This window comes from Mycobacterium sp. NGS40 (assembly GCF_059812735.1).
The window spans coordinates 1-57671 of sequence record NZ_JCALDG010000002.1 but is presented as its reverse complement, the minus strand read 5'-3'; the positions used below and the strand labels follow the sequence as shown (position 1 = coordinate 57671).

Below are 57671 nucleotides of genomic sequence, written 5' to 3'. Positions count from 1 at the left end.
CGATCAGGCTCGGCCCGTGGTCCGGCACGCCCTGCAGGTTGGCGCCGTGGCAGGACACACAGGAGGTGTCGAACAGCTGCTTGCCGTTGCGCAGCAGCGCCGAATTCGACTCGTCGGCGACCGCGACCTGTGGGGTGGGGGTCAGGACGGCGGCCAGCCCGCCGGAGATGGTCAGCGCGATCATCAGCAGCACCCCACCGGACAGCCGACGGCGAAGGCGCCGCCTGCTCTGCTCCCGCAGGGCTTTTTTGCGAGGCTGACTCTGCGGCTTACGGCCGCGGGATCGGATGAACCCCAGGTTCTTCAACCGAGCACTCCTGTCTATTTCCCTGTATTCGGAGCCGCCGGCTCATCGGATGAAATAGATCACGGTGAACAGCGCGATCCACACGATGTCGACGAAATGCCAGTAGTAGGAGACGACGATGCTGGCCGTCGCCTGCGCCGGGGTGAACTTACTCATCCCGGTGCGGGCCAGCAGGAATATGAAGGCGATGAGCCCGCCGGTCACGTGCAGGCCGTGAAAGCCGGTGGCCAGATAGAAGACGCTGCCGTAGGCGCTGCCGTGGATGGTCGTCCCGTGGGTGGCCAGGTGGTAGTACTCGTAGGCCTGCCCGAGGACGAAGAACAGTCCCATCAGGAAGGTGATCACGTACCACCGGCGCAGCCCGAACACGTCGCCGCGCTCGGCGGCGAACACGCCCATCTGGCAGGTGAACGATGACGCGATCAACACCAAAGTCACCGGCACGGCCTGGTACAGATTCAGCTCGGTGGGCGGCGGCGGCCAGTTCCCGCCCGCCTGCGCCCGCGCCGTGAAATAGAACGCGAACAGGCCAGCAAAGAACATGAGCTCGCTGGACAGCCACACTATGGTGCCGACACTGACCATGTTGGGCCGATTCAGCGAATGAACTCGCGACGTGATCGCGGTCCCCGAGGTCCCTACAGCACTCGTCACATCCGCAAGTATGACGCTTTGTAGTTGTTGAACTCTACCCGGGGCGGAAATTCGCCTCCGCGCGTCGCTTTTGTGGAACTTTTCCGGGCCGGGAAACGACGGTTGGGTGTCGGTTGGTCCACGTGGGACCATCGGCGCGTGGCTCTCTCATCTGAGGCTGGATCGCCCCGGGCGTTTTCCGCGACGGCTTCCGGGGTTACCCCGACCTGGCCGCAGCTGCTGGGCCGGTTGACCGACGGGCAGCAGCTGGCCCGCGGTCAGGCCGCGTGGGCGATGGACCAGATCATGACCGGCAATGCGCGCCCGGCCCAGATCGCCGCCTTCGCGGTCGCGATGAAGATGAAGGTGCCCACCGCCGCCGAGGTCAGCGAGCTGGCCGACGTGATGCTCAGTCACGCGCTGCGCATCCCGGCCGAAGCGATCCGCGATGACGCCGTCGACATCGTCGGTACCGGCGGTGACGGCGTCAACACCGTCAACCTGTCCACGATGGCCGCGATCGTGGTCGCCGCCGCCGGGGTGCCGGTGGTCAAACACGGCAACCGTGCGGCGTCGTCGCTGTCTGGTGGCGCCGACACGCTCGAGGCGCTCGGCGTGCGCATCGACCTGGGGCCCGATCAGGTTGCGCGCAGTCTCGCCGAGGTCGGGATCGGGTTCTGCTTCGCGCCCACGTTCCATCCGTCCTACCGGCACGCGTCCGCGGTGCGCCGTGAGATCGGGATACCGACGGTCTTCAATCTCCTTGGGCCGCTTACCAACCCGGCGTTGCCGCGGGCCGGTCTGATCGGCTGCGCGTTCGCCAACCTCGCCGAGGTGATGGCCGGGGTGTTTGCCGCTCGCCGCGCCAGCGTGCTGGTCGTGCACGGCGACGACGGCCTGGACGAACTGACCACTACCACCACCAGCACGATCTGGCGGGTGCAGGCCGGCACGGTGGACAAGCTGACGTTCGATCCGGCGGGATTCGGGTTCGCCCGTGCCGATCTCGACCAGCTGCTGGGCGGCGACGCGGACGCCAACGCCGCGGAGGTGCGCGCCGTGCTGGGCGGTGCCAAGGGCGCGGTCCGCGACGCCGTCGTGCTCAACGCCGCCGGCGCGATCGTCGCGCACGCGGGCCTATCCAGCCGCGCTGAATGGTTGCCGGCGTGGGAGGACGGGCTGGCGCGTGCCGGCGCGGCCATCGACTCCGGGGCCGCCGAAGAGTTGCTCGCGCGTTGGGTGCGGTTCAGCCAGCAGGCCTGAGTCCAGCTCTCGCGCGGCCTGTTGGGAGGCCAGCCGCGCTGAGCGCGCCGTCGCCGCCCACCCCGCCCAGGGGCCGGCCGATCGCAGCGGCGAGGCCCAGCCGATGTCGTCGGCGACCCGCACGATGCGCACTCCCGGGGCGATGAGCCAGCGCGCGATCAGCGCGGTCTCTTCCACCAGCGCACCGCCCAGCGGGGCGGCGACCGGCAAAATCGTTTGTGCCCCAGCCACAATGGCGTCGACTACCGGCATCGGCGGTACCCCACGCCGGGCGGTGCCCGCCGAGGCGAGCTGACCGTGGCGGATCACGGCGAGGTGATAGCCCCCGCTGCCGTCCGGGGCCGCGGCGATCAGCTCGGGCAGCGCGGCCAGCGCCCGCAGCCGCTGACCCCGCCACAGCACCTCGACGGTCGTGGCGGTGCGGTCGCGCAGCCGCGCCGCGCTCTCGAAGTGGCGATGGCCGGCCAGCACGCCGACCTGATCGACGGCGGCCCCCAACGCGCAGTTGTCCCTGCCGTCGATCAGGGCCGCGGCGCGCTGCGTGGCCGCGGCGTACTGCATCGCGCTCAGGTCGCGCGCGGCCGGACAGGGCGACACCTCGACCTGGGGGCAGGCCGGACCGTGGCGGGCTGAACGGCCGAGTCGCGTTGTGCAGGTCCGGATCCCGGTGAACCGCGCCAGCAGCCGCGCGGTGTCGGCGGCGTCGGTGCGGGACCGAAACGGCCCGATGGCGCGATCATGTCGCGGGGCCCGTACCACCGACAGCCGGGGGAACGCCTCGTCGCTCAGCGTCACCCACCACCACCGCTGCGGGAACCTCGAGCGGCGGTTGTACGGCGGCGCGTGCGCGGCCAGCATCCGCAGCTCCCGGACTCCGGCCTCCAGGGCATGGGCACACTCGACATAGTCGACGGCGCCGGCCAGCGTCACCATCTCCTTCATCCGGCCGCGGGGGTCGCCACCGGTGAAGTATTGGCTGACCCGGCGCCGCAGGTCGACAGCGGTGCCCACGTAGAGCACCTCGCCCGACGGGCCGCGGAACAGGTACACGCCGGGCTGGTGCGGCAGGTGGTCGGCGAGCACGCGCTTGCGGCGCTGGGTCGGTGTCACGTTCGGCAGATACGCGCGCAGATCGGCGTAGGTGTGCACACCCTGGTTGCCCACCCGCTCGATCAGCGCGTGCAGCACGTCGACGGTGGCGCGGGCGTCGTCCAGCGCGCGGTGGGTGGGTTGGGTGGCGACGGCGAAGAGCCGCGCCAGGGCGGCCAGTCGCACGCTGGGCGCTTCCTCGCGGCTCAGCACCCGGCGCGCCAGCCGCACCGTGCACAGCACTTGCGGTCGGGGCCAACGGATTTCGCAGTGTTCGGCGGCGGCCCGCAGAAAGCCGATGTCGAACCCCGCGTTGTGGGCGACCAGCACCGCGTCCCCGGCGAACTCCAAGAACATCGGCAGCACGGCGTCGATCGTCGGGGCGTCACACACCATCGTCGTCGTGATGCCGGTGAGCGCGACGATCTGCGGCGGGATGCTGCGCTGTGGATCCACCAGGGTGCCGAGCTCGCCGAGCACGACGCCGCCGCGGACTTTGACCGCCCCGATCTCGGTGATGGCGTCGGCAGCCGCCCCGTCTTTCGCGCGGCTGCGCCCGCCGGTCGTCTCCAGGTCGACGACGACGAAGGTGGTCTCGCGCAGCGGGGTTTCGTCGGTGGCCGTCCAGCTCGGGTCGCCGCCGGATTCCCGGTTCGCTCCCAAGTCGGCAAAACTCAGTTGAGTCCCACCAGTCACACCCATGCGCGTGACGTTAGGCATCGGGGCCGACACTCGCGGTGTTTCGGGCGCGGGGTGTCGCGCGCACCAAAAGATGTCGGTGCCCGCAGTTAGCGTTCGGGCCGAGCACGACAAGCCGGATGAGAGGACCGATTCCGATGGCCCACAGCAGACGAACCGAGAGCAAAGGTGTCGCCGCGTCAGGACCGGGTGCCCCGGTGGTGATCGACTGCGACGACTGCGCGGCGCGCGGCCCGGGATGCCGGGATTGTGTGGTCAGCGTGCTACTCGGGGTACCGGAAACTTTGTTGGAAGACGAACGGGCCGCACTCGAGGTGCTCGCGGACGTGGGGATGGCGCCGCGGTTGCGGTTGGTGCCGATTCATCGAAATCGCGGGTCCGGTGTCGCCTAATGCCCTTGAGTGCCAAAACCCCAGGACCGCTCCGCGTACCCCGTCTCGTTCACATACTTATGTCATAAATCTTTCCATTTTCTTAACGATCTGGTTTGGACAAACGCCGATATCGTTTCGTAACCTGTTTGAGACCTAAACCCAGCTCGACCTCTAACGTCGATGGCAGTTTAAGGAAGCAATACTTTGAGTTTCGGCTCCGCGCATTCGATCTCGCGTGTCATCACGCGGTCAGTCATCGGGACGCTGGCAGGCCTCACGGTCTTATCGGGTGTCTGTGCCGCCAATGTGGCGGCCGATCCGGCCGACGACGCCCTGGCAAAGCTCACCGAGCTCTCCCGGCAGGCGGAGCAGACCACCGAGGCCATGCACAGCGCGCAGCTCGACCTCAACGAGAAGCTCGCCGCCCAGCAGGCCGCCGACAAGAAGCACTTGGACGACCAGGCCGCCGTCGATGGGGCGCGGGCTCGACTGGCCACCTTCCAGAGCGCCGTGAACAAGCTGGCCGCAGCGACCTACATGGGTGGCCGCGTCGACGGCATGGAGGCGATGCTGACCGCGCAATCCCCGCAGGGATTGATCGACAAGCTGGCCGTACAGCGCGTGATGGCGACTCAAATGTCCACGCAGATGGCAAGTTTCCGGGTGGCCAGTGAGCAAGCCGCCAAGGCGGAGCAGGCATCGGCCAAGTCCGCCGCGGAGGCCAAGAGTGCGGCCGAGCAGGCTGCCGCGGTGCGGGCCAGTCTGCAGTCCAAGCAGAGCCAGCTGCAGGTTCAGATCGCGGTCGTCAAATCGCAGTACGTGTCCCTGTCGCCGGAGCAGCGCACCGCGCTGGCCGATCCCGGACCGATGCCGGCCGCCGCGCCGCTTCCCGGTGCGCCCGCCCCGGAGGCGTTGCCGCCCGGTGCGCCGCCGGCACCCGGCGCGCTGCCGCCCGGCGAGGTTCCGCAGCCGGCGGGGATGATGCCCGGCCTTCCCGGAATGGCTCCCGGTGGTCCGGGTGGCCCTGGGGGTGACCGCGCCAACGTCGTTCAGGCGGCGCTGACCCAGGTGGGAACGCCGTACTCGTGGGGTGGTGCCGCACCTGGCGGGTTCGACTGCTCCGGACTGGTCATGTGGGCCTTCCAGCAGGCCGGTGTCTCGTTGCCGCACTCGAGCCAGGCGCAGGCCAACGGCGGTCAGCCGGTGGCGCTGTCGGACCTGCAGCCCGGGGACGTGGTGACCTTCTATTCCGACGCGTCGCACAGCGGCATCTACGTCGGCGACGGCATGGTGATTCACTCGTCCACCTACGGCGTGCCGGTACGGGTGGTGCCGATGAATGCCGCGGGCCCGATTCACGACGCCCGCCGTTACTGACCGTTTTCCGTCCAGGCAATACCGTCGGCGTCGCCGGTGGCTATCGATCCTGCTGGCCTGGGTCTTCGTCGTTGAGATCGTGGTCGCGGCCGCCGTCCCGCTGAATGCCCGCGACGGCCGGATAAGACCCGCACAGCTGGTCGTGCCCGCGCGCACCCAACCGATCGCCGGGCGGGCGCCGCTGATCGTCGGTGACCGCCAGGTCCGGCTGATCGGCCTGGGCGGTGCGGCCGCGGACCGCCTGCTGGCCCGTATCGCAGCCGAGATACCCACCGCGATCGACAAGGTCGAGGCATTCTGGGGAGCCGACTGGTCGCCCGACATCTCGGTAGTGGTCGCCGGCTCCGACGACCAGTTCCGCGCCGCCGCCGGTGGCGGATCGCCGGAGCAGTGGGCGGACATCGCCGCGATCACCGTCGCGGATCGCATCGATCCCGCGCATCGGGTGGTGGTCGGCCAGCGGATCGTGTTCGCCCCCGGTGCTACCGGCATGAGCGACTCGGCGTTGCGAATTGTGTTGACACACGAGCTTTTTCATTACGCGGCACGCGCCGGCACCGCGCTCGACGCGCCGCGATGGCTGGCTGAAGGCGTCGCCGATTTCATTGCCCGGCCCAGTGGCCCGGTCCCCGCCGGACAGCGCTCGCGGCCCGTGTCGCTGCCGTCGGACTTCGACCTGGACACCCCGGGGCCGCAGCGCTCGCTGGCCTACGACCGTGCCTGGTGGTTCGCCCGCTTCGTCGCCGATACCTTCGGGACGCCGAAGCTGCGTGCCTACTATCTCGCCGTCTGCGGCGTCACCCATGCCGACCCGTACACCGCCGGCCGCGACGTGCTGGACATCGACCCGGCAGGCCTGCTCGCGCGCTGGCAGCAATGGATGGTCGGCGGGGCCTAATTGCCCGACTCGCCCCCTCGCGGCTGGGGGTACCCCCACCTCAGACCGCTGCGCGCTCTGCATCGTCGCCAGGCTAGCCTAAGGCAAGTGAGCCGGGTTCTGCTGGTAACCAACGACTTTCCGCCGCGGCGTGGCGGCATCCAGTCCTACCTGCGCGAATTCGTCGGCCGGCTGGTGAGCACCGGGTCGCATGCGGTGCTGGTGTACGCGCCGCAATGGAAGGGCGCGGACGCCTTCGACGCCGAAGCGGCCGGCTATCGGGTGGTGCGACATCCGGGGACGCTGATGCTGCCGGGGCCGGCCGTCGATGCCCGGATGCGACGGTTGATCGGCGACCACGGCATCGACACCGTGTGGTTCGGCGCGGCCGCACCGCTGGCGCTGCTGGCGGCGCGGGCCCGGCAGGCCGGTGCCACCCGGGTGCTGGCCAGCACGCACGGTCATGAGGTGGGCTGGTCGATGCTTCCGGTGGCGCGGTCGGTGCTGCGTCGCATCGGCAACGACACCGACGTGGTGACGTTCGTCAGCCGCTATACCCGGTCCCGGTTCGCGACGGCGTTCGGGCCCGCGGCGTCGCTGGAATACCTGCCGTCGGGAGTCGACACCGACCGGTTCCGCCCGGACCCCGCCGGGCGCACCGAGCTGCGCAACCGCTACGGACTGGGCGAGCGGCCCACCGTCGTGTGCTTGTCCCGCCTGGTCCCGCGCAAGGGCCAGGACATGCTGATCAAGGCGCTGCCCTCGATCCGGGAACGCGTCGATGGCGCCGCCCTGGTGATCGTCGGCAGCGGCCCGTACCTGGACGCCCTGCGCAAGCTGGCCCAGAGTTGCGGCGTGGCCGACCACGTGACCTTCACCGGCGCGGTGCCCTCGGCCGAACTGCCCGCCCACTACGCACTGGCCGACGTCTTCGCGATGCCGTGCCGCACCCGCGGCGCGGGCATGGACGTCGAGGGCCTCGGCATCGTTTTCCTGGAGGCCTCGGCGACCGGCGTCCCGGTGATCGCCGGCGATTCGGGCGGAGCTCCAGAAGCCGTGCAGCACAACAAGACTGGACTCGTCGTCGACGGGAACTCGGTGCGCATGATCGGCGACGCCGTCACCGAACTGCTGGCCGATCCGGACCGGGCCGCGCTGATGGGCGCGGCCGGACGCGATTGGGTGACCACGAACTGGCGCTGGGACACGCTGGCGGCGCGGCTGGCCGATCTTCTCCGAGCCGACGATGTGGGCCGCGCGGCGGCCCGCTGAGGAGGCGAGAAATCCGGTCTGGCGAGCCGACGATGTGGGCCGCGCGGCGGCCCGCTGAGGAGGCGAGAAATCCGGTCTGGCGAGCCGACGATGTGGGCCACGCGGCGGCCCGCTGAGGAGGCGAGAAATCCGGTCTGGCGAGCCGACGATGTGGGCCGCGCAGCGGCCCGCTAGTCCTTCTCGTAGAGCGCCTCGATGTCGGAGGCGAACTTCTCGGCCACCACGTTGCGTTTGAGCTTCATCGTCGGGGTCAGCTCGCCGGTGTCCTCGGTGAAGTCGACCGGCAGGATGCGGAACTTGCGGATCGATTCGGCATGCGACACCGACAGGTTGGCCTGCTTGACCGCGGCGTCGATCTCGGCGACCAGATCCGGATCCGTGGCCAGATCGCCGACGGACGAGCCCTCGCCCTTGCTGTTGCGCTGCTTCCAGCTGTCGAATGCCTCCGGATCGATCGTGATCAGTGCTCCGACAAAGGGTTTGGCGTCCCCGACCACCATCGCCTGGCTGATCAACGGGTGCGCCCGCAGTTGGTCTTCCAGCACGGCGGGCGCGACGTTCTTGCCGCCGGCGGTAACGATGATCTCCTTCTTACGGCCGGTGATCTTCAGGAAGCCGTCCTCGTCGAGCGCGCCGAGGTCGCCGGTTTTGAACCAGCCGTCTGCGAACGCCTCGGCGGTGGCCTGCTCGTTGCGCCAGTAGCCGCTGAACACCACGCCGCCGCGCACCAACAGTTCACCGTCGTCGGCGATGCGCATGCTGTTGCCCGGCAACAGCGTTCCGACGGTCCCGATCTTGACCCTGCCGACCTGGTTGACCGTGATCGCCGAGCTGGTCTCGGTCAGGCCGTACCCCTCGTGGATGGTCAGGCCCACACCCCGGTAGAAGTGCCCCAGCCGGGCGCCCAGCGGCGCGCCGCCGGACACCGACGCGTGGCAGTCGCCGCCCAGCGCGGCGCGCAGCTTGTGGTAGACCAACCGGTCGAACAGCGCGTGCTTGGCGCGCAGCAGCAGCCCGGGCCCGCCGTTTTCCTGCGCCTCGCTCCAGTCGACCGCGGTTTGCACGGCGCGCGCGAAGATCGGCCCCTTGCCGTCGTTGGCGGCGTTCTGCTCGGCGGTGTTGTAGACCTTCTCGAACACCCGCGGCACCGAGACCACGACCGTCGGCTTGAACACCGCGAACATCGGCAGCAGGTTCTTGATGTCGCTGGTGAACCCACATGTCACCTTGTTGGCGAACGCGGACAGGGTCAGCGAGCGGGCCAGCACATGGGCCAGGGGCAGGAAGATCAACAGCCGTTGCCCCTCGTCCAGCAGGGTTGGCAGACACTCCTTGGCACCCCGTGTCTCGTAGAGCAGGTTGGAATGGGTGAGCTGGCACCCTTTGGGACGTCCGGTGGTCCCGGACGTGTAGATCAGCGTCGCGGGATGCTCCGAGCGCAGCGCCGCTTGGCGAGCGGTCAGCTGCTCGGGGTCGACCGACGCGCCGGCCTCGACGAGCTGGTCGAGCGCCTTGGGGCCCGACCCGTCGATGTGCAGCACCCGGCGCAGGGCGGGAAGTTCGCCGGTGAGCTCGGTGACCGTCGCGGCGTGCGCGTCGGTTTCGGCGAACGCCACCACGGCTTCGGAGTCCTTCAGCACCCAGCGCACCTGCTCGGCCGACGAAGTCTCGTAGATCGGCACGGTGACGGCGCCGATCGACAGGATGGCCAGGTCGAGGATCGCCCACTCGTAGCGGGTGGCCGAGAAGATCGACACCCGGTCGCCGGGTTCCACGCCCAGCGAGATCAGGCCCAATGCAGCGGAGCGGATCTGCTGGGCGGCCTCGGCGCAGGTGACGTCGGTCCACACCCCGTCGATCTGACGTTGATAGATGACCAAGCTGGGGTCGTCGCGCTCGTGCTCGAAGACCATGGCCGCGATGTTGTCGTGCTCGCCGACGGAGAAGCGGGCAGGAACGCTGTACTCACGCACTCTTTTGACTCCGATTGATCTGGTGACTGGTGGCCGGCTTGCTGTAACTCAGACTAATCGCGGTATTCGCGCAGCAACCAAGCAGTCGGTTGGGCGGCCGCTTTGTTGCGGTGCGCCCTCGGCGACGTGCCTCGGATATTGATATGTGAAGCTGACACGATGCACAGCATCCAGATCGCGGACCAGACCTACGTGGCCGCCGACGGTGCACTGGTCGGCGCCGCGATCGGCGACCGGGCGTGCTGGAGACGGTGGTGGCCGGATCTGCGGCTACAGGTCGTCGAGGACCGGGCCGAAAAGGGAATTCGCTGGACGGTCACCGGGGCGCTGACCGGCACGATGGAGGTGTGGCTGGAGCCCTCGCTGGACGGGGTTGTGCTGCACTACTTTGTGCACGCCGAACCCACTGGCGTGGCGGCCTACCAGCTGGCCAAACTGAACTTGGCGAAAATGACGCACCGCCGTCGGGTGGCGGGTAAGAAGATGGCTTTCGAGGTCAAGGCGACAGTGGAACGGTCACGACCGGTCGGCGTTTCTCCGGTAGCTTAACTCCGGTCAAGGTTCGCCCGGAGAGTAGCGTTTCGGTCCAAAGGCGGGGTACTACCGGAGAGGACCGGCGTGTGCCCCCTTGCGGAGAGAAGGTAGCGGCCAGGTGGCGGAAAAGACGACCCAGACGATTCACATCGAGGCAGACCCCGGCACGGTGTTGCAGGTGATCGCCGACATCGATTCGTACCCGGACTGGATCTCGGAGTATAAGGAAGCCGAGGTTCAGGAGCGCGGGGCCGACGGCTACCCGAAGACCGTGCGCTTCGTGATGGACGCCGGTGTCATCAAGGACACCATGGTGATGTCCTACCAGTGGCCGGCCGATCACAAGTCGCTGAGCTGGACCCTGGTCTCCAGCTCGCTGCTGCGCTCGCTCGAAGGGTCATATCGGTTGGCGGCCAAGGATTCTGGGACAGATGTCACCTACGAACTCTCGGTCGATCTGGCCATCCCGATGATCGGGTTGCTCAAGCGCAAGGCCGAGCGCCGGCTGACCGACACCGCATTGAAGGATCTGAAGAAACGAGTCGAGGCTGAGTGAGTCCGTTTCACCCACCCCGCCCGTTACCGGCGCCCGGATCAGCCTCTTCGTGGGGAAGGGTGGGGTAGGAAAATCCACCCTCGCTGCTGCCACCGCGGTCTGTGACGCGATCGAAGGGCAGCGCGTGCTGGTGGTCTCAACCGACCAGGCGCACTCGCTGGGCGACGTGCTCGGCATCCCGGTCCCGCCGAACGGACGCGGCGAACCGGTTCGGGTGCTTGCCGGCCTGGAAACTGGGGGAGCCGCCGAGACGGGATTGCTCGACGCGCTGGCGCTGGACACGTTAGCCCTGCTCGAGGCCCGCTGGCATGAGGTGGTCACCGCGCTGGATCGCCGGTTCCCCGACTCCGAGCTGAGTAGTATTGCCCCCGAAGAACTTTCGGCGTTGCCGGGCATCCAGGAGGTGCTCGGCCTGCACGCGGTCGGCGAACTCGCGGCGTCGGGACGATGGGATCGCGTCGTCGTCGACTGCGCCTCGACCGCGGACGCGCTGCGCATGCTGACGCTGCCGGCCACGTTCGGGCTCTACGTCGAGCGCGCCTGGCCGCGCCATCGCCGGCTGTCCATCACCGCCGACGACGCCCGCTCGGCCGCGGTGGTGGAGCTGATGGAACGCATCAGCTCCAGCGTCGAGCGGCTCAGCGCACTGCTCACCGACGGGGATCTGGTCAGCGCGCACCTGGTGCTGACGCCCGAGCGCGTGGTGGCCGCCGAAGCGGTCCGGACGCTGGGCTCGTTGTCGCTGATGGGGGTGCGGGTCGAGGAGCTGATCATCAACCAGGTTCTGGTCGAGGACGAGTCCTACGAGTACCGCAACCTGCCCGAGCACCCGGCGTTCTACTGGTACGGCGAGCGGATCTCCGAGCAGCGCGCGGTGCTCGAGGAGCTCGATGCCACGATCGGTGACGTGGCGCTCGTGATGACCCCGCACTTGGCGGGTGAGCCGATCGGACCCAAGGCGCTGGGCGGGTTGCTCGACAGCGCGCGTCTTCGGCGTGGAGCCGCCCCACCAGGACCGTTGCGTCCTATTGTGGATCTCGAGTCGGGGTCGGGACTTGGGTCGATCTACCGGATGCGGCTAACGTTGCCCCAGCTCGACCCCGGATCGCTGTCCCTGGGCCGGGTGGACGACGACCTGATCATCAGCGCCGGCGGGTTGCGGCGCCGGGTTCGGTTGGCGTCGGTACTACGGCGGTGCACGGTGCTCGACGCGCATCTGCGGGGCGGTGAGCTGACAGTTCGTTTTCGACCAGATCCGGAGGTGTGGCCCAAGTGAACAAGCCGCACCCCGATATCGCACCCGAACTACGCAAACTGGCCGAGGCGATTCTGAACGGAATCGATCCCGCCGTGCGCATGGCCGCGGCGATGACCGCGGGCAACGGCGTCGGCACCGGCAAGTGTCAGCAGATCTGGTGTCCGGTGTGCGCGCTGGCCGCGCTGGCGACCGGCGATCAGCACCCGCTGCTGACCGTGATCGCCGATCACAGCATCGCGCTGCTCGAGGTGATCCGCGCGATCGTTGACGACCTCGACCGGTCGTCCGGGCCAACACCGCCACCGCCTCCGGACGGTCCGCCCGGCGGCGCGGCGGCGGCCGAGGGCGCCCCCGCGGGCGAGGCGCAGGTGCGGACTCGCTACCAGCCCATCGCGGTCACAATCGAAGATTGATCCTCAGGGTTTGAATGTGGTCCCCTCCGTCGCGGATGGGTACAGTTGGCGCAGAACACCGGCGGGTTTCGGGCGAGAGGGAGGGCCATGGCGTACTGGCTATTCAAGTACATCCTCCTGGGTCCGCTGCTGCAATTGCTTGGCCGGCCGAAAGTCGAAGGCCTGCAATATGTTCCGAGCACGGGCCCGGCGATCTTGGCCAGTAACCACCTCGCGGTGATGGACAGCTTCTTCTTGCCGTTGGTGGTGCGGCGGCGCATCACCTTCCTGGCGAAGTCCGAATATTTCACCGGCACCGGAATCAAGGGCTGGTTGAGCCGCTGGTTTTTCACCGCCGTGGGCCAGGTGCCGATCGACCGCACCAACGCCGACGCCGCACAGGCCGCACTGCAAACCGCCCAGCGGCTGCTGGGCGAGGGCAAGTTGATGGGCATGTACCCCGAGGGCACCCGGTCGCCCGACGGCAGGCTGTACAAGGGCAAGACCGGACTGGCCCGGCTGGCGCTGGAGACCGGGGTGCCGGTGATCCCGGTCGCGATGATCGGCACCGACGTCGTCAACCCGCCGGGCACCACGATGCTGCGCTTCGGCAAGGTGACGGTCCGGTTCGGCAAGCCGATGGACTTCTCCCGATTCGAGGGCCTGGCCGGTAACCGGTTCATCGAGCGGGCCGTCGCCGACGAGGTCATCTACGAGCTGATGGGTCTGTCCGGTCAGGAGTACGTCGACGTCTACGCCGCGACGGTCAAGAACCGCAGCAACGGCTCCAACGGTCAGGGGCCGGACGACGAGGCCGCGCGGATCCCCGAGACCGCTGCCGGCTAGGTCGCGACGTTCACGTCGCGCAATAGCTCGTGGCCGGTGCCGGAATCACTGCGCCCCTGCGAATCCCGACCCGCGACCCGGGCGGTGACCGTGAGTCCGACCGTGACGAGCACGGCCAGCGCCCACCACACGTAGCCCATCCCGAGCAGCTGACGCCACCAGTTGGCGGTCTCCTCATGGTGCTTGGGCATCAGCTCGATCGGTGTCCAGTCGATGTACGTCAGCGCCACTCCGGCCAGCGTCACGACGGCCAGCGCGATGTTGCGCCGCCGCCAGCCCAGGATCGCGGTCACCAGCAGCGTCGGCAGCACCCAGACCCAGTGGTGTGACCACGACACCGGCGACACCATCAGCCCGAACAGGGCCACGCAGATGACCGCGAGCGTCGTCTCGCCGGCCTGCAACACCCGCCGCATCGCCCAGATGGTCAAGGCCAGCACGGCCAGGCACAGGCCCACCCAGAGCAGGAAACGCAGGTGCTCGGAAAGCCCGATGCGGGCCAGCGCACCCGCGATGTTCTGGTCGGTGTTCAGCGCCGCGGAGCCGATCCGGTCGGTGTGGTGCACCGTGTGCGTCCAGTACTCCCAGGAGTCGTCCCAGGCCAGGATGAACCCGACGAGCGTCCAGATCGCGAACGACGTCATGGCCGTCAGTGCGGCGCGGAAGTCGCGGCGCACCAGGAAATACAGCAGGAACACCGCGGGGGTGAGTTTGAGCGCCATGCCCAGCCCCAGCAGCAGCCCGCGCGGCCAGGGCGTGCGGCGCGGCACGCAGTCGGCGATCACCAGCGTCATCAGCACGACGTTGATCTGGCCGAACGCGAAGTTCGAGGCGATGGGCTCCAGCCAGATCGAGGCCGGCGCCACCACCACGACGGCCAGCCACCAGCGGCGCAGCCAGGCCGGCCCGGGCACCACCGTCGAGGTGTTCCACACGTCGAGGCGGGTCAGCACGATGACGGTCGACACGATCAGCAGCACCAGGGTCAGCACCGTGATCGCGACGCTGGCCGCCGGCATGTGCAGCCAGGCGAACGGGCAGAACACGATCGCGGCCAGCGGCGGGTAGGTGAACGGCAGATTCAGCCCGATCGGTGTGTGGAACAACACGTCGCCGCGGTACAGCGGACGTCCGTCCAGCCAGGTCTGGCCGCCCATTTGATAGATGTCGATGTCGATGCGGTACGGCGTGTGCGCGAACAAGCCCCAGGCCGCGTAGCCCAGTGCCGCCGCGGCCAGCAGCCACAACACGCCCCACAACAACGCCCGCCCCGGTCGGCTGCCCACAACGGGCGCCTGCGAATTACTCATGTTGTACATCAGCGTAATCGGTGTCGATGGCCGCGATGTCGCGCAGCGCGGCTCCCGCGTCGCGCACAGGTGCGGGCGTAGGTTGCAAGCGTGTTGGGATGGTTCGCGCCCAGGGTGGCCCACTGGTTCTCGCACGACATCGTCCACGGCGGCCGGCTCCCCCTGCTCTGCTGCCTGGTCGCCTTCATCCTGACCTTCTTCGTCACCCGGACTTTCGTGCGCTTCATCCGGCACCGGGTCGCGTCCGGGCGCCCGGCCCGATGGTGGCAACCGCGCAACGTCCACGTCGGGGGAGTGCATATCCACCACGTGACGTTCGGGGTGGTGCTGGTGATGATTTCCGGAGTGTCGCTGGTGACGTTGTCGGTCAACGGGCAGGAGCCCGAAAACACGCTGTCCGCAATATTTTTCGGTATCGGCGCGGCGTTGGTGCTCGACGAGTACGCGCTGATCCTGCACCTATCCGACGTCTACTGGGAAGAGGACGGCCGCAGCTCGGTGGACGCGGTGTTCGCCGCCGTGGCGGTAGCCGGGTTGCTGATCATGGGGCTGCACCCGTTGACGTTCTTCTTTCCGTTCTGGCACGGCACCGACTCGTTCGTCTGGCATGCCGCGGTGGTCGCCACGATGGTGATGACGCTGCCGCTGGCGGTGGTGGTGGTGCTCAAGGGCAAGGTGTGGACCGGTCTGCTCGGCATGTTCATCGTGGTCTTGCTGGTCATCGGGGCGATCCGGCTGTCGCGTCCGCATGCGCCGTGGGCGCGCTGGCGATACACCGCGGCGCCGGACAAGATGCGGCGCGCGTTGCAGCGGGAACGTAAATGGCGCCGGCCCGTCGTGCAGGCCAAGCTGTGGCTGCAGTGCGCGATCGCCGGCACGCCGCGGCTGCCCGACGAACGCCTGGTCGACGCCCAGCTCGACCACGACGTTCACGCCGCACCGCCGCCCGAGGGAACCGAACCCATCCTGATCGGCAGCTAGCCTTTCGGAGTGCGGTACTTCTACGACACCGAATTCATCGAGGACGGCCGCACCATCGAGCTGGTCTCGATCGGGGTGGTCGCCGAAGACGGCCGCGAGTACTACGCCGTGTCCACCGAATTCGATCCCGAACGCGCCGGGGTCTGGGTGCGCGCCAACGTGCTGCCCAAGCTGCCGCCGCCCGCTTCGCAGCTGTGGCGCTCGCGCAAGCAGATTCGCCACGACCTGGAAGCTTTCTTCGGCATTTCCGGCGGCCAGGCCGCCGAACCGATCGAGCTGTGGGCCTGGGTGGCGGCCTACGACCATGTCGCGCTGTGCCAGCTGTGGGGGCCGATGCCGGGACTGCCCAAAGCAATTCCGCGCTTCACCCGGGAGCTGCGCCAGCTCTGGGAGGACCGGGGATCGCCGCGGCTGCCCCCGCGACACCGCGACGTGCACGATGCGCTGGTGGATGCCCGCGATCAGATGCGCCGGTTCCGGCTGATAGTGTCCGGCGACGATGCGGGCGCGTGAGCGTCCTGCCAAGCAGCCCCAGCCCGACTGACGAATGGCCTTGGCCCTGGCTGGCCACAGATATCATGGACCGATGAACTGGACCGTCGACGTACCGATCGACCAGCTGCCGGCGCTGCCGCCGCTGCCCGCTGACCTGCGGACGCGGCTGGACGCTGCATTGGCTAAGCCTGCCGCGCAGCAACCGTCGTGGCCCGACGAGCAGGCCGCCGCGATGCGCACGGTTCTGGAAAGCGTTCCGCCGGTGACGGTGCCGTCCGAAGTCGTGCGGCTGCAAGACCAACTCGCCCAGGTCGCCAAGGGTGAAGCCTTCCTGCTGCAGGGCGGCGACTGCGCGGAGACGTTCGTCGACAACACCGAGCCACACATCCGGGGCAACGTGCGCACCCTGCTGCAGATGGCGGTGGTGCTGACCTACGGCGCCAGCCTGCCGGTGGTCAAGGTGGCCCGCATCGCGGGTCAGTACGCCAAGCCCCGGTCGGCCGATATCGACGCGCTGGGCCTGAAGTCCTACCGCGGCGACATGATTAACGGCTTCGCCCCGGATGGCGCTGCGCGCGTGCACGACCCGTCTCGGCTGATCCGTGCCTACGCCAACGCCAGCGCCGCGATGAACCTGATGCGGGCGCTGACGTCGTCGGGGCTGGCTTCGCTGCACGGGGTGCACGACTGGAACCGGGAGTTCGTCCGCACCTCGCCGGCGGGTGCCCGGTACGAGGCGTTGGCGGCCGAAATCGACCGCGCGCTGAGCTTCATGAGCGCGTGCGGCGTGGCCGACCGCAATCTGCAGACCGCCGAGATCTACGCCAGCCACGAGGCTCTGGTGCTCGACTACGAGCGCGCGATGCTGCGGCTGTCGGAAAGTGAAGACGGCGACCCGCAGCTCTACGACTTGTCGGCGCACACGGTGTGGATCGGGGAGCGGACCCGCCAGCTCGACGGCGCGCACGTCGCGTTCGCGGAGGTGATCGCGAACCCGATCGGCGTCAAGCTCGGCCCGACGATGACGCCCGAGCTGGCGATGGAGTACGTCGAGCGTCTCGACCCGCACAACAAGCCGGGCCGGCTCACGCTGGTCAGCCGGATGGGCAACAACAAGGTCCGCGACCTGCTGCCGCCGATCATCGAGAAGGTGCAGGCAACCGGTCACCAGGTGATCTGGCAGTGCGACCCGATGCACGGCAACACCCATGAGTCGTCGACCGGGTACAAGACCCGGCACTTCGACCGCATCGTCGACGAGGTGCAGGGCTTCTTCGAGGTGCACCGCGCGCTGGGCACCCATCCCGGCGGCATCCACGTCGAGATCACCGGCGAGGACGTCACCGAGTGTCTGGGTGGGGCACAAGACATTTCGGATCACGATCTGGGCGGCCGTTACGAAACGGCGTGCGACCCGCGGCTGAACACCCAGCAGTCGCTGGAGCTGGCGTTCCTGGTCGCCGAGATGCTGCGCGACTAGCTTCGCGCAGCAAGCCGCTCCCGTTGCGGCACAACCGAAGCCGCGGCCGCACGATTTCTGCTCCGGGAAAATCGCGCCCGCAGGTTTCCCCACAGGATGCGGGGCAGCAGGGCGGGATCGCGCAGCCGCGACGGCGGGTCGACGAAGTTCGAAACGCGAAAGAAGCGTTCGGTCAGCACGACGTCATGGGCGGCGGCGTTCAGGGCCGCGTTGGAGAGCCGGCCCTGCAGCCGTGCTCTGACGGATTTTCGGTCGCGAGTCGGGGAAGGGACTCGCGACCGGGCCTGATTGGCGACCCAGGTCGCCCCGATGTAGCGCGCGGTGGCGCGAAAATAGCGTGGCGCAAGGGCCGTATTGCCACCGGAGCTCAGGCACTCGCGCAGGGTCAGCGCTTCCAGCGCGGCAATCGTCATGCCCTGACCGTGGGTCGGGTCGAAGCTGCAGAGCGCGTCGCCGATCACCAGCAGACCCGAAGGGAAGCCGGGCATCTGGTCGTAGCGCCGCCAGACCGCGGCGGCGTGGCGATAGGTGACGGCTTCCCCGATGGGGTGCGCCTGGCGCAGACCCTCGACGATGGCCGGGGGGAGGGACGGCGCGGCCAACTCGAGCATCTCTGCGAAATCGGTTGGCAGCTCTGCGGATTCGGTGTGCTGGCCGATCGCCAGCATCCAGGTGTCGTGCTCGCAGGCCAGCAACAGGCCGCCGGGCTTGCCGTCACCCGGATTGAACAGCACCAGCCGCTGGGCGATGGATCCCTCGGGGGCACTTATGTGTTGGCTCGAGTAGCCAAGCCTGGACACTTGCCGGTCCTCGGTGGGCCGTGGGAAACCCAGCCGTTCTAAAAACGCCGGGGTGCGCGCGGCCCGGCCCATCGCGTCCACCACCAGATCGGCGTCCAGTGTCGTGACAAAACCGTTGTAGCGCCTGATGATTCGCACCCCATTGACGATGTCTGAGGTGTTGACCAGTTCGGCGACGTCGTGTCCGTCGAGGAACGTGACGTTGGCCAACGCCTTGACGCGTCGGCGCAGATGAAATTCCACGAACGGCCGGCTTGCCAGGCAGAGCGCCAGTGCGTCCGGATCGGCGAATCTGCCGGACCGCTTGAACTCATAACGCCCGACGCGCACATAGAAATTCGACAGCTCGCCGTCGTCGACGACGACCGCCCCGGCTCGGGCGAGGTCCGCTAACAGCCCGGGAAACAATTCCTCCAGCACCTGCAGGCCGCGGCTGTGGAAGTTATGCACATGGCGGCCCTGGGGGATACCCCTGCGATGGCACGGGTAGTCGGGCAACCTGTCCCTCTCGACCACGCTGACCGAGTTGTAGAACTCCGAAAGTACGCGCGCCGCAAGTAAACCCGCCATTCCGGCGCCCAGTACGACCGCGTGTTCGCCGAGCCGGTGCGGCGAGTCGATGCCGAGCATTGTCGAACCCATGCAGCGATACGCTACACGAAAATTAAGAAAAATAAGAGATTTATGAGACAACTTTAAGATTCGTGTCGCGACCGTGACTTCGGGTTGGCCGCACTTGCTGTCACCCGACGTTTACGTCGTTTTGCTGGCGTCCGGACGGGGTCGCGGTTATTCTATGGCCGTTGAAAAAATATTCAATGATCATTGAAATAATCCCTTCGCGCCCGGGAGGACTGACGACATGGATTTTGCGTTGCTGCCTCCGGAGGTGAACTCCGGGCTCATGTATGCCGGTGCCGGGTCGGGGCCGTTGTTGGAGGCCGCGGCGGGGTGGGACGCACTGGCCGCCCAGCTCGAGTCGGCCGCCAGCGGTTATGCGGCGCAGCTGGCTGGGTTGACCGGTCAGGCGTGGTCGGGCCCGTCGTCGGTGTTGATGAGCGCCGCGGCCACACCGTATGTGCAGTGGCTGTCTACCGCCGCTGCTCAGGCCGCGCAGACCGGCGTTCAGGCCTATGCGGCGGCCGCGTCCTATGAGGCGGCGTTCGCGATGACGGTGCCCCCGCCGGAGATCGCGGCCAACCGGGCACAGCTGATAGCCCTGGTCGCCACCAACTTCTTCGGGCAGAACACCGCGGCGATCGCGGCGACCGAGGCGCAGTACGGGGAGATGTGGGTTCAGGACGCCACCGCCATGTACGGCTACGCGGCCGACTCCGAAATCGCCAGCACCCTGACCACCTTTGACGATCCGCCCCAGACCACCAACCCGGCGGGGCAGGATGCCCAGGCCCAGACGATGGCGCAGACAACGGCGCAGACGACCGGCGACGCGACACGGCAGGTGGCCACCAGCAATGCCACGATGCACTCGCTGAGCTCCGCCACCACCGACTTCACCGGGCCTGTTGCTCCGGACCAGACCGTGACCGTGTCGCCGGGCAACACCATCACCCTCGGTACCGACACGGGCATGTTGATCAATAGCGGCGAGATCACAGTCACCGGCCCTGGCACTAACCTCATCACCTACGGCTCGGTAATTATGAACCCCGGCAGCACAATTCACACGATCATCGACTGCTCCGCGGACGGTGTTCTGATTCCGGAAGGCGTTGACTTCACTGCCGGAGCCAACCCCGTCGTGCTGACTCCCGCGTCGTTCCAGGAGGTCCTGGTCACCCTCGTCAACGGCTCCGCCACACTCCCCGGTGCCGGTGTGGGGCAGACCGCCGTCCAGACCTTCGCAAACACCGCCACCGCCATCGCCGGCCCCGCGGGCGCGTCCATCACCAACGCGTTCGGCTCGGTCACCGTCGCCTCCGCCACTCCCATCGTCCCGAGCTCGTCGAGCGCAGTGTGGGCCGCCCCGTTGGGCGGGCTGGCCGCGCCGGGCCTGGCGGGCACCGCGGCCATTCAGCCTCAGCTCAATGTGGATGGGCTGCTGGAGTGGGCTGAAACGATTGCCGGCTGAAGGTAGACAAATCGTGGTGCACGCGAAAGGTCGGGACTGATGGATTTTGCGTTGCTGCCTCCGGAGGTCAATTCCGGGCTCATGTATGCCGGTGCCGGGTCGGGGCCGTTGTTGGCGGCCGCGGCGGGGTGGGACGCATTGGCCGCCCAGCTCGAGTCGGCCGCCAGCGGTTATGCGGCGCAGCTGGCCGGGTTGACCGGTCAGGCCTGGTCGGGTCCGTCGTCGGTGCTGATGAGCGCCGCGGCCACACCGTATGTGCAGTGGCTGTCTACCGCCGCGGCGCAGGCCGCGCAGACCGGGGTTCAGGCCTCCGCGGCGGCGGCGGCGGCTTATGAGGCGGCGTTCGCGATGACGGTGCCGCCGCCGGTGATCGCGGTCAACCGGGCGCAGTTGATCGCGCTGGTCGCTACCAATTTCTTCGGGCAGAACACCGCGGCGATCGCGGCGACCGGGCGTGTCAAGATAACTGTGTAAGTTGTTGTAGCCGTTTATCTTTGGGGTCATAGGGGGAGTCGGTCGGGGAATTGGATGGCGAAGGTGTTCAGGGCTTCGGTCCAGCGGTAGGTTCCTGGTCCGTGGGATCCTCGTTTCTGGTTGATGTTGCGGATGGCCAGGTAGAGCAGTTTAGGGCGGCGGCGTCCGAGGGGAACGAGCCGCGGGCCTTGGTGACCTTGCGGAGTTGATAGTTGAGCGACTCGACGGCGTTGGTGGTGTAGATAATCTTGCGGATCTCGACGGGGAACGCTAGAAACGGCACGAATTCGGCCCAGGCGCGATCCCATACGGCTACCGCACCGGGCGATTTGGTTTTCCATTGGGCGCGAAAGTCCTCGAGGGCGAGTTTGGCGGCCTCTTCGGTGGGCGCGGTGTAGATCGGACGCATCGCGGCGGCCATCTTGCGGCGCTCGGTGTAGGAGGCATAGCGCATCGAGGAGCGCAGCAGGTGCACCACGCAGGTCTGGATCACCGCGGCTGGCCACACCGCCGCGATCGATTCGGGTAGCCCGCTCAACCCGTCGCAGCACACGAACAGCGCGTCGCGACACCCGCGGTTGCGCAGCTCGGTGAGCACCCCGTGCCAGAACTTCGCGCCTTCGCTCTGCTGGATCCAGATCCCCAGGACCTGCTTGATGCCGTCGATATCGACGCCGATGACCACGTGGGCGGCCTTGTTGGCCACCACCCCGGAGTCGCGGATTTTGAGGCGGATGGCGTCGATATACAGGATCGGATAGACCGGATCGACCGGTCGGGACTGCCAGGCGGCGATCTCCTCGGTCACGACGTCGGTGACTCGCGAGATGGTGGCTGCTGACACGGTGGCGCCGTAGACCTCGGCCAGATGCTCGGTGATATCGCGCGTGGACATTCCCCGCGCGTACAGCGACAAGATCATGTCCTCGACCTGGCCCAAGCGGCGTTTACGCTTGGGCACGATCACCGGGCTAAAGGTGCCGTTGCGGTCCCGGGGCACTTCGAGCTCGACCGGCCCGGCCGTGGTCAACACGGTCTTGCGGCCACGCCCGTTGCGGGAGTTACCCGAGCCATAACCGGCCGGATCGCCGTGCTCATAGCCCAGGTGATCGGCGATCTCGACATCCAAAGCGCGTTCGAGCACCGCCTTGGTCATCTGCGCCAACAGTCCGTCAGGACCATCGATCGGCGTGCCCGAGGCCTCGGCATCGGCCAACAAAGCATCCACCGCCGCCGCCGGCAACAGCTCGGCCAGCTTGGCAGCCGCATCGTCCCTGGGCGAGTCAGATTGAGACAACTGAGAACTCCTGTCTGGTGGTCACCCACCATTCAGGCCCAACCACTTACACAGTCAATGAGACACGCCCCGGCGACCGAGGCGCAGTACATGCAGATGTGGGTTCAGGACGCCACCGCCATGTACGGCTATGCGGCCGACTCCGAAATCGCCAGCACCCTGACCACCTTTGACGACCCGCCCCAGACCACCAACCCGGCGGGGCCGGGTGACCAATCCAGCGCGGTGGCGCAGGCCGCCGCCAACACCACCGGCGCCCGCACCCAATCACTGGCGCAACTCAGCGCACAAACCAGCTCCCAGCAACTCGCCACGACCGCCAGCACCGGCGACCCCGTCCTCCCTGCTGGTAGCGCCGCCAACGTCGCGCCCGGCGGAGCCGTCCTCGACATCGGCGTCACCGCCACCGCCGGCAACGGCTACCCGGTCACATTCGCGGCACATTCCGAGTTCTTGGCCGTCACCCAGGTGACCGTCACTTTCAATATCAACGGCGGACTTTCCTTTACCTTCGACGCCGGCACCGATGCTTCCTTCGGCGTTCCGGGCGTCGTCGACAGCGGAACCTTCACCGTCCTGTCTGGCTCCTCGGGCGCCGCTGGTACTTTCACCGTCCCGAGCGGCTCCATCACCGCAGTCGGCGCCGGTACCAACGTCACCCTCGCCAGCGGATCCGTCATCGCCGTCAACTCCGGCACCGTCATCACCGGCCCCGCCGTGGCCCCGGTCGTCGCCACGTCGTCTGGCACGGCGGGAGCGTTGCCCGTGTTAGCCGGGCTGAGCAGCACACCAGGTCTGGCGGGCACCGCAGGAATACAGCCTCAGCTCAACGTGGATGGGCTGTTGGAGTGGGCTCAAACCGCTGCCGGCTGAGAGTCGGCATGGTGGATTTTGTGACGGTCACCCCGACGCGAAATGGTCAGCGGGTGCGGGCGTTCACCCGCCAGGTAGCACCCGGCAGGTGAACGCCCGATCGACGGCGGGGCAGGACCAGAGGTTGGCTGTTCCTGTATTACGAAGTACTGCAACGATATTCGGGGTGGTGCAGATTATCCCGCTGCAACCCCGAGTGGCGGTTCAACGCTGGCCGCGGTGGGAACGCATCCGGTCGCGGCGACGGCGGTGAACGCGAGGACCGCCGCGACGACGATCTTTGTGGCTAGACCTGACATGACGACTCCGTTCATCTGACTTCCTAGGAGAACGGTAGATCAAACCAGCCGTTTTTTCAATGGTCATTGAAATAAGAAAAGGTTGCGGGCATAGTGCTACGCGGACGGGTCCGTCGGGACGCTCCGGTGAACAAGTACCTTTGGGCGCGTTGGCGCTCGGTTCCGCGGTGTGGACGCCTGCCGAGCGCCGGCATCGCGGCACTGTCGCCGCTGTCCGAGCCCACAAGAGAACTCGGCCACGGGAAGCGTCATCGTGGCGAAGGTGAAACGAGGGAAGGTAGTCACGTGACGTCTAAGGTTCCGCCGGCCAAGGTTGCGCGCGTCGTTGAGCGGGCCCGCCACCATCTGTCGCGACTGCGCCAACGTTCCGCTCCGCCTGCGGCGGTGATGATGGAATTGATCCTGAACGCGTGGGTCGCTCAGTCGATCGCGTCGGCGGCCGATCTTGGCGTGGCGGACGCCCTCGCAGATGGCGCGCTGTCCGCCGAGCAACTGGCAAACCGGGTCGGCGCCGACCCCGACGCGCTGCGCCGGCTCCTGCGGGCGTTGATCGGCATCGGCATCTTCCGTCAGCAGCGCGACGGGCGTTACGCACTCACCCCGCTGGCGGAAACGCTGCGCACCGACGCGCCCGTGTCGATGGCCGGGATGGCGCGATGGGTCGGGTCGCCGCAGCATCGGGAGCATTGGAGCCACCTGACCGACGCGATCCGGACCGGGCATCCGGTGGTTCCCGAGCTTCGCGGCAAACCGATTTTCGAATACCTGGCGGACCAGGCGGAGCTGGGGGAGATCTTCAACTCGGCCATGACCAATCTGTCCGAGTTCGCGATCGTGCCCTTGACCGCGGCCTACGACTTCAGCGCGTTCGGCACGATCGTCGATGTCGGCGGCGGACACGGCCGGCTCTTGGCGGCGATTCTCCAGGCGGCTCCGAATTCGCGTGGCGTGCTGTTCGATCTTCCCGAGGTCGTGGCGGGTGCACCGGCGTTGTTTCGCAAGTACGGAGTCGACGACCGCGTCCGGGTCGAAGAGGGGTCGTTCTTCGACCGCGTGCCGGAGGGCGCCGACGCGTACGTGCTCAAGAGCGTCATCCACGACTGGTCGGAGGAAGATGCGGTTCGTATCCTGACCAACGTCCGCACCGCGGCCCCTGCGGGCGCACGAGTGTTGCTCTGCGAGTTCGTCATTCCCGACCACGACCGCGATTTCCACGGCAAGTGGGTGGATATCGAGATGCTGGTTGTCGCCGGCGCACGCGAACGTACCGCGGACGAGTACGCCCGGCTGTTCGATCAGGCCGGTTTCCGGTTGACCCGCATCGTCGACACCGTGTCGCCGCTCAGCGTCGTCGAGGCGACCGCGGTGTAGCCGAGGTGGCCGCGCGCGGCTTCCCCTTCCGTCGCGGCGCCTTGGCCGGCTGTTGCGATGGCAGGTCCAGTCCCAGCTCATCGGCGGGGGCGGTCAAGAACCGGTGCACCACCGGCCCCAACAACCTGACGACGTCGTCAACCCCGAGCGACGACAGCGGCGGCACGCGCATGATGTAGCGCAGCATCGCGGTGCCGACGAGGTTGGTCGCGGCCAGCATCGCGCGCAGTCGTGCCTCGTCGCCACCGCCCATCGCGCCGGACACCGCGGTCATCAGATAGTCGTGCAGGAAAACGCGAAATGCCTCGTTGGCATCGCTGTTGGACGTCGCCGACTGCACGATCGAGGCCATGCTCGCGGCGGTGTCGGGCTGTTCCCAGATGCTCAGGTAGGCGCGCAGCACGCGGTAGCCCAAATCGTCGTCTTTCTCGGTGAGCACGGTTGTCAGCAGGTCAGACGGCAGCACCAACTTCATCGACTCGCGAAACAACTCCGCTTTCGAGCCGAAGAGATAGAGGACCATCGACGGATCGACCCGCGCGTCGTCGGCAATCGCTCGCAGGGTCGTCTTGTCGTAGCCGTTGATCGCGAACTGGTGCTTTGCCGCGCGTAGCACCGTGTCGCGCGACACCGGCTCACCTTGGCGTCGGCCGCGTCGCTTCGTCATTTCCCCAGTTGAGGACACGCGCGAACCATATCATTTCAACCGGCATTGAAAAGGTATCCGGTAGCCGTAGGCTGCGCGTCACCCTTCACAGCAGGCCGCTCAGGTTGCTGCCCAGTGTCCATCCTGCCGTCGCGGCCAGGCCGGTCAACGCCAGCACCAGCGCCACCCAGATCAGCACCATGCGGCGGCCGTTCTGACGTGCCACCGCGAATTCGCTCAGCGCGATGCCGGCGAATTCGCCTGTGACGGGCTGGTATTCGTAATCTTCCTCGGGTTCGGCGTCGGCCTCGGCGCGGGGTTCGGGTTCCGGCCAGTCGGCGGGTCCGCGCGGAAGCTGCCGGGTGGGCTGCCGGATCTGCGGCGGCGCCGGGGGCAGCTGTTCGCTCGCTCGGCTGTGGTGCAGGGCCGCCGAGCGGTGCTGGGCGGAATTGCGCGGTGCCGGCACCCGGAAGTCGGGCAGGTCCAACTCCTCGGCGATCGCCTCCATGTCGGCGAGCATCTCGATCGCGTCGGCGTAGCGCTGCGCGGGGTCGCGCGCGGTCGCGCACGCGACGAAGTCGTCGAATTGCGGGGGCACGCCCTCGATCACGCTGCCGGGGCGCGGCACGTCGTGGTCCAGTCGCTGATAGGCGACCGACAGCGGGGAGTCGCCGGTGAACGGCGCACCGCCGGTCAGCAGCTCGTAGGTGAGGATCCCGGCCGAGTAGACGTCGCTGCGCGGGCCGGCATTGCCGTCGCGCACCTGTTCGGGCGACAGGTAGGCCGCGGTGCCCAAGATGACGCTGGTCGAGGTGATGCCGGCGGCCGCGACCGCCCGCACCAGCCCGAAATCGGCGATTTTGACGTCGCCCTCGTCGGAGATCAGCACGTTCTCGGGCTTGACGTCGCGATGCACCAGCCCGGCGCGGTGCGCGGCGGCGAGCCCGCCCAGCACCGGCCGCAGCACCGCCACCACCGCATGGGGTGGCATCGGGCCGCGTTCGGCCAGCAACTCGCGCAGGGTGCCGCCCTCGATCAGCTCCATCACCAGAAACGGGTGACGCGCGTCCAGGCCCTGGTCGTAGACGGCGACCAGTCCCGGATCCTTCAGCCGGGCCACGGTGCGCGCCTCGAGCTGAAAGCGGTGCAGGAACTGGCTGTCACCGGCGTACCGCGAATCCATCACCTTCAGCGCGACCGGCCGATCCAGCCGGACGTCGATGCCGCGGTAGACCGTCGAGGTTCCGCCGCTGGCGATCTTGCCCTGGACCAGGTAGCGGCCATCCAGCAACGCGCTGTCCAACGGGTCGCCCGTCGCGGGTCTGGTCACGGGGCCATCGTAGGTGCGGGCCGGCGGTTGGCGAGGAGAACATCCGCTCAAGGCACCTCCGCACCCGCTACCACCGCCTACACTTGCGCCGTGGGCAGTATTCCGGCCGGCGACGATGTTCTGGATCCCGACGAGCCAACCTACGACCTGCCCCGGGTCGCCGAGTTGCTCGGCGTGCCGGTGAGCAAGGTGCAGCAGCAGCTGCGAGAAGGTCACCTGCTTGCGGTGCGCCGCGCCGGGGGCGTGGTGATACCGCAGGTCTTCTTCACGAATTCGGGCGAGGTGGTCAAAAGCCTGCCGGGATTGCTGACGATCCTGCACGACGGCGGCTATCACGAGACCGAGATCGTCCGCTGGCTGTTCACCCCCGATGCATCGCTGACGGTGACGCGCGACGGCAGCCGGGATGCGCTCAGCAACGCTCGTCCCGTCGACGCGTTGCACGCCCATCAGGCCCGTGAGGTGCTGCGCCGGGCCCAGGCCATGGCGTACTGAGCGGCCTACTACACGGCCAGAGGTTCTTCGGCCTGTTCAGCGGGCGCTTCCGGGGCGCGGTACAGCACCCGCCAGGCGATCAGCGCCGCCGCCGTGGCCAGTCCGAAGTGCGTCCAGGAGTACATGCCGTGCGACCCGTCGGGCTTGAAGATCACCATGGCCCAGGTCGAGAGCCCGCCGATGACCGCGATCCACCGTCGCGACTGCGCCAGCGGGGACGCCACCGCCAGCGGCCAGGAGTAGTACCACGGCAGGGCGGCCGGCACGAACAACACCACGATCAGCATCGACCACGCCATCCCGGTCAGCGCACCCCGGTCGTCGCGACGGTACCGCCACCACAGCAGCGGTAGGGACACCGCGATGATCATGATGCCGATGAAGCGGGTGACGCGCAGCGTGGCATAGAAGTTGACCGGGACGAAACCGTTGACGGCCCAATGGATCACATTCGCAGCGGCCGTCGGCACGGTCAGCCAGTTGATGATCTTCACCGAGCCGGCCAGCGCGGTCAGCCAGCCCAGGCCGACGCCGGCCACCGCGGACAAGATGGCGAACACCGCGACGAAGATCACCAGGCCCATCGCGGTGGCCGCCGCGAAGGCCCGCAGTGGCCGGTAACCGCGTTGGTCGCGCAGGTGCCGCATCCACACCCAGACCAGAAACGGCAACGACAGTGCCGCAGTGGCTTTGACCGCCACCGCGATCGTGACCAGGGTGATGCCCAGGGCGTGGCGCCGGGCGAAGGTCAGCGCGATGCCGGCGGTCATCAGGCCCACCATCAGCATCTCGTTGTGCACCCCGCCCATCAGATGGATCAGCACCAGCGGGTTCAGCACACAAATCCACAACGCGGTCGCACCGCTGGTGCCGATGTGGTGAGCCAGTCGGGGGGCGGCCCAGATCAACAGCGCCAGGCCCGGCAGCATACACAACCGCAGCAGCATGGTGCCGAGGATCACGTGATTTCCGGCCAGCACCGTGACGAGCTTGGCTATCAGAATGAATACCGGACCGTACGGCGCTGTGGTGATCGTCCAAATCGGACTTACGTTGTCCAGCAACACATTCGGATTGGCCACCGGACCAACGGCATAGGGATCGAAACCGTCGCGCAGCAGCGCGCCCTGGGCCAGGTAGGAATAGGTGTCGCGGCTGAACACCGGCACCGAGAGCAGTAGCGGCGCCAGCCAGAAGCCGGTGGTGGCGCGCATCATGAATTCGGTGGTCTCGCCGGCTACCACGCGGCGGCCCAGCGCCAGCCATGCGATCAGCATCAGTGCCACGCCCGTCCACAGCAGGATCGAAGACAGCACCAACCCGTGGCCAAATCGCAGCCAGGACATGTGGATTGACTCCAGCAAGGGGTCGTGTGGCTTGGTGCTTCCCGCCCCCAGCCCGCCGGCGGTGATCAGCAGCGAACCCAGGAAGCCCAGCTTGGCGGTGCGGGCCTGCGGTGCGGAGGCGAACTCCTTCAGCTCCGAAAATCGCTGCGCAACAGTTCTTTTCACCGTGGGCGCGCCGGTGTCCGGTGTGGTCATCGACTCAGGCGGACCGGTCGGTGGCCATTCTGGCCAGTTCGGAGAGCCCCGCCTTGGCCGCATCGCTGACGGGAGCGGCGGCGAGCTCGGCCAGCGCCCGCTCGGTCAGCGTGGCGATGCGCTGCTCGGCCGCGGCGAGCGCGCCCACCGACTCGATCACGTCGCGCAGCTCGGCCACTTGAGGCTCGGTCAACGGTGCACCGATGGAACTCCGTAACAAGTTGGCCGCCAAGGGGTTTGACTTGTCCGCCAACTCCATTGCCTCGGCGAGCAGCACGGTGCGCTTGCCGGAGCGCAGGTCGTCACCCGACGGCTTGCCCGTCACCTTCGGATCGCCGAATACGCCCAGCACGTCGTCGCGCAGTTGGAACGCCACGCCGAGGTCGGTCCCGAGCCGGCCGAAGACGGCCTGCACGTCGGGCCGGTCGGCGGCGACCGCGGCGCCGAGCTGCAGCGGTCGCATCACCGTGTAGCAGGCCGTCTTGAACGTGGCGACGTTCATCGGCGACGCGATCGACTCCGAGGCGCTGGCCTCGGCGACGATGTCGAGGTACTGCCCGCCGAGCACCTCGGTGCGGATATCGGCCCAGACCCGCCGCACGCGGCGCTGCGTATCCGCGGGCAGGTCGGCCCCGAACACGATGTCGTCGGCCCAGGCCAGGGCCAGATCGCCGAGCAGGATGGCCGCCGAGATCCCGAACCGTTCTGCCGAGCCCCGCCACTGGCGGGCGCGGTGCGTCGCGGCGAAATGGACGTGAACCGTCGGCCGGCCGCGACGGGTGGCGGAGTCGTCGATGACGTCGTCATGAACCAGCGCGCAGGCCTGTAACAGCTCCAGCGCGGAAAACAGCAGCAGCACGTGCGCGCCGGGTTCCGCGTCGGCCACCGCACGCCATCCCCAGTACGCGAAGGCGGGCCGCAGCCGCTTGCCCCCGTTGAGCACGAAGTCTTCGAGAGCGGAGATCAACGCGGCGTAGTCGCCGCCGATGTAGGCGGTCTCCGCGCGCCGCGCGTGAAAGTACCGGCGAAGTTGTTCGCCGATCGCGCCGGTCAACTCGGCGGTTGCCGCCTCTGCTGGGGTTTTCAGGCTCAGCGCGGCGCCCCTTTCTCCCTCGGCATGCCCCTGTGTTCGTTAGGCCCGACCAGTGTATTCGCCGTCATAGTGATGGTCGTCTCCCCATGACCGCCGGTCCCCGCCAGGCCGGGCGGTAACCCGGCGCCCCTATGCTGGCGAGGTGCTGTTCGTCCGAGGGAAAGGAGCCGCGTGACTCTCAACACCGTCGCGCTCGAGCTGGTGCCGCCGAACGTGGACGAGGGTCGGGAGCGGGCGCTGGACGAGGCGCGCAAGGTCCTGCAGTACTCCGCGGAGTCCGGTCTTACCGGCCGCATCCGTCATGTGATGATTCCGGGCATCATCGCCGAGGACGACGACCGTCCCATCGCGATGAAGCCGAAGTTCGACGTCCTGGACTTCTGGTCGGTGATCAAGCCCGAACTGCCGGGGATCAGCGGTCTCTGCACGCAGGTCACCGCGTTTCTGGACGAATCGACACTGCGTGGGCGGCTGACTTCGCTCACCGAGTCCGGCATGGAAGGCGTTGTGTTCGTCGGCGTCCCGCGCACGATGAACGACGGCGAGGGCTCCGGCGTCGCGCCGACCGACGCCCTGTCGATCTATCGCGACCTGGTGCCCAACCGCGGCGTGATCCTGATCCCGACCCGCGAGGGCGAACACGGCCGGTTCAACTTCAAGTGCGACCGGGGCGCCACCTACGGCATGACCCAGTTGCTGTATTCCGATGCGATCGTGGGCTTTTTGACCGAGTTCGCCAAGACCACCGATCACCGGCCCGAGATCCTGCTGTCGTTCGGCTTCGTGCCGAAGATGGAGAACAAAACCGGGCTGATCAATTGGCTTATCCAGGATCCGGGCAACGCCGCGGTGGCCGCCGAGCAGGAGTTTGTCAAGGAGCTGGCCGGCCGCGAACCGCCGCAGAAGCGCCAGATGATGCTCGACCTGTACAAGCGGGTGATCGACGGCGTCGCCGAGCTCGGCTTCCCGCTGAGCGTTCACCTGGAGGCGACGTACGGGCTGTCCGGCCCGGCGTTCGCGACCTTCGCCGAGATGATCGATTACTGGTCGCCCGCCCAGCGGGTCTAACTACTCGGTGGCTGATTGCCCGGCGTGGTGAACCGCTCCGAGCGGTCCCGGCTCATCCAGGCCAGAAGCGCGACCACGCCCGCCGCCGCGAACGATGCGATGCCCAGCCATACCCCGGCGCCGGTGAAGGAACGGGTGTTCGGATCGGTGTAGCGCGCCTGGGCGGTCATCGTGCTGACCACGCCCGGCTTGAGCTTCCACGACACGGCATCGGGATCGACCCGGTCGCCGTTGGTCGACGTCACGACGCCGGGAAAGGCGACGGTCAGCTCGACGTCGGCGTCCGGGTCGGTCAGCGACGTCAGATCCGCGCGGCCTTCCAGGATCACCACGTTGCCGTTGCGGCGCAGTGAGACGTTGACGCCCGCCGCGTCGGAGTTCATGTTCGCCAGCTGCGGCAATTCCCCGAACGTCAGGTCGGAGAACACCGCCTGCGACCCGACGTAGCCGTCGCTGTCGTAATTCGATACCGCGACCTTCTGGTTGAAGGGCAGGTTGTTGGTGTCCAGCTGCGGGCCGGTGTCCTTCGGCGTCTTCGGTTTGGCCGCCGCGATGATCTCGCCGGACACCAGGTCGTCGGGCGAGATCGTCAGCGAGGCCCTGGCCCGCAGGCATCCGGTCGCCAGCGGAACCAGGAGCATCAGCATCGCGATGGCCAGCACGCGAGTGGTTGCTCGGCTTCGGCGTGGGGGAGAGCTGGCGCGCACCAGGTTATCGTGCCAGATCTGGTGTGACGCTTGCCCACGTCGTCGGCTTGCCGGTCCGCCGGCGGTGCCCTCAGAGCGGCAGCGAGCGGCCCAGGATCGCGAATGCCCGTGGGTCACCGGCGAAGTGGTAGCGGCGGATGATGTCGTTGAAGCCCAGCCGGCGATACAACCGCCAGGCGCGATTGGCCTCACCGTTGGTTTCCGGCGTCGAGAGCAGGACGTTGCGCTCACAGCGGCCGGCGAGCAGCCGGCGGGCCAGCGCCTCGCCAATGCCGCGGCCCTGGGCGCGCGGATGAATGTGCAGTTCGGTCAGCTCGAAATAGCTGTTCATCAGCTGCGCGATCTCGTGAGCCGGCAGACCGCCGCGCTGCATGCCCAACACAACCTGCTGCTGCCACCACTGGCCCGGCGCCCCCGGGTAGCCGTAGGCCACCCCGAGTAGCGGTGCATCGCTGAGTTCGGACGCCGACGGCACATCGGCGCCCTCGGCCGCGTCCGCCTCGACCGCGGCGGCGGCCTGCCAACCGCGCCGGCGGATGTGTTCGAGCCACATGCCCGCACGCTGATTCTCGGTACCGCGCGGGTAGCGCATCGCGTCGACGTAGACCCCGAGGGCCTCACTGAGGCGGCGCTCCATATCGTTCGGCGGCAGATCGATGAGGAATATCGCCAACTCGCGGTGTCCTCCTCGTCGCAATGAGCGGGCGGGCCTTCTGTCGTCGTCGGCCCCGTGCCCGTATCGCCATTATCGGGTCCGGGACCGATCGGCGGACGGGCGGTGGTGGCAACCAGCCGACCGCCGCGTCGGTTTCGGCAAGGGTGTTGTAACGCATCGGCGTTGCGGCCCGATGATCGTCGGGAAGCAACGGAGATAGAATCGCGGACGAACCAGTGGTACGGGTCAGATTGACCTCGTATCATTTGACTTAGTTGCCCATACAATGGGCATCCGCGTGCTATCGATAGTTACGTGTCAGTCTGTCGGCAAGGAGGGACGAATGCCACTCTCCGATCATGAGCAGCGGATGCTCGACCAGATCGAGAGCGCTCTCTACGCCGAGGATCCCAAGTTCGCTTCGAGCGTACGGGGTGGGGGGTTCCGCGCACCGACCGCGCGGCGCCGTCTGCAGGGTGCGGCGCTCTTCGTTATCGGTCTGGCGATGCTGGTTTCCGGCGTGGCGTTCAAGGCCACGATGATTGGCAGCTTCCCGATTCTCAGCGTCGTTGGCTTCGTTGTGATGTTCGGTGGTGTGGTGTTCGCCATCACCGGTCCGCGGATGTCCGGGCGCCCCAACCAGCCCGGGCCGGCGCAGGGCTCGCGCCAACGCCGCAACAAAGGCGGCGGGGGCTCGTTCACGAGCCGCATGGAGGATCGCTTCCGCCGCCGCTTCGACGAGTAACCGAACGCTAGACGGGACGGGGTAGCCACCGGCTGCCCCGTTTTTTTGGCGCTCCACCCCAGCTCGCTGTGTCGAGCCTGCGGTGGGGACGCGGATCGGCCTCGGATCGACGCACGCACCGCAGGCTCGGCGGCATGGTCGCAGGCTCGAGCGCATTCGCTGATCGACGCGAGCCCCGAGTCCCCGCTGATTTGCGATCGAGTCCCAATTGAGTCTTCGGTCGATGGGTCGTGCCCCACTGCGCCCCACCTTTGGCCCCACCGGCCCCCACGCGGCGGTTTTAGGCCCGTGAAGTGGGGGTTTCCGGGGTCCCGATCGGGTCGCGAGACCAGCGCACCGTCCTTCGGACGCGGCCGGACGCGCCCGTAGTGGCAGATGAGCAGCGAAACACCCCGACGACACCCGTTTTATGGGGCAAAGTGGGGGACTGTGGGGTATGGTGGCTGAAGTGTTTGGGCGAGCCGAGAACCGGCCTCGACAGGAGGTGAGCTGGTGTTTCTCGGCACCTACACGCCCAAGCTCGATGACAAAGGGCGACTCACGTTGCCCGCCAAGTTCCGCGACGCGCTGGCAGGGGGGTTGATGGTCACCAAGAGCCAAGACCACAGCCTCGCCGTCTACCCGCGAGCGGAATTCGAGCAGCTGGCCCGCCGGGCGAGCAAGACGTCTCGAAGCAACCCGGAAGCCAGGGCGTTCCTGCGCAATCTGGCCGCCGGCACCGATGAGCAGCATCCCGACGCCCAGGGCCGCATCACCCTGTCGTCCGACCACCGGCGCTACGCGAACCTCTCCAAGGACTGCGTGGTGATCGGTGCGGTCGACTACCTGGAAATCTGGGATGCCCAGGCCTGGCAGGACTACCAGCAAACACACGAAGAGAACTTCTCCGCGGCCAGCGATGAAGCACTCGGCGACATCATCTGAGGCGCATGCCCGTGCATCGTGGCCTCTGCCCGAACCGACCCTGGCGTACTTCCCCAACGCCTGGTTCGTAACTTCGGACAGGGACCTCGGTGCAGGGGCGCGTCTTGGCAAGGCCGTCCCTCGTTCTGACGAGTTTCTCCAGACCCGGGGAGGTGTTGCGGTGGCTGACAAGGACTTCGGGCATGTACCCGTGCTGCTGGACCGCTGCGTCGAACTGCTCACCCCGGCGTTGACCCGCCAGCACTCCGACGGGTCCGGCGCGGTGCTCGTCGACGCCACCCTCGGCGCGGGCGGGCACGCGGAACGATTCCTGACCGACCTACCGGGCCTGAAGCTGATCGGCCTCGATCGCGATCCCAGCGCGCTGGAGATCGCCGGCGCGCGGCTGGCGCCGTTCGCCGACCGAATCACCCTGGTGCACAAGCGGTATGACGGCATCGACGAGGCGCTGGCCGAATGCGGTTATGCCGCACATGAATCGGTCGACGGGGTGTTGTTCGATCTGGGCGTCTCCTCGATGCAACTCGACCGCGCCGAGCGGGGCTTCGCCTATGCCCAGGACGCGCCGCTGGACATGCGGATGGATCCGTCGTCGCCGCTGACCGCGGCCGAGATCGTCAACACCTACGACGAGGCCGAGCTGGCGACCATCCTGCACCGCTACGGCGAGGAGCGGTTCGCGCGCCGGATCGCCACCCACATCGTCCGCCGGCGGGCCCGCGCGCCGTTCACCACGACCGCCGAGTTGGTCGAGTTGCTGTATCAGGCCATTCCGGCCGCGACCCGGCGCACCGGCGGCCATCCGGCCAAGCGCACCTTCCAGGCGCTGCGGATCGCGGTCAACGACGAGCTGGACACGCTGCGCCGGGCCATTCCGGCCGCGCTGGACGCGCTCAGTGTCGCCGGGCGCATCGTGGTGATGGCCTACCAGTCGCTGGAAGACCGGATCGTCAAGCGCGAGTTCGCCGATGCGGTCGCCTCCCGCACGCCGTTGGACCTCCCGTTCGAGCTGCCCGGCCGTGGCCCGCGATTCCAATCGCTGACCCGCGGTGCCGAGCGCGCCGACGCCGACGAAATCGAACGTAACCCTCGCAGCACCGCCGTGCGACTACGGGCCTTGCAACGGCTGGAATCCGAGGGACAACCACAGCAGCGGGTGACTACGAAGGGCGACTCATGAAAGCGAAAGCCAAGCGCGAGGCGCCGAAACGCCGGGGCGGCAGCGACCGTCGCGGCGGGCGTGACGTCGCGGCCCGCAAGAGCAAGACCCGGCGCGACGCGGCGGACTCGACGGCGCGGCGCACCCGGCCGGCGCGGGGTGCGGCGACCGGCCGCGAGGCGCGAGCGTCGAATTCCGGCCCGCAGACCAGTCCGAATGCGCGGCCGGTCGAGCGAAAGGCCCGCCCCAAGAGCAGCGGCCAGGCCAAGGCCCGCGCCAAGGCGCGCAAGGCAAAGGCGCCCAAGGTTATTCGGCCCCGGCTGACCGAACGGATTGCCATCCGGCTGGCGTCGATCGACCTGCGGCCGCAGACGTGGGTGGCCAAGGTTCCGTTCGTCGTGCTGGTCATCGGCGCGCTCGGTGCCGGGCTGGCGCTGACGCTGTGGCTGTCCACCGACTCCGCCGAACGCTCCTACCAGTTGAGTCACGCGCGGGAGAAGACCCGGATGCTGCAGCAGCAGAAGGAGGCGCTGGAGCGCGACGTGCGCGAGGCGGAGGCGGCGCCGGCATTGGCCGAGGCCGCGCGCAAGCAGGGCATGATCCCGACGCGTGACACCGCGCACCTGGTCCAGGACCCGTCCGGTAGCTGGGTGGTGGTCGGTACGCCCAAGCCCGCCGACGGCGTTCCGCCGCCGCCGCTGAACGCCAAGCTGCCGGACGAAGGCCCGCAACCGCTGCCCAAACCGGCGGCGGTCCCGCCGGAAGTCCCGGTCCGCGTGCAACCGGATCCCGGTGCTGCTCTGGTGCCGGGCCGGCCGGGTGGGCCCGAAGCACTGCTGCGGGCTCCGGATGGTTCGACGACGGTGGGCGGCCAGCACCTGCCGCCGGCCGCGCCGCTGGTACCCGGCGCGCCGGGGGTGCCCGGTGGCCAGGTTGGCGGCCAATTCCCGGGTATGCTGCCGACGCCGGGGTTGCCGGCGCAAGGACTGCCGACCCAAGGACTTCCCACGCAATTACTTCCGACGCAAGGACTTCCGGCACAGCCGCTGCCGGCCCAAGGAATGCCCACGCCGGGCCTGCCGATGCCGGGGCAGCCCGCGCCGGCCGCTCCGGTTCCGGCGGAAGTGCCGATTCCCGTTGGCGGACTGCCCCTTTCGGTACCCCCCGCGCCGTTGCCGGCGGAAGTACCGGTCCCCGTGCAACGCGCGCCGCAGGCCGCGGTCCCGGTCGCACCCGGACTGCCGGGGCCGATCGCACCGAATAGCGTCGCGCCGCCCGCCGCCGTGTTGCCAGGGCCCGCCCGGTGAGTCGCGGCGAGGACGGCCGCACCCGCCGGTCCCGGTCGACGCGCGGTCCGCGTAAACCACAGGGGGTCAGGGACGTCCGGCAGACCAGCCGCGCCAGGAAATCGGAAAAGGCGCACCAGGGCCGGGACGCGCAGGAAACAACGGGATTTCGCAAGGCCAAGAAACCCGGTGAGGCGCCGCTCGGCCATTCGGCCAATCAGCGGCGCACCCGGCAGCTCGTCGGGGCGGGCGTCCGGGGCTCGTCGTTCGTCTTCCGGCATCGCGCCGGCAATGTGGTCATCTTGGCGCTGACGCTGGTGGCGGCCGCCCAGCTGTTCGTCCTGCAGGTCACCAACGCACCGAAGCTGCGCGCCCAGGCCGCGGGCCAGCTCAAGGTCACCGATGTCTCAAAGGCCATCCGCGGCAGCATCGTTGACCGCAACAACCAGCAGCTGGCGTTCACCATCGAGTCGCGTGCCCTGACGTTTCAGCCGAAGAAGATCCGCCAGCAATTGGAAGAGGCCAAGAAGAAGAACCCGGCCGCTCCCGATCCGCAGGCGCGGCTGCGCGATATCGCCAAAGAGGTTTCCAGCCGGCTGAATAACAAGCCGGACTACGCGACGGTGCTGAAGAAGCTGCAAACCGACGACAATTTCGCCTATTTGGCGCGTGCCGTCGACCCGGCGGTCGCCAGCGCGATCTCGGACAAGTACCCCGAGGTCGGCTCCGAGCGGCAGGATCTGCGTCAATATCCGGGCGGGTCGCTGGCGGCCAACATCGTCGGCGGCATCGACTGGGACGGCCACGGCCTGCTCGGACTCGAAGACAGCATGGACTCCGTGCTGTCGGGAACCGACGGTTCGGTCACCTACGACCGCGGCTCGGACGGCGTGGTCATTCCCGGCAGCTACCGCAACCGGCACAAGGCGGTCAACGGTTCGACCGTCCAGCTGACCATCGACGACGACATCCAGTTCTACGTGCAGCAGCAGGTTCAGCAGGCCAAGAACATGTCGGGGGCGCACAATGTTTCGGCCGTCGTGCTGGACGCCAAGACCGGTGACGTGCTGGCCATGGCCAATGACAACACCTTCGACCCGTCGCAGGACATCGGGCGGCAGGGCGACCGGCAACTGGGCAACCTCGCGGTCTCCTCGCCGTTCGAGCCGGGCTCGGTGAACAAGATCGTCACCGCGTCCTCGGTCATCGAATACGGCCTGTCCAACCCCGACGAGGTGCTGCAGGTCCCGGGCTCGATCAACATGGGTGGCGTCAATATCCACGACGCGTGGGAGCACGGCGTGATGCCGTACACCACCACCGGCGTGTTCGGGAAGTCGTCCAACGTCGGCACGCTGATGCTGGCCCAACGCGTCGGCCCGGAACGGTTTTACGACATGGTTCGCAAGTTCGGTCTCGGACAGCGGACCAACGTCGGGTTGCCCGGTGAGAGCGCCGGCCTGGTGCCGCCGATCGACCAGTGGTCGGGCAGCACGTTCTCCAACCTGCCTATCGGTCAAGGTCTTTCGATGACCCTGCTGCAGATGACCGACATGTACCAGACGATCGCCAACGATGGCGTGCGGATACCGCCGCGAATCATCAAGGCCACCATCGCCTCTGACGGCACCCGCACCGAAGAAGCGCGCCCGGAAGGTGTTCGGGTGGTCTCGCCGCAGACCGCGCAGACCGTGCGGGGAATGCTGCGCGCCGTCGTGCAGCACGACCCGATGGGCTACCAGCAAGGCACCGGACCCGCGGCCGCGGTGCCCGGCTATCAGATGGCCGGCAAGACCGGTACCGCTCAGCAGATCAACCCGGGCTGCGGCTGCTACTTCGACAACGTGTACTGGATCACGTTCGCCGGGATGGCCACCGTCGACAATCCGCGCTACGTGATCGGCATCATGATGGACAACCCGGACCGCAACGCCGACGGCACGCCCGGTCACTCGGCGGCACCGCTGTTCCACAACATCGCCGGCTGGCTGATGCAGCGTGAGAATGTGCCGCTGTCACCGGACCCCGGGCCGCCGCTGACCCTGCAGGCCACCTAAGCGCCGCGCTCGGGTGCGCCTCCGGGGCGCCCGCACCGTGCACCGGCCGCCCCGAACGCGCCCGTGCGGCGCGGGGCGACGGCACCGGCGGGTCCGTCTCGGTAGGGTGTCATGGCTGATCATGGCGATCGCGCGGCGTCCAGGGAGGTGTGACGGAAGTGTCGGTACTCACCGAGCTGCGCCCCCGCGTCACCGCGCCGGTGCGACTGCCCGCGCTGGCGGCGCAGGTGGGGGCGGTGACGGCCGACGACCCGGATGGTCTGGCGGCCGTCCCGGACCTGCCGATCACCGGCGTGACGCTGCGTGCCCAGGATGTGCGTCCCGGCGACCTGTTCGCCGGGTTGCCCGGCTCGGCCACCCACGGCGCCCGCTATGCCGGCGACGCGATCGGCCGCGGCGCGGTCGCGGTGCTCACCGACGCTGCCGGAGTTGACGAGATGGGCTCATGCGCGGTGCCGACGCTGGTGCATCCCGCGCCGCGCAGCGTGCTCGGCGGGCTGGCCGCCACCGTGTACGGAAACCCGTCCGAGGCCGTCACGGTCGTCGGCATCACCGGCACGTCAGGAAAGACCACCACCACCTATCTGGTCGAGTCGGGTCTGCGCGCCGGCGGCCGCACCGCGGGGCTGATCGGCACCATCGGCATCCGCATCGACGGCGCCGACATCCCCAGCGCCCTGACCACCCCGGAGGCACCCGCGCTGCAAGCGATGCTGGCCGCGATGGCCGAACGCGGGGTGGACACCGTCGTCATGGAGGTCTCCAGTCACGCGCTGGCATTGGGCCGGGTCGACGGAACCCGGTTCGCGGTAGGGGGTTTCACCAACCTGTCCCGCGACCATCTCGACTTTCACCCCACCATGGCCGACTACTTCGACGCCAAAGCCCTGCTGTTCGACGCGAATTCGCCGCTGCGGGCCCACCGGGCCGTGGTGTGCATCGACGACGAGGCCGGGCGCGCGATGGCCGAGCGGGCCATCGATCCGATCACCGTCAGCGCCACCGGAGGGCCGGCGCACTGGCGCGCGACGGACGTGACGCCGCTGGGAGTGGGACAAGAGTTCACCGCCGTGGACCCCGCCGGCGCTCAGCACCGGATCGGCATTCGCCTCACGGGCGCCTATAATATCGCGAATTGTCTTGTGGCACTGGCGATTCTCGACGCGGTCGGGGTCTCCCCGGAGCAGGCGGCGGACGGGCTGCTGAATACCCGCGTTCCGGGGCGGCTGGAACAGATCGACCGCGGCCAGGATTTCCTGGCCCTGGTCGACTACGCCCACAAGCCGGGCGCGCTGCGGGCGGTGTTGACCACCCTGCTGCGGCCGGGACGTCGGCTGGCGGTGGTGTTCGGCGCAGGCGGCGATCGCGACCCCGGCAAGCGGGCGCCGATGGGCGCCGTCGCCGCCGAACTGGCCGACCTGGTCGTCGTCACCGACGACAACCCGCGCGGCGAGGACCCCGCGTCCATCCGCCGCGAAATCCTCAATGGAGCGGTTGGGTTGAAAGCGGAGGTGGTCGAGATCGGTGACCGGCGCGAGGCGATCAGGCACGCGGTCGGCTGGGCCGGCCCCGGCGACGTGGTGCTCATCGCCGGCAAAGGCCACGAAACCGGCCAGCGCACCGGGGATGTCGTCCGCCCGTTCGACGACCGCGTCGAACTCGCGCAGGCGCTGGAAGACCGCCGATGATCGAGTTGACCGTCGCGCAGATCGCTGAAATCGTCGGCGGCACCCTGGCCGACATCACGCCGGAAGACGCCGCCGAACTGCGCGTCACCGGGACCGTCGAATTCGACTCCCGCGCCGTCGGCCAAGGCGGCCTCTTCCTGGCGCTGCCCGGCGCCCGCTCGGACGGACACGACCACGCGGCCTCGGCGGTCGCGGCCGGTGCGGTCGCGGTGCTGGCCGCGCGGCCGGTCGGGGTGCCCGCCATTGTCGTTGCCCCACAAGGCGCTTCGGGTTCGCGGGCCGGGGTGCTCGAGCACGACCCGGACGGTTCGGGCGCGGCGGTGCTCGACGCGCTGGCCAAGCTGGCCAAGGCGGTGGCCGAGGAGCTGGTGGCCGGCGGGCTTGCGATCATCGGGATCACCGGGTCGTCGGGCAAGACGTCGACCAAGGATCTGGTGGCCGCGGTGCTCGAGCCACTGGGTGAAGTGGTGGCGCCACCCGGGTCGTTCAACAACGAGCTGGGCCATCCCTGGACGGTGTTGCGGGCGACCCGGCGCACCGACTACCTGGTGTTGGAGATGTCGGCACGCCATCCCGGCAATATCGCCGCGCTGGCGCAGATCGCCCCGCCCGTCATCGGCGTGGTGCTCAATGTCGGCACCGCGCACCTCGGCGAGTTCGGCTCGCGAGAGGCGATTGCGCGCACCAAATCCGAACTGCCACAATCTGTTCCACCGTCGGGCGTGGTCATCCTCAACGTCGACGACCCATCGGTGGCGGCGATGGCGCACGTCAGCGCGGGATGGGTGGTTCGGGTCAGCCGATCCAGCGAGACCGATTCGGGGCCCAGCGACGTCTGGGCCGAGGGCGTGTCGCTGGACGAATTGGCCAGGCCGCGATTTACCCTGCACGCGATGGGCGCGCAAGGCGTTGTAGAGGCCGAGGTGCAGCTCGGTGTGTACGGCGAACACCAGGTCACCAACGCGCTGTGCGCCGGTGCGGTCGCCCTGCAGTGCGGCGCCAGTGTCGAGCAGATCGCCGCATCGCTGGCCGCGGCGGGCCCGGTGTCGCGCCACCGCATGCAGGTGACCAATCGCGCCGACGGGGTGACGGTGATCGACGACGCCTACAACGCCAACCCGGACTCGATGCGCGCGGGACTGCAGGCGCTGGCTCAGATTGCCCGCGGTAGCGGGGCTGCCCCTGCCACCGCGCGCCGGAGCTGGGCGGTGCTCGGCGAGATGGCCGAGCTGGGGGAGGACGCGATAACCGAGCACGATGCCATCGGCCGGCTGGCGGTGCGCTTAGATGTGTCTCGACTTGTTGTCGTGGGAATGGGGAGGTCGGTAACCGCCATGCACCACGCTGCGGTCCTGGAAGGGGCATGGGGTTCGTGGGGTGCTTCCGGTGATAGAGGGGCCGTGCAGGTGGCCGACGGTGACGCCGCCCTCGAGGTGTTGCGGGCCGAACTGCGGCCCGGCGACGTGGTCCTGGTGAAGGCCTCGAACGCCGCCGGACTCGGCGCGCTGGCCGAGGCGCTGGTCGCCGACGCACCCGCGGGCGAGGTCCGTTCGTGAGGCAGATCCTCGTCGCCGTCGCGATCGCCCTGACCGTGTCGATTCTGCTGACCCCTGCGCTGATCCGGCTGTTCACCAAGCAGGGCTTCGGCCACCAGATCCGCGAGGACGGCCCGCCGAGTCACCACACCAAACGCGGCACCCCGTCGATGGGCGGCGTGGCGATCGTGGCGGGCATCTGGGCCGGCTACCTGGGCACGCACCTCGCCGGGCTGGCGTTCGACGGGGAGGGCGCCTCCGCGTCCGGTCTGCTGGTGCTGGGGTTGGCCACCATGCTGGGTGGCGTCGGCTTCCTCGACGACCTGATCAAGATCCGCCGCTCGCGCAACCTGGGCTTGAACAAGACGGCCAAGACGGTCGGGCAGATCGTGGCCGCGGTGCTGTTCGGCGTGCTGGTCCTGCAGTTCCACAATGCCAACGGCCTGACGCCGGCCAGCGCGGACATTTCCTACGTGCGCGAAATCGCCACCGTCACACTGGCTCCCGGACTGTTCGTGCTGTTCTGCGTCGTCATCGTCAGCGCCTGGTCCAACGCGGTCAACTTCACCGACGGCCTGGACGGACTGGCCGCGGGCTGCATGGCGATGGTCACCGGCGCCTACGTGCTGATCACCTTCTGGCAGTACCGCAACGCGTGCGCTACCGCGCCGGGCCTGGGCTGCTACAACGTGCGCGATCCGCTGGACCTCGCGTTGGTCGCCGCCGCGACCGCGGGGGCCTGCATCGGCTTTCTGTGGTGGAATGCCGCGCCCGCCAAGATCTTCATGGGTGACACCGGCTCGCTGGCGCTGGGCGGCATCATCGCCGGTCTGTCGGTCACCAGCCGCACCGAGCTGCTCGCGGTGGTGCTGGGTTCGCTGTTCGTCGCCGAGGTCGTCTCGGTGGTGCTGCAGATTCTCACCTTCCGGACCACCGGGCGCCGGGTGTTCCGGATGGCGCCCTTCCATCACCATTTCGAGTTGAGCGGCTGGGCCGAAACAACGGTCATCATCCGCTTCTGGCTGCTCACCGCGATCGCGTGCGGGCTGGGAGTGGCGCTGTTCTACGGTGAGTGGCTCGCCACGATCGGCGCATGACATGTCCGGGCTCGAACCGCTGTCCGTGGGTGCACCCGTCCTGATCGCCGGCGCCCGGGTGACCGGCCGGGCGATCCTGGGTGCGCTGACCCGGTTCGGCGCCGTGGCCACCCTGTGCGACGACGATCCGGCCATGCTGGCGCCTTATGCCGAAAACGGGGTTCCCACAGTCGATCCCGCGACCGCGGTACAGCGGATCGCGAACTATGCGCTGGTGATCACCAGCCCCGGATTCCAGCCGTCGGCGCCGGTGCTGGCCGCCGCCGCGTCGGCGGACATCCCGATCTGGGGTGACGTGGAACTGGCCTGGCGGCTGGACGCCGCGGGGTGTTACGGCACACCGCGCCGCTGGCTGGTCGTGACCGGCACCAACGGCAAGACCACGACGACGTCGATGCTGCACGCCATGCTGGTCGCCGGAGGGCGGCGCAGCCTGCTGTGCGGCAACATCGGCGACCCGGTGCTCGACGTGCTGGACCAGCCGGCCGATCTGCTGGCCGTCGAACTGTCCAGCTTCCAGCTGTTCTGGGCACCGTCGCTGCGGCCCGATGCGGGTGTGGTGCTCAACATCGCCGAGGACCACCTCGATTGGCACGCGTCGATGGCCGAGTACACCGCCGCCAAGGCCCGGGTGCTGAACGGCCGGGTCGCGGTGGTCGGGCTGGACGACGGCCGGGCCGCTGCCCTGCTCAGCACCGCGGCGGCTCCGGTGCGGGTGGGTTTCCGGCTGGGCGAGCCGGTTGCCGGCGAACTCGGGGTGCGCGACGGTCAGCTGGTCGACCGCGCGTTTGCCGACGACCTGACCCTGCTGCCGGCCTCGGCCATCCCGGTGCCCGGCCCGGTCGGCGTGCTCGACACCCTGGCCGCGGCGGCGCTGGCCCGCTGCGTTGACGTGCCCGCGGCCGCGATCGCCGACGCCATCTCGACGTTTCGGCTGGGACGGCACCGGTCCGAAGTCGTCGCGGTGGCCGACGGGATCACCTACGTCGACGATTCGAAGGCGACCAACCCGCACGCCGCCGAGGCGTCGGTCATGGCCTACCCGCGGGTGGTGTGGGTGGCCGGCGGTTTGCTCAAGGGCGCGACGCTGGACGCGGAGGTCGCCCGGATGGCATCTCGGCTGGTCGGGGCGGTACTCATCGGCCGAGACCGTCAAGAGGTTGCCGAGGCGTTATCGCGACACGCGCCCGATGTCCCCGTCGTCCAGGTTGTGACAGGCGAGGATGCTGGTATGCATGCGACTGCTGATACTAATGTGACAAAAGTTGACAGTGTGGGGGATAGTCTCGGCGCTCGCGTGATGACCGCTGCTGTGGCGGCGGCTCGTGATTTGGCCAAGTCGGGAGACACGGTGCTGCTGGCACCGGCGGGGGCATCATTCGACCAGTTCAGCAGCTACGCCGACCGTGGTGACGCATTCGCCGCCGCCGTACGCGCGGCGCTGCGGTAGGCGGGTGTGGGTAACGCGCTGACCCGGCGCCTACGCCGGGGCAAGAAGAACATCGAGTCGCCGGCCGAGCCGGTCGAGGCGGCCGGTGCCCTCCCGGAAAGCACCGGGGCCGACACCGTGACGGACGCCGGGGAACCGACGGACGCGGTGGAAGCCGTCGAGCCGTCCGACGCCTCCGAAACCAGCCCGTACGAAGTGCCGGACGCGGCCCCTGACACGGCCCCGGCGACGGCGAAAGTCGAGGTCAAGGATCCGCAGCACAGTCCGGGCGCCCGGTTCGGCGCGTGGCTGAACCGGCCCATGACCTCGTTCCACCTGATCATCGCGATCGCCGGTTTGCTGACAACCCTGGGCCTGACGATGGTGCTGTCGGCCTCGGGGGTGCGGTCCTACGGAGACGACGGGTCGGCGTGGGTGATTTTCGGCAAGCAGGTGTTGTGGACCGTCATCGGGGTCTTCGCGGCCTACGTCGCGATGCGCGTGCCGATCCGCTTCATCCGCCGGGTGGCCTTCCCGGGCTACGTCGTCACGATCATCCTGCTGGTCCTGGTGCTCGTTCCCGGCATCGGCAACCTCGCCAACGGCTCGCGGAAATGGTTCGTGGTCGCGGGCTTCTCCATGCAGCCCTCCGAGCTGGCCAAGATCGCCTTCGCCATTTGGGGTGCGCACCTGCTGGCGTCGCGGCGCATGGAGCGGGCCTCGCTGCGCGACATGCTGATTCCGCTGGTGCCGGCGGCGGTCATCGCGCTCGGGCTGATCGTCGCCCAGCCTGACCTTGGCCAGACGGTGTCGATGGGCATCATCCTGCTGGCCCTGCTGTGGTACGCCGGCCTGCCGCTGCGCGTCTTCGGCACATCGCTGCTCGCGGTCTTCATGGCCGGCGCCGTGCTGGCCATGTCCGCCGGTTATCGGTCGGACCGGGTGCGCTCGTGGATCAACCCCGAGAACGACCCGATGGACACCGGCTACCAGGCGCGGCAGGCGAAGTTCGCGCTCGCCCACGGCGGCATCTTCGGCGACGGCCTCGGCCAGGGCACCGCGAAGTGGAACTACCTGCCCAATGCGCACAATGACTTCATCTTCGCGATCATCGGCGAGGAGCTGGGCTTCATCGGCGCCTTCGGGCTGCTGGCGCTGTTCGGGTTGTTCGCCTACACCGGGATGCGGATCGCCCGCCGGTCGGCCGACCCGTTCCTGCGGCTGCTGACCGCCACCACCACGATGTGGATCCTCGGTCAGGCCTTCATCAACATCGGCTACGTGATCGGCGTGCTGCCGGTCACCGGCCTGCAGCTGCCATTGATATCGGCGGGCGGAACATCCACGGCCGCAACACTTTTCATGATCGGCATCATGTGTAACGCGGCGCGTCATGAGCCCGAGGCGGTGGCGGCCCTGCGCGCCGGGCGCGACGACAAGATGAACCGGCTGCTGCGGCTGCCGCTGCCCGAGCCGTATTCGCCGACGCGCCTCGAGTCGTTCCGCGACCGCAAGAAGTCGCAGCCGCGAGCGCCGCGGCCGTCGGCCCCGGCACGTGGGCGTAAGGCCCCCGCCCGGAAGGCCGAGCCACCCGCGCGTAAGGGACGCCGCCAGCCCGAGCCGCCGCTGCGCCCGGTTTTTCCGCGGACAGCTGTTCGCACCGAACCGCGGTCAAGGCATCATGGATCTGATCAGCGCTACCCCAGACAGGGAGCCGGTCAGCGCCAAACACGGCGCGCTCGCGCACTGGAAGGTCAGCGTTACGGGTGAATCACACGTTCAGCGAGCCGACCGGCGGGCAGGGGGTTAGTCCCTCGCCCGCCGGTGCCTTGTCGGTCGTACTGGCCGGCGGCGGCACGGCCGGCCATGTGGAGCCCGCGATGGCCGTCGCCGATGCCCTGAGCGCGCTGGATCCGCAGGTCCGGATCACCGCGCTGGGCACCTCGCGCGGACTGGAGACCCGGCTGGTGCCGGAACGCGGCTACCACCTCGAGCTGATCACCCCGGTGCCGCTGCCCCGGAAACCCAGCGGTGACCTGGCCCGGCTGCCACCGCGGGTGTGGCGCGCCGTGCGCGAGACCCGCTCGGTGCTCGACGTCGTCGACGCGGACGTGGTGGTGGGTTTTGGCGGCTATGTGGCCCTGCCGGCGTACCTCGCCGCCCGCGGTTTCCCCAAGGTCCGGCGTCGTATCCCGGTGGTCATTCACGAGGCCAACGCCCGTGCCGGGCTGGCGAATCGTGTCGGGGCCCGCTCGGCGGACCGGGTGCTGTCCGCGGTGCCGGATTCCGGGCTGCGACACGCCGAGGTAGTCGGGGTGCCGGTCCGCGCGACGATTACCTCGTTGGATCGCGCGGCGCTGCGGGCCCAGGCGCGCCGGCACTTCGGGTTCGCCGACGACGCGCGGGTGCTGCTGGTGTTCGGCGGTTCGCAGGGCGCGGTCTCGCTCAACCGCGCGGTCTCGGGGGCCGCCGCCGAGCTGGCCGCCGCGGGCGTGTCCGTGCTGCACGCGCACGGGCCGAAGAACACTCTCGAGCTGCGCGAACCCCAGGACGGCGATCCGCCGTACCGGGCGGTGCCGTACCTGGACCGGATGGACCTGGCCTATGCCGCCGCGGACCTGGCCATCTGCCGGTCCGGGGCGATGACGGTCGCCGAGGTGTCGGCCGTGGGTCTGCCGGCCATCTACGTCCCGCTGCCGATCGGCAACGGCGAGCAGCGGCTCAATGCGCTGCCGGTGGTCAACGCCGGCGGCGGCATTGTCGTCCCCGATGCCGTTCTGACGCCGGACCTGGTGGCCCGGGAGGTGAGCGGGCTGCTCACCGACCCGCCGCGGCTGGCGGCGATGACCGCGGCCGCCGCCCGGGTGGGGCATCCGGACGCGGCGCGCCAGGTCGCCGCGGCGGCCCTGGACATCGCGCGACAAGCACGTGATAGGGGGCAGGCAGCCAGGGGAGCGCGATGAGCGCCGACCAGTTGCCCCCCGAGCTTTCAAGGGTGCACATGGTGGGCATCGGGGGAGCCGGGATGTCGGGCATCGCCCGCATTCTGCTGGACCGCGGTGCCCAGGTGTCCGGGTCCGACGCCAAGGAATCCCGCGGTGTGCACGCCCTGCGGGCCCGGGGCGCCCAGATCCGCATCGGGCACGACCCGTCGTCGCTGGACCTGCTGCCCGGCGGCCCGACCGCGGTCATCACCACCCACGCCGCCATCCCGAAGACCAACCCCGAGCTGGTCGAGGCCCGGCGCCGCGGCATTCCGGTGGTATTGCGGCCGACCGTGCTGGCCAAGCTGATGGACGGGCGGACCACGCTGATGGTCACCGGCACCCACGGCAAGACCACGACGACGTCGATGCTGATCGTGGCCCTGCAGCACTGCGGGCGCGACCCGTCGTTCGCGGTCGGCGGGGATCTCGGCGAGGCCGGCACCAACGCCCACCACGGCAGCGGTGACTGCTTCGTCGCCGAGGCCGACGAAAGCGACGGCTCGCTGCTCGAATACACGCCCAACGTCGCGGTGATCACCAACATCGAGACCGATCACCTCGATTTCTACGGCAGCGAGGACGCCTACGTCGCGGTCTTCGACGCCTTCGTCGAGCGGCTGGCCCCGGGCGGAGCGCTGGTGGTCTGCACCGACGACCCGGGTGCCGCCGCGCTGGCGCAGCGCAGCAGCGAACTGGGAATCCGGGTGCTGCGCTACGGATCCGCGCCCGACCAGCAGTTGGCCGGCACGCTGCTCTCCTGGGAACAGCAGGGCACCGGAGCCGTCGCACATATCCGGTTGGGTGACGAACCCGTGCGGGCCATGCGCCTGTCGGTGCCCGGACGGCATATGGCGCTCAACGCGCTGGGTGCGTTGCTGGCCGCGATCGAAGTCGGCGCCCCGACCGACGAGGTGCTCGACGGGCTGGCCGGTTTCGAGGGCGTACGCCGGCGCTTCGAACTGGTCGGAACGGTCGGCTCGGTGCGGGTGTTCGACGACTACGCCCACCATCCGACCGAGATCAGTGCGACGCTGGCGGCGGTCCGCACGGTCGTCGAGCAGGGCGGCGAGGGTCGCTCGTTGGTGGTGTTTCAGCCTCACTTATATTCGCGGACAAAGGCTTTCGCCGCCGAGTTCGGCCACGCCCTGGACGCCGCCGACGAGGTGTTCGTGCTCGACGTCTACGGGGCGCGCGAACAGCCGTTGGCCGGTGTCAGTGGGGCCAGTGTCGCCGAGCACGTCAGCGTGCCCGCGCGCTATCTGCCCGATTTCTCCGCCGTCGCCGAGCAGGTTGCCGCGGCCGCCGGCCCCGGGGATGTGATCGTGACGATGGGGGCCGGCGACGTGACGCTGCTGGGTCCCGAAATCGTGAATGCGCTGCGGGTGCGCGCCAATCGCAGCGCGCCCGGCCAGCCCGGGGTATTGCGATGACCGAGCCCAACGACCTGGCCGCCGACCCAGGTGAACGCACCCCGCCGGCCGACGAGAACGCGGTCACCGAACCGATTCCCGTCGAAGAGGCCCGCCCGGTTGCCGGCCGCGCCGAGGACGAGCAGGTCGAATTCGAGGGACCGCGCCGCCGGGCCCGCCGCGAACGAGCCGAGCGCCGCGCCGCGCAGGAACGGGCCATCGCGATCGAGGAGGCGCGCCGCGAAGCCAAGCGCCGGGCCAGCGGCCGCGTCGGCGGCGGACCCGACGCCCCCAAAAAACCTGCGCGCGGCGTCGTGCGGGGCCTCAAGATGCTGCTCGCGACCGTGATGTTGGTCGTCGTCGGGGTCGGACTGGCGCTGATCCTCTACTTCACGCCGGTGATGTCGGCGCGCAACATCGTGGTCACCGGCACCGGCGCGGTAACCCGCGAAGAGGTCCTCGACGCCGCGCAGGTGCGGGTCGGCACGCCGCTACTGCAGATCAACACCAACCAGGTCGCCGACCGGGTGGCCGCGATCCGCCGGGTGGCCAGCGCCCGGGTGCAGCGGCAGTACCCGTCGGCGCTGCGGATCACGATCGTCGAGCGAATTCCCGTCGTGGTGAAGGACTTTCCCGACGGGCCGCACCTGTTCGACCGCGACGGAGTCGACTTCGCGACCGGGCCGCCGCCGCCGGCGCTGCCGTATATCGACGTCGCCAACCCCGGGCCGACCGACCCGACGACCAAGGCCGCGCTACAGGTGCTGCTGGCGCTGCGCCCCGAGGTCGCGGGCCAGGTGGGCCGGATCGCGGCGCCGTCGCTGGCCTCGATCACGCTCACCCTCGGCGATGGGCGAGTGGTGATCTGGGGGACGACCGACCGCACGGATGAGAAGGCCGAAAAGCTCGCCGCCCTGCTCACCCAGCCGGGCAAGACCTACGACGTGTCCAGTCCCGATCTGCCCACCGTCAAGTAGGGCCAGGCTCGGCTTTCTCGCCGAGTGTGAGGCTGGCGCAACGCTCGCGCTCGATTGCCACGCTGGCGTGACGCTCGCGCAACGCGGCCTGAAATTGACCAAAATTTGCACGCGGCGCGTCGGCGCGCCTGCGGGGTTAGTGCGCGTAGTACCCATACCGTTCTGGTTGCGCGGAACTACTTGACATAACTCTAACTCTATGGTTGAGGTTGAGAGTTTGCCAGGGGAACCGCAACTTTACCGGCAAGGACCGAATCCCCACCAGGGAGGAAGACGAGATGATGACCCCCCCGCATAACTACCTGGCCGTCATCAAGGTTGTGGGTATCGGTGGCGGCGGCGTCAACGCCGTCAACCGGATGATCGAACAGGGCCTCAAGGGCGTCGAGTTCATCGCGATCAACACCGATGCGCAGGCACTCTTGATGAGCGACGCCGACGTCAAGCTCGATGTGGGCCGCGACTCCACCCGCGGATTGGGCGCCGGTGCCGATCCCGAGGTCGGGCGTAAGGCCGCCGAGGACGCCAAGGACGAGATCGAAGAGCTGCTCCGCGGTGCGGACATGGTGTTCGTCACCGCCGGCGAGGGCGGCGGGACGGGTACGGGCGGCGCGCCCGTCGTCGCCAGCATCGCGCGCAAGCTGGGCGCGCTGACCGTCGGCGTGGTCACCCGGCCGTTCTCGTTCGAGGGCAAACGGCGCAGCAACCAGGCCGAAAACGGCATCAACGCGCTGCGCGAGAGCTGCGACACCCTGATCGTGATCCCCAACGACCGGCTGCTGCAGATGGGCGATGCCGCGGTATCGCTGATGGACGCGTTCCGCAGCGCCGACGAGGTACTGCTCAACGGCGTCCAGGGCATCACCGACCTGATCACCACCCCCGGTCTGATCAATGTCGACTTCGCCGACGTCAAGGGCATCATGTCCGGCGCCGGAACGGCGTTGATGGGCATCGGCTCGGCCCGCGGTGAAGGCCGGTCGCTCAAGGCCGCCGAGATCGCGATCAACTCCCCGCTGCTGGAAGCCTCGATGGAGGGCGCCCAGGGCGTGCTGATGTCGATCGCCGGCGGTAGCGATCTGGGCCTGTTCGAGATCAACGAAGCGGCGTCGCTGGTGCAGGACGCCGCCCACCAGGACGCGAACATCATCTTCGGAACCGTGATCGACGACTCGCTGGGCGACGAAGTGCGCGTGACCGTCATCGCCGCGGGCTTCGATGCCCAGGGACCCGGGCGCAAACCCGTGGTCGGCGGCAGCGCCGACAAGGGGGAGAAGGCCGGCGGTGCCCACCGGATCGAGTCGGCCAAGGCGGGCAAGCTCACCTCGACGCTGTTCGAGCCGGTCGACGCCGTCAGCGTCCCGGTGCACACCAATGGCGCGACGCTGAGTATCGGTGGCGATGACGACGACGTCGATGTGCCGCCCTTCATGCGCCGCTGAGCCGAACCAGCGCAGACGCGACGCTCCGGATACTGGTTACGTGACCGTTCGTATCCGGCGAGTGACGACGACCCGCGCGGGCGGCGTCTCGAAACCGCCCTTCGACACCTTCAACCTCGGCGACCACGTCGGTGACGATCCCGTGGCGGTCGCCGCCAACCGTGCCCGGCTGGCCCGCGCCATCGGCCTGGGCGCCGACCGGGTGGTGTGGATGAACCAGGTCCACGGCGATCGGGTCGAGGTGGTCGACGCGCCGCGGGATACCGCCTTCGACGACACCGATGCCTTGGTGACGGGCGCGCCCGGACTGGCGTTGGCCGTGGTGACCGCCGACTGTGTGCCGGTGCTGCTGGCCGATGCGCGCGCGGGGGTGGTCGCGGCCGTGCACGCCGGACGCGTCGGCGCGGCGCGGGGTGTGGTCGCACGCACGGTGGAGGCGATGCTGAAGCTGGGCGCGCAGGAAGGTGACATCTCGGCACTGCTCGGCCCGGCGGTCAGCGGAGCCAACTATGAAGTGCCCGCGGCGATGGCCGACGAGGTCGAGGCGGCCCTGCCGGGCAGCCGCGCCACCACCGCGAATGGCAAGCCAGGGCTGGACCTTCGGGCCGGAATCGCTTGCCAGCTAAAGGCTTTGGGCGTCACGTCGATTGACGTCGATCCGCGCTGCACGGTTGCCGACGCCGCCCTGTTCAGTCACCGCCGGGACGCCCCGACCGGGCGGCTGGCGTCGCTGGTCTGGATGGAGTGACCCCGATGGCGGTTGGAATGGCGGACTCGGCCTCGAGTCAGGGCGACCGCGAAACTGAATTGACTCACGCGTTGGCCGCAGTGCGTTCGCGACTAGCGGCGGCCGCGGAAGCGGCGGGACGCAATGTCGGCGAAATTGAACTTCTTCCAATTACCAAATTCTTTCCGGCAACCGATGTCGCGATTTTGTCTCGATTGGGTTGTCGATCGGTAGGCGAATCGCGGGAACAAGAAGCGGCCGCAAAGGTGGCGGAACTCACTCGCTTGGCTTGTGCTTCCGCGACTTCGGGGCGGCCGGATTCGCGAGAGTTGCACTGGCACATGGTTGGACGGATTCAGCGCAAGAAGGCGCGTCCGCTGTCCCGGTGGGCGCACACCGCTCACTCGGTCGACAGCCCGCAACTGGTAACGGCGCTGGAACGGGCGGTGACGGCAACGTTGGCCGAAGGTGGCCGACAGCAGCCGCTGCGCGTCTACGTTCAGGTCAGTCTGGACGGCGACGTCTCGCGCGGCGGCATCGACATCACGACGCCGGGGCCCCTCGACGAGCTTTGTGCGCAGGTCGAGGAGTCGCAAGGTCTGGAATTGGTCGGGCTGATGGGCATTCCGCCGCTGGGCGCCGACCCCGAACCGGCCTTTGAGCGGCTGCAATCCGAACACCGCCGGGTGCTGGAAGCGCATCCGAACGCCGTCGGTCTGTCCGCCGGTATGTCCAACGATTTCGAAATTGCCGTAAAACACGGTTCGACGTGTGTGCGTGTCGGTACCGCGCTATTGGGCCCACGGCGGCTACCGTCACCGTGAGTAGTCACTGTAGTCACACCTTCATCACAGACAACAGAAATCCCAGGGGCTAGAAGGGGTCGTACGCAATGAGCACACTGCATAAGGTCAAGGCCTATTTCGGTATGGCCCCGATGGACGACTACGAAGACGAGTACTACGACGATCGCGCACCGTCGCGCGGATTCCCTCGTGCTCGCTTCGACGAAGATTACGGCCGCGGCTATGACCGCCCCGAATACGACGACCCACGCGGCGAGCCCGCCGACTACGCGCCGGCCGGCTACCGCGGTGGGTACGCCGACGAGCCGCCGCCGTTCCGGGGCCGTGAGTTCGACCGCCCGGAGATGGGCCGCCCGCGGCTGGGTTCCTTCCTCCGCGGTGGCGGCACCCGTGGCGCCCTGGCCATGGACCCGCGCCGGATGGCGATGATGTTCGAGGACGGCCACCCGCTGTCGAAGATCACGACGCTGCGGCCGAAGGACTACAGCGAAGCTCGCACCATCGGCGAGCGGTTCCGTGACGGCACCCCGGTGATCATGGACCTGGTGTCGATGGATAACGCGGACGCCAAGCGGCTGGTCGACTTCGCGGCTGGGCTGGCGTTCGCCCTGCGTGGCTCGTTCGACAAGGTGGCAACCAAGGTGTTCCTGCTGTCGCCCGCCGACGTCGACGTTTCGCCGGAGGAGCGCCGCCGGATCGCGGAAACCGGCTTCTACGCTTACCAATAGCCGCATTTTCCCCGCGACAGCGCGGCGTCAGGTGGCTGGCATCCGCCTGCCGATGCGGTGCATCTGAGATGTCCGCTCGAGGGTGAGTCGGTACTCTTGCGATGTCGCGCTGTCGCGCGGCGGTTGACGTCTCATCGGTAAGGTCGGGCTCTCGTTGGTGCTGTTCTTTCAGATCCTTGGGTTTGCGCTGTTCATTTTCTGGCTGCTGCTCATCGCTCGGGTCGTCGTCGAGTTCATTCGCTCGTTCAGCCGTGACTGGCATCCCACCGGCCTCACCGTGGTGATCCTCGAGATCATCATGTCGATCACGGATCCGCCGGTGAAATTGCTGCGCCGACTGATCCCTCAGCTCACCATCGGAGCGGTCCGCTTCGACCTGTCCATCATGGTCCTTCTGCTGGTCGCGTTCATCGGCATGCAGCTCGCTTTCGGCGCCGCGGCGTGAGTCGCGTTATGTGTTGGCGGCCCTAAGCGACGGTTTGGGCACGGATCGGCCTCGGTTTGATGCGCGCGATTTGCAAATTCTAAGGATTGGGATTTTATGACTCTTAGTGTTTGAAATTGGATCTTATTTATTGGGCTAATCGGCAACCGCCGGGTCTGGTGTGACAGGATGGGCGGCAGTTGCACAACCGCTGCCACTCCGTTCTACACTTTCGAGAACGTTTGACGGGAACTTGAGGGGACGAAACAATGCCGCTTACACCAGCCGACGTCCACAATGTGGCGTTCAGTAAGCCGCCTATTGGCAAGCGCGGTTACAACGAGGACGAGGTCGACGCGTTCCTCGACCTGGTGGAAAACGAGCTGACGCGGCTCATCGAAGAGAACTCCGATCTGCGCCAGCGGGTCGAGGAGCTGGACCGCGAATTGGCCGCCGGTGGCGGCGCCGCCGCCGCCGCCCCTGCCGCTCAGGCCGCCCCTGTTGCCCCTGTTTTCGAGCCCGAGCCCGAGCCCGAGCCGGAACCGGTCAAGGCGGCGCCCGCGCCGGCGGCCGCAACCGGGACCAACGAGGAGCAGGCCCTCAAGGCGGCCCGCGTGCTGAGCCTGGCCCAGGACACCGCGGATCGGCTGACCAGCACCGCGCAGGCCGAGTCGGACAAGCTGCTGTCCGACGCCCGCGCCAACGCCGACCAGATCCTGACCGAGGCCCGGCAGACCGCCGAAACCACGGTCACCGAAGCCCGTCAGCGCGCCGACGCGATGCTGGCCGACGCGCAAACCCGCTCCGAGACGCAGTTGCGTCAGGCGCAGGAGAAGGCCGACGCCCTGCAGGCCGACGCCGAACGCAAGCATTCCGAGATCATGGGCACCATCAACCAGCAGCGCACCGTGCTGGAAGGCCGTCTTGAGCAGCTCCGCACCTTCGAACGCGAATACCGCACCCGCCTCAAGACCTACCTCGAGTCCCAGCTCGAGGAACTCGGCCAGCGCGGATCGGCGGCTCCCGTCGACTCGAGCGCCGATGCTGGTGGGTTCGACCAATTCAATCGGGGTAATAACTAGCCGGGACTAGTGCCGGACGCCCTGTTCGGCACACTTATGTGCACTGGACCTGGCAGTCCCGCCCGTCGGCTGGAGGATGACCGATGCTGATCATTGCGCTGGTACTGGCCCTGATCGGGCTTGTCGCGCTGGTGTTCGCAGTCGTGACGAGCAATGAGCTGGTCGCCTGGGTGTGCATCGGCGCCAGCGTCCTGGGTGTCGTGCTGTTGATCGTCGACGCACTGCGGGAACGGCAGCGCCGCGACACCAGTGACGAAGCCCGCGACGAGCAGCCGGCCGAAGAGGCCGAGGCGGTCGACTACCCGGAGGAAGTTGCGGACGAAACCGCTGAGCAGCCGGCCGACGAGACGGTCGCGGCCGACACCCGCGGCGAGGACCCGGCCAAGTAGCCTCAGCGCGTCGGCGTACGCAGCAGCTGGCGCACCTCATCGTCGCCGACCTGATGAAAGTCGCCGTAAACCTGTCCCACGGCTTCGAATCCCGGTGGCATCGTTGTGCATACGACGTCGTCGGCCACTTGTGCGAGGTCGTGGCAAACAGACTGCGGCCCTACCGGGACGGCGACGACGATGTACTGCGGCTCGGCGGCCCGAACAGCCCGGACGGCGGCCATCATGCTGGCGCCGGTGGCGATGCCGTCGTCGACCAGGATCACGGTCTTGCCTCGCGGGTCGGCGACGGGCCGGCCACCCCGATACGCGTGCTCGCGTCGCGCCAGCTCCGCCGTTTCGCTGTCGATGACCTCGCGCACCTGCTCGTCGGTGATGTGCAGGCTGGAGACCACGTTGTCGTTCATCACCACGCCGCCGCCGCTGGCCAGCGCGCCCATCGCGAGTTCCGACCAGCGCGGCACCCCCAGCTTGCGAACCAGGAATACATCCAGCTCGGCGTGTAGCGCCGAGGCGATCTCCCAGGCGACCGGAAGGCCACCGCGCGCCAGGCCCAGCACCAGCACGTCGTCCTTGTCGCGGTAAGACATTAGCTGCTCGGCCAGCGCGCGACCGGCTTCCTGGCGGTCCTTGAAGGACCGCGAAAATCGCGAGGATCGCGTCGCCGGGCGGCGCAGAAAGCCGTTTCGTGGATTCATCAGGTGCGCACCACCTTACCAAGCGCTTTCCGGCCAATCGAATAGCTTGTGCATCAAAGGGATTGGGCCAATACACTGCTGGCGTGACGTCACTCGAGGTGGATCTGGCGGTTGTCGGCTTCGGCAAGGGCGGCAAGACGCTCGCGGCCGCGCTGGGTAAGCGTGGCTGGCGGGTGGTGATGATCGAGCAGTCCCCGTTGATGTACGGCGGCACCTGCATCAACATCGGTTGCGTACCTACGAAATCGATGGTGTTCCGCTCCGAGCATCTCGACGCGTCCACCACCCATCCCGATCGCTACCGGGAGGCCGTCACTGCCACCGGACAGCTGACCGCGTCCTTGCGTGACATCAACTTCGCGACCCTCGATCGCATCGACACGGTGACGGTGCTGACCGGACATGCGCAGTTCACCAAACCCCATACGCTGAATGTCAAAACCATTGACGGACAAGCAATTACAGTTGCCGCGAAATGGATCGTGGTCGGCACCGGTTCGCGGCCGGTGCTGCCGCCGGTTCCCGGGCTCGCCGACGCGCCCGGTGTGTACACGAGTACCGACCTGCTCGGCACGGCCGAACTGCCCAAGCGGCTGACCGTGCTGGGCGGCGGTTATGTCGGTCTGGAGTTTGCGGCGATGTATGCCGCCTACGGCTCGCAGGTCTCGATCCTCGACCGTGGGCCGCGGGTGCTGAGCCGCGAGGACGCCGATGTCGCCGACTGCGCCCGCGACATCCTCGTCGCCCGCGGCATCGACGTCGTCACGTCGGCATCGGTCACCTCGGTGTCCGGCAACGGTACCGGCGGCTCGACGGTGTCGTACCACGTCGACGGCGCCACCCGCGAGATCGACACCGACGCGATCCTGGTGGCGCTGGGCCGGGAACCCGTCACCGACGGCCTCGGCCTGGACGCCGCGGGTGTCGACACCACGGCCAAGGGCGCCATCGTCGTCGACCACCACCTGCGCAGCAGCCAGCCGCACATTTTCGCCGTCGGCGACGTCAACGGTGGACCGCAATTCACCTACATCTCGCTCGACGACTACCGCGTCGTGCTGTCGCAGCTGGACGGCGACGGCAAACGCAGCACCACGACGCGGGCGGCCGTGCCCTACGCGCTGTTCATGACGCCGCCGCTGGCTCGGGTCGGCCTGACCGAGCAGGAGGCCCGGCAGGCGCACGACGTCAAAGTCGCCAGCATGCGTGTCGCGGACATGGCGACGATGCCGCGTGCCCGGATCGTCGGCGAGGATGCCGGCATGATGAAGGTCGTCGTCGACTCCGGCAGCGACATGATTCTCGGGGCGGCGCTGTTGTCCTACGACTCGCACGAGGTCATCAACACGGTGGCGCTGGCCATGCGGCACGGCATCACCGCCTCGGAGCTGCGGGATTCGATCTACACCCACCCGTCGATGACCGAGGGCTTCAACAGCCTGCTGGCGGCGCTCTAGCACATTGCCGCGACGACGTCGGCTGTGTCGGCGCCGGACCCGCTGAAGACCTCCGGATTCGGCGCGGCCATTCACATTGTGTGATCGCGGCTTCGCCGCTCAACACACTCCATCGGCTCGGAAATGAACGCAAGCGGTCATTTCGCTCGCCTCAGTCGTGTGTCCGAG

At 68.3% G+C, this 57671-nt stretch carries 50 protein-coding genes and 5 pseudogenes (1 of these 55 running past the window's edge); 40 read left to right on the top strand and 15 right to left on the bottom strand.

From position 1 onward, the window contains the following. Both qcrC and ctaE read right to left on the bottom strand, forming a co-directional pair. Window positions 1–307, bottom strand: partial view of a cytochrome bc1 complex diheme cytochrome c subunit gene (gene qcrC, locus AC5Y5O_RS03740; RefSeq protein WP_423790906.1) — the 5' end (the start) only. The gene continues 566 nt to the left of window position 1, outside the view; only the first 307 of its 873 coding nucleotides appear in the window; the start codon lies at window positions 305–307; its stop codon lies beyond the left edge, outside the window. A gap of 42 nt (window positions 308–349) precedes the next feature. Continuing rightward, window positions 350–961 (bottom strand): aa3-type cytochrome oxidase subunit III, encoded by a 612-nt coding sequence (gene ctaE / locus AC5Y5O_RS03735; protein WP_096288648.1) that lies wholly within the window; start codon window positions 959–961, stop codon window positions 350–352. Window positions 962–1099: 138 nt separating this feature from the next. On the opposite strand from ctaE, the gene trpD reads away from it, so the two are divergent. After that, window positions 1100–2203: an anthranilate phosphoribosyltransferase gene (gene trpD, locus AC5Y5O_RS03730; RefSeq protein WP_500023814.1), complete on the top strand. Its 1104-nt coding sequence runs from the start codon at window positions 1100–1102 to the stop codon at window positions 2201–2203. On the opposite strand, the pseudogene AC5Y5O_RS03725 reads toward trpD, so the two are convergent. Then, window positions 2141–3994: pseudogene (locus AC5Y5O_RS03725) on the bottom strand (DEDD exonuclease domain-containing protein); the annotation flags it as partial. The gene trpD and the pseudogene AC5Y5O_RS03725 overlap by 63 nt on opposite strands. A gap of 134 nt (window positions 3995–4128) precedes the next feature. On the opposite strand from AC5Y5O_RS03725, the gene AC5Y5O_RS03720 reads away from it, so the two are divergent. The 4 genes from AC5Y5O_RS03720 (at window position 4129) to pimB (ending at window position 7891) form a co-directional block, all read left to right on the top strand. Beyond that, window positions 4129–4383 (top strand): hypothetical protein, encoded by a 255-nt coding sequence (locus tag AC5Y5O_RS03720; RefSeq protein WP_096288642.1) that lies wholly within the window; start codon window positions 4129–4131, stop codon window positions 4381–4383. A 186-nt stretch (window positions 4384–4569) separates the two neighbouring features. After that, window positions 4570–5742 (top strand): peptidoglycan hydrolase RipC, encoded by a 1173-nt coding sequence (gene ripC, locus AC5Y5O_RS03715; protein WP_500023812.1) that lies wholly within the window; start codon window positions 4570–4572, stop codon window positions 5740–5742. Window positions 5743–5791: 49 nt separating this feature from the next. Beyond that, a complete protein-coding gene (locus tag AC5Y5O_RS03710) occupies window positions 5792–6640 on the top strand; it encodes a hypothetical protein (protein ID WP_500024119.1) in 849 nt (282 codons plus the stop codon). Window positions 6641–6727: 87 nt separating this feature from the next. Continuing rightward, on the top strand, window positions 6728–7891 hold the full coding sequence (gene pimB / locus AC5Y5O_RS03705; protein WP_500023810.1) for a GDP-mannose-dependent alpha-(1-6)-phosphatidylinositol monomannoside mannosyltransferase: 1164 nt from the start codon (window positions 6728–6730) through the stop codon (window positions 7889–7891). Window positions 7892–8061: 170 nt separating this feature from the next. Here pimB and AC5Y5O_RS03700 read toward each other — a convergent pair whose 3' ends face one another. Next, window positions 8062–9864: an AMP-dependent synthetase/ligase gene (locus tag AC5Y5O_RS03700; RefSeq protein ID WP_500023808.1), complete on the bottom strand. Its 1803-nt coding sequence runs from the start codon at window positions 9862–9864 to the stop codon at window positions 8062–8064. A 159-nt stretch (window positions 9865–10023) separates the two neighbouring features. Between AC5Y5O_RS03700 and AC5Y5O_RS03695 the strand changes: the two genes are divergently transcribed. The 5 genes from AC5Y5O_RS03695 (at window position 10024) to AC5Y5O_RS03675 (ending at window position 13450) form a co-directional block, all read left to right on the top strand. Then, window positions 10024–10413 carry a polyketide cyclase / dehydrase and lipid transport gene (locus AC5Y5O_RS03695; RefSeq protein ID WP_096288634.1) on the top strand — a complete coding sequence of 130 codons (390 nt, stop codon included), beginning with the start codon at window positions 10024–10026 and terminating at the stop codon, window positions 10411–10413. Window positions 10414–10516: 103 nt separating this feature from the next. Continuing rightward, window positions 10517–10954, top strand: coding sequence for an SRPBCC family protein (locus tag AC5Y5O_RS03690; RefSeq protein WP_096288632.1), 438 nt, complete (start codon window positions 10517–10519; stop codon window positions 10952–10954). Then, entirely contained in the window at window positions 10947–12230 is a 1284-nt protein-coding gene (locus tag AC5Y5O_RS03685; RefSeq protein WP_500024118.1) for an ArsA family ATPase, read from the top strand. Before AC5Y5O_RS03690 ends, AC5Y5O_RS03685 begins: the two co-directional genes overlap by 8 nt. Further along, the gene (locus AC5Y5O_RS03680; RefSeq protein ID WP_096288628.1) at window positions 12227–12625 is read left to right on the top strand and encodes a hypothetical protein; all 399 of its coding nucleotides are present in this window, start codon (window positions 12227–12229) and stop codon (window positions 12623–12625) included. Before AC5Y5O_RS03685 ends, AC5Y5O_RS03680 begins: the two co-directional genes overlap by 4 nt. A gap of 87 nt (window positions 12626–12712) precedes the next feature. Then, window positions 12713–13450 carry a lysophospholipid acyltransferase family protein gene (locus AC5Y5O_RS03675; protein WP_500023805.1) on the top strand — a complete coding sequence of 246 codons (738 nt, stop codon included), beginning with the start codon at window positions 12713–12715 and terminating at the stop codon, window positions 13448–13450. Between the two features lie 10 nt (window positions 13451–13460). Here AC5Y5O_RS03675 and AC5Y5O_RS03670 read toward each other — a convergent pair. Further along, window positions 13461–14760 (bottom strand): annotated as a pseudogene (locus AC5Y5O_RS03670) (glycosyltransferase 87 family protein). A 114-nt stretch (window positions 14761–14874) separates the two neighbouring features. Here AC5Y5O_RS03670 and AC5Y5O_RS03665 point away from each other — a divergent pair. The 3 genes from AC5Y5O_RS03665 to AC5Y5O_RS03655 all read left to right on the top strand — a co-directional run bounded on the left by AC5Y5O_RS03665 (window position 14875) and on the right by AC5Y5O_RS03655 (window position 17716). Next, window positions 14875–15741, top strand: coding sequence for a hypothetical protein (locus AC5Y5O_RS03665; protein ID WP_500024117.1), 867 nt, complete (start codon window positions 14875–14877; stop codon window positions 15739–15741). 9 nt (window positions 15742–15750) lie between these two features. Continuing rightward, window positions 15751–16254 carry a polyadenylate-specific 3'-exoribonuclease AS gene (locus tag AC5Y5O_RS03660; RefSeq protein WP_096288622.1) on the top strand — a complete coding sequence of 168 codons (504 nt, stop codon included), beginning with the start codon at window positions 15751–15753 and terminating at the stop codon, window positions 16252–16254. Between the two features lie 73 nt (window positions 16255–16327). Continuing rightward, on the top strand, window positions 16328–17716 hold the full coding sequence (locus tag AC5Y5O_RS03655) for a class II 3-deoxy-7-phosphoheptulonate synthase (RefSeq protein ID WP_096288620.1): 1389 nt from the start codon (window positions 16328–16330) through the stop codon (window positions 17714–17716). On the opposite strand, the gene AC5Y5O_RS03650 is transcribed toward AC5Y5O_RS03655, so the two are convergent. Beyond that, entirely contained in the window at window positions 17713–19158 is a 1446-nt protein-coding gene (locus AC5Y5O_RS03650; protein ID WP_500023802.1) for an FAD-dependent oxidoreductase, read from the bottom strand. The two genes, AC5Y5O_RS03655 and AC5Y5O_RS03650, sit on opposite strands and share 4 nt — an antisense overlap. A 220-nt stretch (window positions 19159–19378) precedes the next feature. On the opposite strand from AC5Y5O_RS03650, the gene AC5Y5O_RS03645 reads away from it, so the two are divergent. Further along, window positions 19379–20608: a PPE family protein gene (locus AC5Y5O_RS03645; RefSeq protein WP_500023800.1), complete on the top strand. Its 1230-nt coding sequence runs from the start codon at window positions 19379–19381 to the stop codon at window positions 20606–20608. A gap of 39 nt (window positions 20609–20647) precedes the next feature. Further along, a pseudogene (locus tag AC5Y5O_RS03640) lies at window positions 20648–21058 on the top strand (PPE family protein); the annotation flags it as partial. A gap of 50 nt (window positions 21059–21108) precedes the next feature. Here the strand turns inward: AC5Y5O_RS03640 and AC5Y5O_RS03635 are convergent. Further along, window positions 21109–22337: pseudogene (locus tag AC5Y5O_RS03635) on the bottom strand (IS256 family transposase). 99 nt (window positions 22338–22436) lie between these two features. Between AC5Y5O_RS03635 and AC5Y5O_RS03630 the strand changes: the two are divergent. Beyond that, a complete protein-coding gene (locus AC5Y5O_RS03630; protein ID WP_500023798.1) occupies window positions 22437–23252 on the top strand; it encodes a PPE domain-containing protein in 816 nt (271 codons plus the stop codon). A 176-nt stretch (window positions 23253–23428) separates the two neighbouring features. On the opposite strand, the gene AC5Y5O_RS03625 is transcribed toward AC5Y5O_RS03630, so the two are convergent. Next, window positions 23429–23551 carry a hypothetical protein gene (locus tag AC5Y5O_RS03625; RefSeq protein WP_279304506.1) on the bottom strand — a complete coding sequence of 41 codons (123 nt, stop codon included), beginning with the start codon at window positions 23549–23551 and terminating at the stop codon, window positions 23429–23431. A 285-nt stretch (window positions 23552–23836) separates the two neighbouring features. Here AC5Y5O_RS03625 and AC5Y5O_RS03620 point away from each other — a divergent pair, with 285 nt between their 5' ends. Continuing rightward, window positions 23837–24922: a methyltransferase gene (locus AC5Y5O_RS03620; RefSeq protein ID WP_096288610.1), complete on the top strand. Its 1086-nt coding sequence runs from the start codon at window positions 23837–23839 to the stop codon at window positions 24920–24922. Here the strand turns inward: AC5Y5O_RS03620 and AC5Y5O_RS03615 are convergent. Further along, window positions 24894–25589, bottom strand: coding sequence for a TetR/AcrR family transcriptional regulator (locus AC5Y5O_RS03615; protein ID WP_096288608.1), 696 nt, complete (start codon window positions 25587–25589; stop codon window positions 24894–24896). The genes AC5Y5O_RS03620 and AC5Y5O_RS03615 overlap by 29 nt on opposite strands. A gap of 85 nt (window positions 25590–25674) precedes the next feature. Then, window positions 25675–26898, bottom strand: coding sequence for a protein kinase domain-containing protein (locus AC5Y5O_RS03610; RefSeq protein ID WP_500023795.1), 1224 nt, complete (start codon window positions 26896–26898; stop codon window positions 25675–25677). 90 nt (window positions 26899–26988) lie between these two features. Here AC5Y5O_RS03610 and AC5Y5O_RS03605 point away from each other — a divergent pair, with 90 nt between their 5' ends. Next, the gene (locus AC5Y5O_RS03605; protein ID WP_096288606.1) at window positions 26989–27393 is read left to right on the top strand and encodes an Rv2175c family DNA-binding protein; all 405 of its coding nucleotides are present in this window, start codon (window positions 26989–26991) and stop codon (window positions 27391–27393) included. 8 nt (window positions 27394–27401) lie between these two features. Here AC5Y5O_RS03605 and AC5Y5O_RS03600 read toward each other — a convergent pair whose 3' ends face one another. Both AC5Y5O_RS03600 and idsA2 read right to left on the bottom strand, forming a co-directional pair. Beyond that, window positions 27402–28934, bottom strand: coding sequence for an alpha-(1->6)-mannopyranosyltransferase A (locus AC5Y5O_RS03600; RefSeq protein ID WP_500023793.1), 1533 nt, complete (start codon window positions 28932–28934; stop codon window positions 27402–27404). Between the two features lie 4 nt (window positions 28935–28938). Continuing rightward, entirely contained in the window at window positions 28939–29988 is a 1050-nt protein-coding gene (idsA2, locus tag AC5Y5O_RS03595) for a bifunctional (2E,6E)-farnesyl/geranyl diphosphate synthase (RefSeq protein ID WP_500023791.1), read from the bottom strand. A 210-nt stretch (window positions 29989–30198) separates the two neighbouring features. Between idsA2 and AC5Y5O_RS03590 the strand changes: the two genes are divergently transcribed. Further along, window positions 30199–31095, top strand: a complete 897-nt coding sequence (locus AC5Y5O_RS03590; protein WP_096288599.1) for a mycobacterial-type methylenetetrahydrofolate reductase — start codon at window positions 30199–30201, stop codon at window positions 31093–31095. Here the strand turns inward: AC5Y5O_RS03590 and lppM are convergent. Together lppM and AC5Y5O_RS03580 are read right to left on the bottom strand one after the other, a co-directional pair. After that, a complete protein-coding gene (lppM, locus tag AC5Y5O_RS03585; protein WP_096291211.1) occupies window positions 31092–31742 on the bottom strand; it encodes a lipoprotein LppM in 651 nt (216 codons plus the stop codon). The genes AC5Y5O_RS03590 and lppM overlap by 4 nt on opposite strands. Window positions 31743–31872: 130 nt before the next feature. Next, a complete protein-coding gene (locus tag AC5Y5O_RS03580) occupies window positions 31873–32475 on the bottom strand; it encodes a GNAT family N-acetyltransferase (protein WP_096288596.1) in 603 nt (200 codons plus the stop codon). A 325-nt stretch (window positions 32476–32800) separates the two neighbouring features. Here AC5Y5O_RS03580 and AC5Y5O_RS03575 point away from each other — a divergent pair, with 325 nt between their 5' ends. The 20 genes from AC5Y5O_RS03575 to AC5Y5O_RS03480 all read left to right on the top strand — a co-directional run bounded on the left by AC5Y5O_RS03575 (window position 32801) and on the right by AC5Y5O_RS03480 (window position 55348). Then, window positions 32801–33202, top strand: a complete 402-nt coding sequence (locus tag AC5Y5O_RS03575) for an SCO2097 family morphological protein (RefSeq protein ID WP_096288593.1) — start codon at window positions 32801–32803, stop codon at window positions 33200–33202. Between the two features lie 492 nt (window positions 33203–33694). Beyond that, window positions 33695–34126, top strand: a complete 432-nt coding sequence (gene mraZ / locus AC5Y5O_RS03570; protein WP_067233643.1) for a division/cell wall cluster transcriptional repressor MraZ — start codon at window positions 33695–33697, stop codon at window positions 34124–34126. Beyond that, the gene (gene rsmH / locus AC5Y5O_RS03565) at window positions 34101–35306 is read left to right on the top strand and encodes a 16S rRNA (cytosine(1402)-N(4))-methyltransferase RsmH (protein ID WP_096288591.1); all 1206 of its coding nucleotides are present in this window, start codon (window positions 34101–34103) and stop codon (window positions 35304–35306) included. Before mraZ ends, rsmH begins: the two co-directional genes overlap by 26 nt. Further along, window positions 35303–36592, top strand: coding sequence for a cell division protein FtsL (ftsL, locus tag AC5Y5O_RS03560; protein WP_096288588.1), 1290 nt, complete (start codon window positions 35303–35305; stop codon window positions 36590–36592). Before rsmH ends, ftsL begins: the two co-directional genes overlap by 4 nt. Next, complete coding sequence (locus tag AC5Y5O_RS03555) at window positions 36589–38628, top strand: peptidoglycan D,D-transpeptidase FtsI family protein (RefSeq protein ID WP_096288586.1); 2040 nt, start codon at window positions 36589–36591, stop codon at window positions 38626–38628. Before ftsL ends, AC5Y5O_RS03555 begins: the two co-directional genes overlap by 4 nt. 149 nt (window positions 38629–38777) lie before the next feature. Beyond that, complete coding sequence (locus AC5Y5O_RS03550) at window positions 38778–40316, top strand: UDP-N-acetylmuramoyl-L-alanyl-D-glutamate--2,6-diaminopimelate ligase (RefSeq protein WP_243394082.1); 1539 nt, start codon at window positions 38778–38780, stop codon at window positions 40314–40316. Next, window positions 40313–41872, top strand: a complete 1560-nt coding sequence (locus AC5Y5O_RS03545) for a UDP-N-acetylmuramoyl-tripeptide--D-alanyl-D-alanine ligase (protein ID WP_096288583.1) — start codon at window positions 40313–40315, stop codon at window positions 41870–41872. Before AC5Y5O_RS03550 ends, AC5Y5O_RS03545 begins: the two co-directional genes overlap by 4 nt. Continuing rightward, window positions 41869–42948: a phospho-N-acetylmuramoyl-pentapeptide-transferase gene (gene mraY, locus AC5Y5O_RS03540; RefSeq protein WP_096288580.1), complete on the top strand. Its 1080-nt coding sequence runs from the start codon at window positions 41869–41871 to the stop codon at window positions 42946–42948. The genes AC5Y5O_RS03545 and mraY overlap by 4 nt, the downstream gene beginning before the upstream one ends. 1 nt (window position 42949) lies before the next feature. Next, entirely contained in the window at window positions 42950–44398 is a 1449-nt protein-coding gene (murD, locus tag AC5Y5O_RS03535; RefSeq protein ID WP_096288578.1) for a UDP-N-acetylmuramoyl-L-alanine--D-glutamate ligase, read from the top strand. A 6-nt stretch (window positions 44399–44404) separates the two neighbouring features. Continuing rightward, complete coding sequence (gene ftsW, locus AC5Y5O_RS03530; protein WP_243394080.1) at window positions 44405–46147, top strand: putative lipid II flippase FtsW; 1743 nt, start codon at window positions 44405–44407, stop codon at window positions 46145–46147. Then, a complete protein-coding gene (gene murG, locus AC5Y5O_RS03525) occupies window positions 46144–47340 on the top strand; it encodes an undecaprenyldiphospho-muramoylpentapeptide beta-N-acetylglucosaminyltransferase (RefSeq protein WP_096288575.1) in 1197 nt (398 codons plus the stop codon). The genes ftsW and murG overlap by 4 nt, the downstream gene beginning before the upstream one ends. Next, window positions 47337–48794 (top strand): UDP-N-acetylmuramate--L-alanine ligase, encoded by a 1458-nt coding sequence (murC, locus tag AC5Y5O_RS03520; protein WP_096288572.1) that lies wholly within the window; start codon window positions 47337–47339, stop codon window positions 48792–48794. Before murG ends, murC begins: the two co-directional genes overlap by 4 nt. Further along, the gene (locus AC5Y5O_RS03515; protein ID WP_096288569.1) at window positions 48791–49750 is read left to right on the top strand and encodes a cell division protein FtsQ/DivIB; all 960 of its coding nucleotides are present in this window, start codon (window positions 48791–48793) and stop codon (window positions 49748–49750) included. Before murC ends, AC5Y5O_RS03515 begins: the two co-directional genes overlap by 4 nt. 281 nt (window positions 49751–50031) lie before the next feature. Then, window positions 50032–51192: a cell division protein FtsZ gene (ftsZ, locus tag AC5Y5O_RS03510; protein WP_096291208.1), complete on the top strand. Its 1161-nt coding sequence runs from the start codon at window positions 50032–50034 to the stop codon at window positions 51190–51192. 40 nt (window positions 51193–51232) lie between these two features. Beyond that, window positions 51233–51940 carry a peptidoglycan editing factor PgeF gene (pgeF, locus tag AC5Y5O_RS03505; RefSeq protein ID WP_207768543.1) on the top strand — a complete coding sequence of 236 codons (708 nt, stop codon included), beginning with the start codon at window positions 51233–51235 and terminating at the stop codon, window positions 51938–51940. A gap of 17 nt (window positions 51941–51957) precedes the next feature. After that, window positions 51958–52743: a YggS family pyridoxal phosphate-dependent enzyme gene (locus tag AC5Y5O_RS03500; RefSeq protein ID WP_500024116.1), complete on the top strand. Its 786-nt coding sequence runs from the start codon at window positions 51958–51960 to the stop codon at window positions 52741–52743. A gap of 68 nt (window positions 52744–52811) precedes the next feature. Beyond that, the gene (locus AC5Y5O_RS03495; RefSeq protein ID WP_096288561.1) at window positions 52812–53453 is read left to right on the top strand and encodes a cell division protein SepF; all 642 of its coding nucleotides are present in this window, start codon (window positions 52812–52814) and stop codon (window positions 53451–53453) included. A 154-nt stretch (window positions 53454–53607) separates the two neighbouring features. Next, entirely contained in the window at window positions 53608–53898 is a 291-nt protein-coding gene (locus tag AC5Y5O_RS03490; protein WP_044506515.1) for a YggT family protein, read from the top strand. Window positions 53899–54146: 248 nt separating this feature from the next. Further along, window positions 54147–54959 (top strand): DivIVA-like cell division protein Wag31, encoded by an 813-nt coding sequence (gene wag31, locus AC5Y5O_RS03485; protein ID WP_500023782.1) that lies wholly within the window; start codon window positions 54147–54149, stop codon window positions 54957–54959. Between the two features lie 83 nt (window positions 54960–55042). Beyond that, the gene (locus AC5Y5O_RS03480) at window positions 55043–55348 is read left to right on the top strand and encodes a hypothetical protein (protein ID WP_096288556.1); all 306 of its coding nucleotides are present in this window, start codon (window positions 55043–55045) and stop codon (window positions 55346–55348) included. A 2-nt stretch (window positions 55349–55350) separates the two neighbouring features. On the opposite strand, the pseudogene AC5Y5O_RS03475 reads toward AC5Y5O_RS03480, so the two are convergent. Further along, window positions 55351–56046 (bottom strand): annotated as a pseudogene (locus AC5Y5O_RS03475) (phosphoribosyltransferase); the annotation flags it as partial. Window positions 56047–56129: 83 nt separating this feature from the next. Here AC5Y5O_RS03475 and AC5Y5O_RS03470 point away from each other — a divergent pair. Next, window positions 56130–57503 (top strand): FAD-dependent oxidoreductase, encoded by a 1374-nt coding sequence (locus tag AC5Y5O_RS03470; protein WP_500023780.1) that lies wholly within the window; start codon window positions 56130–56132, stop codon window positions 57501–57503. The last annotated feature ends 168 nt before the right edge of the window (window positions 57504–57671 follow it).

Bases quoted from the DNA above. Each gene is read 5' to 3' on its own strand.
- AC5Y5O_RS03720 (WP_096288642.1), top strand. From the start codon at position 4,129: ATGGCCCACAGCAGACGAACCGAGAGCAAAGGTGTCGCCGCGTCAGGA.
- AC5Y5O_RS03695 (WP_096288634.1), top strand. From the start codon at position 10,024: ATGCACAGCATCCAGATCGCGGACCAGACCTACGTGGCCGCCGACGGT.
- AC5Y5O_RS03675 (WP_500023805.1), top strand. From the start codon at position 12,713: ATGGCGTACTGGCTATTCAAGTACATCCTCCTGGGTCCGCTGCTGCAA.
- AC5Y5O_RS03655 (WP_096288620.1), top strand. From the start codon at position 16,328: ATGAACTGGACCGTCGACGTACCGATCGACCAGCTGCCGGCGCTGCCG.
- AC5Y5O_RS03650 (WP_500023802.1), bottom strand. From the start codon at position 19,158: ATGGGTTCGACAATGCTCGGCATCGACTCGCCGCACCGGCTCGGCGAA.
- AC5Y5O_RS03645 (WP_500023800.1), top strand. From the start codon at position 19,379: ATGGATTTTGCGTTGCTGCCTCCGGAGGTGAACTCCGGGCTCATGTAT.
- AC5Y5O_RS03630 (WP_500023798.1), top strand. From the start codon at position 22,437: ATGAGACACGCCCCGGCGACCGAGGCGCAGTACATGCAGATGTGGGTT.
- AC5Y5O_RS03625 (WP_279304506.1), bottom strand. From the start codon at position 23,551: ATGTCAGGTCTAGCCACAAAGATCGTCGTCGCGGCGGTCCTCGCGTTC.
- AC5Y5O_RS03615 (WP_096288608.1), bottom strand. From the start codon at position 25,589: ATGACGAAGCGACGCGGCCGACGCCAAGGTGAGCCGGTGTCGCGCGAC.
- AC5Y5O_RS03600 (WP_500023793.1), bottom strand. From the start codon at position 28,934: ATGACCACACCGGACACCGGCGCGCCCACGGTGAAAAGAACTGTTGCG.
- lppM (WP_096291211.1), bottom strand. From the start codon at position 31,742: ATGCTGATGCTCCTGGTTCCGCTGGCGACCGGATGCCTGCGGGCCAGG.
- AC5Y5O_RS03575 (WP_096288593.1), top strand. From the start codon at position 32,801: ATGCCACTCTCCGATCATGAGCAGCGGATGCTCGACCAGATCGAGAGC.
- rsmH (WP_096288591.1), top strand. From the start codon at position 34,101: ATGAAGCACTCGGCGACATCATCTGAGGCGCATGCCCGTGCATCGTGG.
- ftsL (WP_096288588.1), top strand. From the start codon at position 35,303: ATGAAAGCGAAAGCCAAGCGCGAGGCGCCGAAACGCCGGGGCGGCAGC.
- AC5Y5O_RS03545 (WP_096288583.1), top strand. From the start codon at position 40,313: ATGATCGAGTTGACCGTCGCGCAGATCGCTGAAATCGTCGGCGGCACC.
- murD (WP_096288578.1), top strand. From the start codon at position 42,950: ATGTCCGGGCTCGAACCGCTGTCCGTGGGTGCACCCGTCCTGATCGCC.
- murC (WP_096288572.1), top strand. From the start codon at position 47,337: ATGAGCGCCGACCAGTTGCCCCCCGAGCTTTCAAGGGTGCACATGGTG.
- AC5Y5O_RS03515 (WP_096288569.1), top strand. From the start codon at position 48,791: ATGACCGAGCCCAACGACCTGGCCGCCGACCCAGGTGAACGCACCCCG.
- ftsZ (WP_096291208.1), top strand. From the start codon at position 50,032: ATGACCCCCCCGCATAACTACCTGGCCGTCATCAAGGTTGTGGGTATC.
- AC5Y5O_RS03500 (WP_500024116.1), top strand. From the start codon at position 51,958: ATGGCGGACTCGGCCTCGAGTCAGGGCGACCGCGAAACTGAATTGACT.
- AC5Y5O_RS03495 (WP_096288561.1), top strand. From the start codon at position 52,812: ATGAGCACACTGCATAAGGTCAAGGCCTATTTCGGTATGGCCCCGATG.
- wag31 (WP_500023782.1), top strand. From the start codon at position 54,147: ATGCCGCTTACACCAGCCGACGTCCACAATGTGGCGTTCAGTAAGCCG.
- AC5Y5O_RS03480 (WP_096288556.1), top strand. From the start codon at position 55,043: ATGCTGATCATTGCGCTGGTACTGGCCCTGATCGGGCTTGTCGCGCTG.